54 protein-coding genes (1 of these 54 cut by a window edge) are annotated in these 55,891 nt (G+C 71.3%); 34 read left to right on the forward strand and 20 right to left on the reverse strand.

The window, feature by feature from the left end; genetic code table 11:
- The first annotated feature begins 99 nt into the window (after positions 1–99).
- Positions 100–1,482, forward strand: a complete 1,383-nt coding sequence (locus AB0I81_RS44860) for a hypothetical protein (protein ID WP_360671185.1) — start codon at positions 100–102, stop codon at positions 1,480–1,482.
- A 53-nt stretch (positions 1,483–1,535) separates the two neighbouring features.
- Here AB0I81_RS44860 and AB0I81_RS44865 read toward each other — a convergent pair whose 3' ends face one another.
- Positions 1,536–2,867: a hypothetical protein gene (locus AB0I81_RS44865; protein ID WP_360671187.1), complete on the reverse strand. Its 1,332-nt coding sequence runs from the start codon at positions 2,865–2,867 to the stop codon at positions 1,536–1,538.
- Positions 2,868–3,049: 182 nt separating this feature from the next.
- On the opposite strand from AB0I81_RS44865, the gene AB0I81_RS44870 reads away from it, so the two are divergent.
- Positions 3,050–3,421 (forward strand): hypothetical protein, encoded by a 372-nt coding sequence (locus AB0I81_RS44870; protein ID WP_360671190.1) that lies wholly within the window; start codon positions 3,050–3,052, stop codon positions 3,419–3,421.
- Positions 3,422–3,499: 78 nt separating this feature from the next.
- Here the strand turns inward: AB0I81_RS44870 and AB0I81_RS44875 are convergent, their stop codons facing one another.
- Positions 3,500–4,156, reverse strand: coding sequence for a response regulator transcription factor (locus AB0I81_RS44875; protein WP_360671193.1), 657 nt, complete (start codon positions 4,154–4,156; stop codon positions 3,500–3,502).
- Positions 4,144–5,388 carry a sensor histidine kinase gene (locus AB0I81_RS44880; protein WP_360671195.1) on the reverse strand — a complete coding sequence of 415 codons (1,245 nt, stop codon included), beginning with the start codon at positions 5,386–5,388 and terminating at the stop codon, positions 4,144–4,146. Before AB0I81_RS44880 ends, AB0I81_RS44875 begins: the two co-directional genes overlap by 13 nt.
- Before the next feature lie 149 nt (positions 5,389–5,537).
- Here AB0I81_RS44880 and AB0I81_RS44885 point away from each other — a divergent pair, with 149 nt between their 5' ends.
- Positions 5,538–5,879, forward strand: coding sequence for a chorismate mutase (locus AB0I81_RS44885; RefSeq protein WP_360671198.1), 342 nt, complete (start codon positions 5,538–5,540; stop codon positions 5,877–5,879).
- Positions 5,880–5,886: 7 nt separating this feature from the next.
- Here AB0I81_RS44885 and AB0I81_RS44890 read toward each other — a convergent pair whose 3' ends face one another.
- The 5 genes from AB0I81_RS44890 to AB0I81_RS44910 all read right to left on the reverse strand — a co-directional run bounded on the left by AB0I81_RS44890 (position 5,887) and on the right by AB0I81_RS44910 (position 9,971).
- Positions 5,887–6,657 carry a MauE/DoxX family redox-associated membrane protein gene (locus tag AB0I81_RS44890; protein WP_360671201.1) on the reverse strand — a complete coding sequence of 257 codons (771 nt, stop codon included), beginning with the start codon at positions 6,655–6,657 and terminating at the stop codon, positions 5,887–5,889.
- A gap of 12 nt (positions 6,658–6,669) precedes the next feature.
- Positions 6,670–7,266 carry a cell wall protein gene (locus AB0I81_RS44895; RefSeq protein WP_360671204.1) on the reverse strand — a complete coding sequence of 199 codons (597 nt, stop codon included), beginning with the start codon at positions 7,264–7,266 and terminating at the stop codon, positions 6,670–6,672.
- 12 nt (positions 7,267–7,278) lie between these two features.
- Positions 7,279–7,719 carry a hypothetical protein gene (locus AB0I81_RS44900; RefSeq protein ID WP_360671206.1) on the reverse strand — a complete coding sequence of 147 codons (441 nt, stop codon included), beginning with the start codon at positions 7,717–7,719 and terminating at the stop codon, positions 7,279–7,281.
- 131 nt (positions 7,720–7,850) lie between these two features.
- A complete protein-coding gene (locus AB0I81_RS44905) occupies positions 7,851–8,735 on the reverse strand; it encodes a class I SAM-dependent methyltransferase (RefSeq protein WP_360671209.1) in 885 nt (294 codons plus the stop codon).
- A gap of 150 nt (positions 8,736–8,885) precedes the next feature.
- On the reverse strand, positions 8,886–9,971 hold the full coding sequence (locus AB0I81_RS44910) for a trypsin-like peptidase domain-containing protein (protein WP_360671211.1): 1,086 nt from the start codon (positions 9,969–9,971) through the stop codon (positions 8,886–8,888).
- A 303-nt stretch (positions 9,972–10,274) separates the two neighbouring features.
- Between AB0I81_RS44910 and AB0I81_RS44915 the strand changes: the two genes are divergently transcribed.
- On the forward strand, positions 10,275–10,913 hold the full coding sequence (locus tag AB0I81_RS44915; RefSeq protein ID WP_360671214.1) for a hypothetical protein: 639 nt from the start codon (positions 10,275–10,277) through the stop codon (positions 10,911–10,913).
- 303 nt (positions 10,914–11,216) lie between these two features.
- On the opposite strand, the gene AB0I81_RS44920 is transcribed toward AB0I81_RS44915, so the two are convergent.
- Positions 11,217–12,443 carry a serine hydrolase domain-containing protein gene (locus tag AB0I81_RS44920; RefSeq protein ID WP_360671217.1) on the reverse strand — a complete coding sequence of 409 codons (1,227 nt, stop codon included), beginning with the start codon at positions 12,441–12,443 and terminating at the stop codon, positions 11,217–11,219.
- Positions 12,444–12,605: 162 nt separating this feature from the next.
- On the opposite strand from AB0I81_RS44920, the gene AB0I81_RS44925 reads away from it, so the two are divergent.
- The 11 genes from AB0I81_RS44925 (at position 12,606) to AB0I81_RS44975 (ending at position 26,004) form a co-directional block, all read left to right on the forward strand.
- A complete protein-coding gene (locus tag AB0I81_RS44925; protein WP_360671220.1) occupies positions 12,606–13,193 on the forward strand; it encodes a hypothetical protein in 588 nt (195 codons plus the stop codon).
- A 23-nt stretch (positions 13,194–13,216) separates the two neighbouring features.
- Entirely contained in the window at positions 13,217–14,377 is a 1,161-nt protein-coding gene (locus AB0I81_RS44930; protein WP_360671222.1) for a histidine kinase, read from the forward strand.
- Positions 14,374–15,045, forward strand: coding sequence for a response regulator transcription factor (locus AB0I81_RS44935; RefSeq protein WP_360671225.1), 672 nt, complete (start codon positions 14,374–14,376; stop codon positions 15,043–15,045). Before AB0I81_RS44930 ends, AB0I81_RS44935 begins: the two co-directional genes overlap by 4 nt.
- Before the next feature lie 226 nt (positions 15,046–15,271).
- Complete coding sequence (locus AB0I81_RS44940; protein ID WP_360671228.1) at positions 15,272–15,643, forward strand: hypothetical protein; 372 nt, start codon at positions 15,272–15,274, stop codon at positions 15,641–15,643.
- A gap of 143 nt (positions 15,644–15,786) precedes the next feature.
- A complete protein-coding gene (locus AB0I81_RS44945) occupies positions 15,787–17,019 on the forward strand; it encodes a trypsin-like peptidase domain-containing protein (RefSeq protein WP_360671231.1) in 1,233 nt (410 codons plus the stop codon).
- 216 nt (positions 17,020–17,235) lie between these two features.
- Entirely contained in the window at positions 17,236–19,329 is a 2,094-nt protein-coding gene (locus AB0I81_RS44950; protein ID WP_360671234.1) for a PQQ-dependent sugar dehydrogenase, read from the forward strand.
- A gap of 8 nt (positions 19,330–19,337) precedes the next feature.
- Positions 19,338–20,231, forward strand: coding sequence for a sugar phosphate isomerase/epimerase (locus AB0I81_RS44955; protein ID WP_360671237.1), 894 nt, complete (start codon positions 19,338–19,340; stop codon positions 20,229–20,231).
- Positions 20,232–20,382: 151 nt separating this feature from the next.
- Positions 20,383–21,210, forward strand: coding sequence for a glycerophosphodiester phosphodiesterase family protein (locus tag AB0I81_RS44960; protein WP_360671239.1), 828 nt, complete (start codon positions 20,383–20,385; stop codon positions 21,208–21,210).
- Between the two features lie 142 nt (positions 21,211–21,352).
- Positions 21,353–22,309, forward strand: a complete 957-nt coding sequence (locus tag AB0I81_RS44965; RefSeq protein WP_360671242.1) for a D-alanine--D-alanine ligase family protein — start codon at positions 21,353–21,355, stop codon at positions 22,307–22,309.
- Between the two features lie 119 nt (positions 22,310–22,428).
- A complete protein-coding gene (murF, locus tag AB0I81_RS44970) occupies positions 22,429–23,805 on the forward strand; it encodes a UDP-N-acetylmuramoyl-tripeptide--D-alanyl-D-alanine ligase (RefSeq protein ID WP_360671245.1) in 1,377 nt (458 codons plus the stop codon).
- Between the two features lie 225 nt (positions 23,806–24,030).
- Complete coding sequence (locus AB0I81_RS44975) at positions 24,031–26,004, forward strand: AAA family ATPase (RefSeq protein ID WP_360671247.1); 1,974 nt, start codon at positions 24,031–24,033, stop codon at positions 26,002–26,004.
- Positions 26,005–26,010: 6 nt separating this feature from the next.
- Here the strand turns inward: AB0I81_RS44975 and AB0I81_RS44980 are convergent, their stop codons facing one another.
- Positions 26,011–26,703, reverse strand: coding sequence for an aspartate/glutamate racemase family protein (locus AB0I81_RS44980; protein ID WP_360671250.1), 693 nt, complete (start codon positions 26,701–26,703; stop codon positions 26,011–26,013).
- Positions 26,704–26,878: 175 nt separating this feature from the next.
- On the opposite strand from AB0I81_RS44980, the gene AB0I81_RS44985 reads away from it, so the two are divergent.
- Genes AB0I81_RS44985 through AB0I81_RS45005 form a run of 5 tightly spaced genes read left to right on the forward strand, consistent with a single transcriptional unit; the run spans position 26,879 to position 32,017 of the window.
- Positions 26,879–28,123: a branched-chain amino acid ABC transporter substrate-binding protein gene (locus AB0I81_RS44985; RefSeq protein WP_360671253.1), complete on the forward strand. Its 1,245-nt coding sequence runs from the start codon at positions 26,879–26,881 to the stop codon at positions 28,121–28,123.
- Positions 28,124–28,126: 3 nt separating this feature from the next.
- Positions 28,127–29,038: a branched-chain amino acid ABC transporter permease gene (locus tag AB0I81_RS44990; RefSeq protein ID WP_360671255.1), complete on the forward strand. Its 912-nt coding sequence runs from the start codon at positions 28,127–28,129 to the stop codon at positions 29,036–29,038.
- The gene (locus AB0I81_RS44995) at positions 29,035–30,570 is read left to right on the forward strand and encodes a branched-chain amino acid ABC transporter permease (protein ID WP_360671258.1); all 1,536 of its coding nucleotides are present in this window, start codon (positions 29,035–29,037) and stop codon (positions 30,568–30,570) included. Before AB0I81_RS44990 ends, AB0I81_RS44995 begins: the two co-directional genes overlap by 4 nt.
- The gene (locus tag AB0I81_RS45000; RefSeq protein WP_360671261.1) at positions 30,567–31,319 is read left to right on the forward strand and encodes an ABC transporter ATP-binding protein; all 753 of its coding nucleotides are present in this window, start codon (positions 30,567–30,569) and stop codon (positions 31,317–31,319) included. Before AB0I81_RS44995 ends, AB0I81_RS45000 begins: the two co-directional genes overlap by 4 nt.
- Entirely contained in the window at positions 31,319–32,017 is a 699-nt protein-coding gene (locus tag AB0I81_RS45005) for an ABC transporter ATP-binding protein (protein ID WP_360671264.1), read from the forward strand. The genes AB0I81_RS45000 and AB0I81_RS45005 overlap by 1 nt, the downstream gene beginning before the upstream one ends.
- Here the strand turns inward: AB0I81_RS45005 and AB0I81_RS45010 are convergent.
- Both AB0I81_RS45010 and AB0I81_RS45015 read right to left on the reverse strand, forming a co-directional pair.
- Positions 32,005–33,225 (reverse strand): MFS transporter, encoded by a 1,221-nt coding sequence (locus AB0I81_RS45010; RefSeq protein ID WP_360671267.1) that lies wholly within the window; start codon positions 33,223–33,225, stop codon positions 32,005–32,007. The genes AB0I81_RS45005 and AB0I81_RS45010 overlap by 13 nt on opposite strands.
- A gap of 93 nt (positions 33,226–33,318) precedes the next feature.
- Complete coding sequence (locus tag AB0I81_RS45015; RefSeq protein ID WP_360671485.1) at positions 33,319–33,783, reverse strand: Rrf2 family transcriptional regulator; 465 nt, start codon at positions 33,781–33,783, stop codon at positions 33,319–33,321.
- A 113-nt stretch (positions 33,784–33,896) separates the two neighbouring features.
- Between AB0I81_RS45015 and AB0I81_RS45020 the strand changes: the two genes are divergently transcribed.
- The 4 genes from AB0I81_RS45020 (at position 33,897) to AB0I81_RS45035 (ending at position 38,230) form a co-directional block, all read left to right on the forward strand.
- The gene (locus AB0I81_RS45020) at positions 33,897–34,055 is read left to right on the forward strand and encodes a hypothetical protein (RefSeq protein WP_360671270.1); all 159 of its coding nucleotides are present in this window, start codon (positions 33,897–33,899) and stop codon (positions 34,053–34,055) included.
- A 294-nt stretch (positions 34,056–34,349) separates the two neighbouring features.
- Positions 34,350–36,785, forward strand: a complete 2,436-nt coding sequence (locus AB0I81_RS45025; protein ID WP_360671273.1) for a dolichyl-phosphate beta-glucosyltransferase — start codon at positions 34,350–34,352, stop codon at positions 36,783–36,785.
- A 31-nt stretch (positions 36,786–36,816) separates the two neighbouring features.
- Positions 36,817–37,341 (forward strand): SigE family RNA polymerase sigma factor, encoded by a 525-nt coding sequence (locus AB0I81_RS45030; RefSeq protein WP_360671276.1) that lies wholly within the window; start codon positions 36,817–36,819, stop codon positions 37,339–37,341.
- Complete coding sequence (locus tag AB0I81_RS45035) at positions 37,328–38,230, forward strand: hypothetical protein (protein WP_360671279.1); 903 nt, start codon at positions 37,328–37,330, stop codon at positions 38,228–38,230. Before AB0I81_RS45030 ends, AB0I81_RS45035 begins: the two co-directional genes overlap by 14 nt.
- A gap of 2 nt (positions 38,231–38,232) precedes the next feature.
- Here AB0I81_RS45035 and AB0I81_RS45040 read toward each other — a convergent pair whose 3' ends face one another.
- Positions 38,233–39,756, reverse strand: coding sequence for a serine/threonine-protein kinase (locus AB0I81_RS45040; RefSeq protein ID WP_360671283.1), 1,524 nt, complete (start codon positions 39,754–39,756; stop codon positions 38,233–38,235).
- A gap of 124 nt (positions 39,757–39,880) precedes the next feature.
- Positions 39,881–40,537 (reverse strand): TetR/AcrR family transcriptional regulator, encoded by a 657-nt coding sequence (locus AB0I81_RS45045; protein WP_360671286.1) that lies wholly within the window; start codon positions 40,535–40,537, stop codon positions 39,881–39,883.
- A gap of 106 nt (positions 40,538–40,643) precedes the next feature.
- Here AB0I81_RS45045 and AB0I81_RS45050 point away from each other — a divergent pair, with 106 nt between their 5' ends.
- From AB0I81_RS45050 to AB0I81_RS45070, 5 genes are all read left to right on the forward strand, one after another.
- Positions 40,644–41,285: a class I SAM-dependent methyltransferase gene (locus AB0I81_RS45050; protein WP_360671289.1), complete on the forward strand. Its 642-nt coding sequence runs from the start codon at positions 40,644–40,646 to the stop codon at positions 41,283–41,285.
- A gap of 131 nt (positions 41,286–41,416) precedes the next feature.
- A complete protein-coding gene (locus tag AB0I81_RS45055) occupies positions 41,417–41,941 on the forward strand; it encodes a sigma-70 family RNA polymerase sigma factor (protein ID WP_360671292.1) in 525 nt (174 codons plus the stop codon).
- Positions 41,938–42,411, forward strand: a complete 474-nt coding sequence (locus tag AB0I81_RS45060) for a hypothetical protein (RefSeq protein WP_360671294.1) — start codon at positions 41,938–41,940, stop codon at positions 42,409–42,411. Before AB0I81_RS45055 ends, AB0I81_RS45060 begins: the two co-directional genes overlap by 4 nt.
- A gap of 150 nt (positions 42,412–42,561) precedes the next feature.
- On the forward strand, positions 42,562–42,729 hold the full coding sequence (locus AB0I81_RS45065; protein ID WP_360671296.1) for a hypothetical protein: 168 nt from the start codon (positions 42,562–42,564) through the stop codon (positions 42,727–42,729).
- A gap of 33 nt (positions 42,730–42,762) precedes the next feature.
- Positions 42,763–43,392, forward strand: a complete 630-nt coding sequence (locus tag AB0I81_RS45070; RefSeq protein WP_360671299.1) for a TetR/AcrR family transcriptional regulator — start codon at positions 42,763–42,765, stop codon at positions 43,390–43,392.
- 38 nt (positions 43,393–43,430) lie between these two features.
- Here AB0I81_RS45070 and AB0I81_RS45075 read toward each other — a convergent pair whose 3' ends face one another.
- A complete protein-coding gene (locus tag AB0I81_RS45075; RefSeq protein WP_360671301.1) occupies positions 43,431–44,669 on the reverse strand; it encodes a hypothetical protein in 1,239 nt (412 codons plus the stop codon).
- 196 nt (positions 44,670–44,865) lie between these two features.
- Here AB0I81_RS45075 and AB0I81_RS45080 point away from each other — a divergent pair, with 196 nt between their 5' ends.
- On the forward strand, positions 44,866–45,705 hold the full coding sequence (locus AB0I81_RS45080; RefSeq protein ID WP_360671304.1) for a helix-turn-helix transcriptional regulator: 840 nt from the start codon (positions 44,866–44,868) through the stop codon (positions 45,703–45,705).
- Between the two features lie 81 nt (positions 45,706–45,786).
- Complete coding sequence (locus AB0I81_RS45085) at positions 45,787–46,575, forward strand: glucose 1-dehydrogenase (RefSeq protein WP_360671307.1); 789 nt, start codon at positions 45,787–45,789, stop codon at positions 46,573–46,575.
- A 169-nt stretch (positions 46,576–46,744) separates the two neighbouring features.
- Here AB0I81_RS45085 and AB0I81_RS45090 read toward each other — a convergent pair whose 3' ends face one another.
- Positions 46,745–48,346: an alpha/beta hydrolase gene (locus tag AB0I81_RS45090; RefSeq protein ID WP_360671310.1), complete on the reverse strand. Its 1,602-nt coding sequence runs from the start codon at positions 48,344–48,346 to the stop codon at positions 46,745–46,747.
- 447 nt (positions 48,347–48,793) lie between these two features.
- Between AB0I81_RS45090 and AB0I81_RS45095 the strand changes: the two genes are divergently transcribed.
- The 3 genes from AB0I81_RS45095 to AB0I81_RS45105 all read left to right on the forward strand — a co-directional run bounded on the left by AB0I81_RS45095 (position 48,794) and on the right by AB0I81_RS45105 (position 52,364).
- Positions 48,794–50,623, forward strand: coding sequence for an ABC transporter ATP-binding protein (locus tag AB0I81_RS45095; protein ID WP_360671313.1), 1,830 nt, complete (start codon positions 48,794–48,796; stop codon positions 50,621–50,623).
- A gap of 143 nt (positions 50,624–50,766) precedes the next feature.
- Complete coding sequence (locus AB0I81_RS45100; RefSeq protein ID WP_360671316.1) at positions 50,767–51,138, forward strand: hypothetical protein; 372 nt, start codon at positions 50,767–50,769, stop codon at positions 51,136–51,138.
- An 11-nt stretch (positions 51,139–51,149) separates the two neighbouring features.
- Positions 51,150–52,364, forward strand: a complete 1,215-nt coding sequence (locus AB0I81_RS45105; RefSeq protein ID WP_360671319.1) for a cytochrome P450 — start codon at positions 51,150–51,152, stop codon at positions 52,362–52,364.
- Positions 52,365–52,506: 142 nt separating this feature from the next.
- Here the strand turns inward: AB0I81_RS45105 and AB0I81_RS45110 are convergent, their stop codons facing one another.
- From AB0I81_RS45110 to AB0I81_RS45125, 4 genes are all read right to left on the reverse strand, one after another.
- Positions 52,507–53,184, reverse strand: coding sequence for a response regulator transcription factor (locus tag AB0I81_RS45110; protein WP_360671321.1), 678 nt, complete (start codon positions 53,182–53,184; stop codon positions 52,507–52,509).
- Entirely contained in the window at positions 53,181–54,266 is a 1,086-nt protein-coding gene (locus tag AB0I81_RS45115; RefSeq protein WP_360671324.1) for a sensor histidine kinase, read from the reverse strand. The genes AB0I81_RS45110 and AB0I81_RS45115 overlap by 4 nt, the downstream gene beginning before the upstream one ends.
- A 75-nt stretch (positions 54,267–54,341) precedes the next feature.
- Positions 54,342–54,749 (reverse strand): hypothetical protein, encoded by a 408-nt coding sequence (locus AB0I81_RS45120; RefSeq protein ID WP_360671327.1) that lies wholly within the window; start codon positions 54,747–54,749, stop codon positions 54,342–54,344.
- A 130-nt stretch (positions 54,750–54,879) separates the two neighbouring features.
- Positions 54,880–55,891, reverse strand: the 3' portion of a protein-coding gene (locus tag AB0I81_RS45125; RefSeq protein ID WP_360671330.1) for an acyltransferase. It continues 299 nt past the right edge of the window; only the last 1,012 of its 1,311 coding nucleotides appear in the window; its start codon lies off the right edge, out of view; its stop codon occupies positions 54,880–54,882.

Raw genomic sequence — 55,891 nt, forward strand, 5'->3', positions numbered from 1 at the left:
ATGGTCTTTACCTGGACCAACACAACTCAAGAGTAATCGAACAACTACTCTTGGTTACGATAGCGGCGTTCGTGCATCTATCAGTCCAGGGGGCTGGAAATGACTGACAAGATCAGGTCCGACGCGGAAGACGCGACGGCGGGCGAGGCGGAGCTGCTGCACTCCCAGGACGACCCGCGAGCCTCGGCCGCGGTGGATGCGGCGGTGGAGACCGAACTGCTGGAGGACCCGCGGCAGAGCGAGGTGAACGAGTTCCTGGAGGCGAAGAGCGAGAGCGAGCGCCAGATCGCCGAGCTCACCTCCAAGGACCAGGAGCGCGTCCGCCGCTACCAGCGCGAGCTGCGCACCATGGGCGCCGACGTCTGGCCGGTGGCCAGGTGGTGGGGCTACGAGATCCACCTCAACGAGTCGGCCGCGCTGCTGGCCGCCGAGATCCCGCAGCTCATCGGCGAGCTCGCGGGCGCCGTGCTGGGCACCTGGCTGGTCCCGGTCATCGAGCGCTCAGTACGGACCAAGTCCGACTGGATCGCCTCGATCGCCCGCCCGTACGGGGTCAAGCTGGCCTCGCCGTGGACCGCGCCCGGCATGCTCATCCCCGCCCGCCAGAACGGCGGCGACACCAGCCTGTACTGGGCCGTGCACGAGCCGGGCGAGGGCTGGAGCCACGACCAGCGCTTCGTCGAGCACTTCGGGGTGTCCAACCCGGCGCTGGCCGAGTTCCAGGACCGGCTGCACCTCGTGCACCGGGGCGCCGACGGCGACGACGGCCTGTGGTGGACGATCTACGACGCCGAGGAGGGCTGGAGCGAGGACCAGCGCCTGCCCCAGCACTGGAGTGCGGCCGGCCCGGCGCTGGCCGCGTACGACGGGCAGCTCTACTGCGTGCACCGTGGCGCGGGCGGCGACCCGGCGTTGTGGTGGACGCGCTGGGACGGCTCGAACTGGAGCCCCGACGAGAGGCTGCCCGGCCACGCCAGCGAGGTGGCCCCGGCCCTGGCCGCGTACGACGGGCAGCTCTACTGCGTGCACCGCGGCGCGGGCGACGACACGGCGTTGTGGTGGACGCGCTGGGACGGCTCGAACTGGAGCCCCGACCAGAGGCTGCCCGCCCACGCCACCTCCTCGAACCCGGCGCTGGCCGTCTACCGCGGCCACCTGTACTGCGTGCACCGCGGCACGGGCAACGACACGGCGCTGTGGTGGACCCGCTGGGACGGCTCGAACTGGAGCCCCGACCAGAAGCTGCCCGCCCACCACACCAGCGAGGGCCCGGCCCTGACCGTCTACAAGGACCGCCTGTACCTCGCGCACCGCGGCGCCGGCGACCAGAGCCTGTGGTGGAGCAACTTCAACGGCTCCGGCTGGACCGCCGACCAGCGGCTGCCCCGGCACTACAGCGCCGAGGGCCCCGCGATCATCGCCTACCGCGACAAGAACGCCACCCACGACCAGCTCCTGTGCGTGCACCGGGGCACCCGCTGACATGACAAGTGCCGGCTCGCACCGCGAGCCGGCACTGCTTTCCCCTCAGCCGATCACCAACCGGCGAGCTGCTCCAGGAACCACTCGATCAGCGGCCTGGACACCGTGCCGTGCTCGGAGTTGGCGGCGTCGCAGCAGAACGCGTCGAGGTAGGTCTCGTCCTTGGGCAGGTCGCTCAGGTCCACGTACAGCTCGGACTGCCACTGGAACGGATTCCTGTTCATCGCGACGGCGCTGGCCGACGGGACGAAGCAGCTGCTCCTGAAACGCTCCTCGATCGGCAGCCCGACCGCGTCGGCGAGCCTGCCCCACGAGTCCAGCGTGCCGCCGGGCGCCCCGTCGAAGGCCGCCACGTACGAGGTGGCGCTCGTCCAGGCCGGCGCGCCGACCCGCAACACGCCGATGTTCTCCAGCTCGCCCAGGTCCGGCTGGATCCGGGCGGTGAGCTGCAGCGCGTCATGCCGCAGGTCGAAGACCGGAGTGCCGGGCGGCAGGTCGGGACCGGTGCCGTTGCCGGTGCCGTTGGCCAGCCCCAGCTTGTACGGTCGCCTCGGGAACCAGCCCAGCCTGCGCAGATCCTCAACGAACTCGGCGCGCAGCGGGTTCGTGGTGACCGGACCCGAGTAGTCCGCGCTGCCCACCCAGCCCCACAGGAGCTGCTGCGCGGCGGGACTGCGGATCAGCTCGGCCTGCCCCGGGCCGTCGGAACGCGGGCTCAGCGCCTCGTGGATGTAGGCGAGCTGCTGGAGCACCAGCGGGATCCAGGCGCCCAGGTGCGGGGTGTCGTAGGAGAAGTACTTGTCGGTCTGGTGGTCGATGCTCTCGTCCTCCATGCGGGCCAGCGCGTACCTGGTGACCAGGCCGCCCATGCTGACGCCGCCGACCACCAGCGGGTCGTCGCCCTGCCGCTCCTCGATCGTGCGCAGTACGCAGGTCACCGCCACGGCGGCGTTGGCCTGGATGGCGGCCTGGCGCTGCTCGAAGCCCAGCAGCACGACGTCGATGCCCATCGTCCTGAGCTGGTCGAGGAAGCCGGGCACACCCTGCTGGTACGGCTTGTTGAAGTGCCGCCACAACCCGTCCAGGTCGCTCGGGCCGTAGTTGAAGCCGTCGGCCAGGATCAGCGGCCTGGTCAGCGCCCGGTGGCCCTCGGCCAGGTGCACGGCCGCCCGGCCCGTCGCCGTCTGGCCGTGGTGCGGCTGGTCGCCGACCAGATTCCAGACCTCGTCGGGTCTGCGGGCCTCGCCCGCTTGCTCCTGCGGGGTGGCGAACCAGACTCCCTGCTGCCCGAACGCCTCGGCGATGCGGGTGATCTGCTCGGTGGTCAGGCTGGCCTCGAAGTCCTCTGACCTGGTCTCGACGTCGATTCTGGGTTCTAGCGCCATGGTGGATCCTCTCGCTCGCTCGTGGGCCCTCAGGGCCGCTGAGCACACCATACGATTACTCTCGGTAATCGAGTGAGCGCCACGCGTGGTGGAGTTTTTGCAGGTCAGATGAGGAGTGACAGCTCCCGGACAGGGGGCAGGAGGAGCCAACGGAACACGACGAGTGAGCTCGGGGGAAGCCCATGGCCGGCACACAGGACGACCAGCCCGACGACGAGTTCTTCGCCCCCGTGCTGCGCGAGCCTCCACCCCGCGACCCGGGGCTCGGCCCGGGATCGGAGAAGGTGAGCGACACCGGCGTGCCGGACGTGTGCGGCGCGGGCCCCGGGCAGTGGGCGGAGTCCCCGCCGCCCTCGACCGGGCTCGGCCTGCGCCTGCTTGCGGCCGGCCTGGTATTGCTCGCCGGGGTGGTGCTGGCCGTCCTGGCGGTGCTGGCCGGCCACCCGGCGTGGGCGTTGCCGCCCGCCGCGATCGCGCTGGCCGCCGCCGTCTACCTGGTCGTCTTCTCGGTACGCCGCACCCGCTCGGACGGCGGCCCGCCCACCTTCGGTTAGTGGGCGCGGGCCTGATCGAGACGGCGCCGCACGGCGGTCAGTGGGCGGGGGCCTGGTCGAGACAGCGCCGCACGGTGGTTAGTGGGCGGGGGCCTGGTCGAGGTAGCGCAGGACGGCGGCCACCCGGCGGTCCGTGCCGTCGGTGGGCGCCAGGTCGAGCTTGGCGAAGATGCTGCGGATGTGCTTGTGCACCGCGCCGTCGGTGACGACGAGCCGTTCGGCGATGGCGGAGTTGCCCAGCCCCTCGGCCATCAGGGCCAGCACGTCCCGCTCGCGCGGGCTGAGCCGCTCCAGCCGGTCGTCGGGCCGGCTGCGGGTCAGGAGCTGCGCGACCACCTCAGGGTCGATGGCCGTGCCGCCGCCGGCCACCCGGTGCAGCGCCGTCAGGAACTCCTGCACCCGCCCGACCCGCTCCTTGAGCAGGTAGCCGAGGCGGGAGCTGCCGTGCGCGAGCAGGTCGGTGGCGAACGCCTGCTCCACGTAGGCCGACAACACCAGCACGGCCAGCCCCGGCAGCCGCCGCCTGGCCTCGACGGCCGCCACGATGCCCTCGTCGGTGTGGGTCGGCGGCATGCGCACGTCCACGATGGCGACCTCAGGTCTGTGCTCGTCGATGGCGTCCAGAAAACCGGCCGCGTCGGACGCGGTGGCCACCACGTCCAGCCCCTCGGCGCGCAGCAGCAGCGCCAGACCCTCGCGCAGCAGGGGGTCGTCCTCGGCGATCACAATCCGCATGGAAGGCTCACATTCATGGTGGTCGGCCCGCCGTGCGGGCTCGACAGTGCGAAGGTGCCGTCGTGTGCTTCGGTACGGCGGCGGATCCCGCCCAGCCCCGACCCGCCGTCCTCGACCGCCCCGCCCCGGCCGTCGTCGACGATCCGCAGGTGCAGGCGGTCGTCCGTCCTGCGGACCGTCACCTTGGCGCGCCGGGCCTTGCTGTGCTTGGCGATGTTGGTGAGCGCCTCGGCCACCACGAAGTAGGCGGTGGCCTCGACGGAGGCGGGGCAGCGGCCGGGCACCTCGGCGTCGATCTCGCAGGGCACCGGGCATGAGGCGGCCAGCCCGCTCAGCGCGTCGGGAAGGGTGCGCTCGTCCAGGACAGGGGGCAGGATGCTGCGCACGACCGCGCGCAGTTCGGCCAGCGCCTGCTCGGCCGCGTCCTGGGCGCGTTCGAGCACCTCGTCGGCGGTGGCCGGGGCGCGGGCCAGCGCGCGGCGGGCCGCGCCCAGCAACACGTTGACCGCGACGATCCGGTTCTGCGTCCCGTCGTGCAGTGACCGCTCGATCCTGCGCAGCTCGGTGGCGTGCGCGTCCAGCGCCGCCGCGCGGGTGGCGGTGAGCTGCGTGACCCGCAGCGCCAGGTCGGTGGACGGGTCGGCGGCCAGCAGCCGCCGGCCGTGCCACGCCTGCATCCTGGCCAGGATCGGGATGAAGATCAGGGCGAGGACGAGCCAGAACACGCTCAGCAGGCTGACCGCGAGCGCGCCGGGCCAGTTGTCGGTCCGCCACCCGAGGCCCGCGTTGACCACCTCGCTGTTCGGCAACAACCGCCAGTACAGCGGGTAGAGCAGGTCACGCACCGCGGAGAACGGCAGGGTGAGGCCGATCACCGGGTACGCAAGGCCCAGCGTGGCGTGCTGGACCATCCACAACAACTCCCGCCCGGCGGCGGGTTGCCGGATGGCCGCCCGCCAGCCGTCCGGCACCGGATCGGGGCTGAGGATGTGCGGTCCCGAGCGGGACAGCCGCGCCCGTTCCCGGTCGGCCACCGCCCGCAGGCCGCGCAGCGCGGCAGGCACCAGGAGCAGGCCCACGCCGGCCAGACAGGCCACCGCGACGGCGGCCACCCCGGTCAGCGCGATCAGCGCGAGTGCGGAGGTGCCCATGCCGCCGACGAGTTGTTCGAGCCCGTCCAGGGTCGCGCGGGCACGGGCGAGCACGGCTGCCCGTGGCGTCTCCTTCGGCATCCCACCTCCTCGACCTCAGACCATAGGGCAGGGCCGGGAATGTCGGGGGATCGGCGGCGAAAGAGTACAGCAGGCTGTACCTGCGCTTTCGCCGCAATGATGATTGGCGGGTAATATCTGCCCTCCTAGGATGCCAAAGGGGGGTATAGGTGGATAAAACCTCTGAAAGTCTGCCTGAGCATGACGCTTACGTCCGTCAGGAGCTGCAACGGCTCCGGGCCAGCATCGACAACCTCGACGCCGCCCTCGTCCACCTGCTCGCCGAGCGGTTCAAGTGCACCCAGGAGGTCGGCCGGCTCAAGGCCGAATACCAGCTTCCGCCGGCCGATCCCGCGCGGGAAGCGGCCCAGATACGCCGCCTGCGCGCGCTGGCCGAGGAGTCGAAGCTGGACCCGGTCTTCGCCGAACGGTTCCTGAACTTCATCATCGCCGAGGTCGTACGGCACCACGAGATCATCGCGAACAACCGGGCGGCGGCGCGCGACAACTGAGAACCGGTCAGGTCAGGCTGGGCGCCTCGGCCACCAGGGCGACCCGGACGGCCCCAGGGTCATCGCCGGACAGCGGGACGGCGAAGACCGCCGTGTTCCCCCTGGCCCCGTAGACCACGAAGCGCATGCCGTCCTCGTCCCACGTCTCCAGCACGTCCGAGACGAGCCTGGCGGCCACCGAGCAGTAGGCCGAGCTGCGGCGCAGCAGGTGCAGGGACGACTCCAGCGGGACGCGCTCCGGGGGCGGGGCGGCGAGCGGGCGGCGCAGGCGTACCGACAGGCGGCGCAGCGGGGTGAGCCAGTAGCGGTCCAGCTCCGCCGAGAGCGCCAGCAGCACCACCATCTCCGCCACCACCAGCAGGGGGAGCGGTGGGAGTGCGGTCGCGACCGTCGCCAGGAGTGCGGCGGCCAGCAGCAGGCCCGCGCGGGCGAAGGCCCGCACGTCCACCGGGCGCGAGTGCGCGCCCAGGCAGCCGCACGCCGACGCGGGGGCGGCGACGCGGGCATAGGCGAGATAGGCGAGGAAGCCGGCCGAGAGCAGCGCGGCGGCCACCCCGTCCAGCGGGTGGAGCGGTGGCAGCAGCAACGCCGCGGCCACCGCCAGTTCGATCAGGCCCACGAGCCGCAGCGCGGGGACCGCGCGCGCCGGGCCGGTCAGCCGGGCCAGGGCGGTGCGCCCGGTCTGGGCCCACATCCGCCGGCTGGACAACTTCGCCAGTCCCGCCCAGAGGAGGAAGAAGGCGATCACGTACGGCTGCGACGCGGCGATCCCGTGCATGGCACTGCCTCCTTAGTGCGGGGAGAAGACCGTGGCGATGTCCACCTCGTTGGTGTCCGGCCGCCACGCGCCCAGGATCTGCACGTGCTGGCTCACCTTGAGCATGGACAGGTCGGAGGTGGCCGGCCGCTCGGAGTGGATGGCGACCGACTTGCCGGCCACGACGTGGCACAACACCTCGTGGCCGTCGTGGTCGAGGTGGAGGGTCTGGCCGGTGATGTTCTTGATGTGACCCTTGAGGTTGACGATGTTGAGCCAGACCGATTCGGCGGCCAGCATCCCGTCCGGCATGCGCACGCCTCTGGCGTACAGGCCGTCACCGGGTTTGGCCTGGTCGAACGGGACCGGCCCCAGTTTCCACAGGCTGGTGCCGTCCACGACCCTGATGGTGTGGAAGACCATGTTCGAGCCCAGGACGAGCAGGGTGTTGTCCTTGATCGAGCGGATCCGGCCCTCGGCGAAGTCGGGGTCGGGCGCGCCCGGCTCGACCTTCTGGCCGGTAGTGGCGAATGCCGCTTCCGGGCCGAGTGAGCCCAGCGCGGTCGCGGCGACGACGCCGGCGCCCCCGCCGAGCACGGCGGACCTGAGCACGTCTCTTCTGCTGCGCATTGTCCGCCCCTCCTAGGCCGACGCGATCTCGACCGGCCGCAGGCCGGAGGAGAGGCTGGCGATCCGGCTGTAGGCGGCGGGGGTCAGGTCGATCAGGCGGTTGCTGGCGCAGGTCGAGCCGCAGCAGCTCCGCTCGCCGCAGAACAGGTCGGTCTGCGGGCCGCAGTCGGCGATGGCGGTGGTGACGCTGGTGCCGGTGCACAGCGCCGTGATGCGGTGGCGGTAACCACAGGTCCTGCGGGACAGGCTGACGCCGCAGCTGTCGGGGCGGGTGATCGCCCAGCAGGCGTCGGAGGTGTTGGGCCAGGCGTGTTGGAGGCTGCCGGAGTTGCAGGTGCCACAGGCTCCCTTGCCGGTGCTGCTGCAGGGGCCCCAGGCGGTGCCGCAGCAGAACCAGGAGACCTCTCCTTGGACGGGGCCGAGTAAGTCGGCGGGCGGGTCGGTGCGCGCCATGCGCGTCCTCCTTGGGTGAGCATCGGGACGATCTCAGCGAGGGGATTGAAGCTTTCCGACTTGATCTATGAGTACCATGTAAGGATTTTTCGTCAATGCCCCAATTTGCACTGCTGTCCCGGCTCGCCGCGTCAGGAGGGGAGCTGGAAGTGCCAGACGACGATCGCCGGCGCGCCCTCGATGGCCGCCCTGGCCGCCTCGGGCACCAGCTCCACCAGCACCCACGGCCACAGCTGCCACGGCCCGAGCTCGCCCGGCTCCTTCTGTGGTCCGGCGGCCGGGGGCGGCATCGTGGGCTCCTCGCAGCGCCGTACCTGGAGACCCGCCTTCAGCGCCGCCCGTACGTAGTCGCCGATCGGGTGGCAGTACGTGGCCACCCGCCCGGGACGGCCGTCCGGCAGGCGTACGGGCGGGACGACGCCCCGCGCCACCCCCGTGGGATGGATGTCGGAGATCACCACATGCCCGCCGGGCCGCAGCACCCGGGCGAACTCGGCGATCACCGGGTCCAGGTCGGGCACGTGGGTCAGCGCCAGCGAGCAGACGATCAGGTCGGCGGTGTCGTCGGGCACCGGCAGGCGGGTCAGGTCGCCGAGCCTGAAATCGCCCTCCGGCACCCGTTCGCGGGCCCGCGCGAGCATGTCGGGCGAGCTGTCCACGCCGAGGACGCGGTGACCGCGCCCGGCCAGGTTCGCCGCGACCCGTCCCGTGCCGCAGCCGGCGTCCAGGGCGACGCCCGGCGGCAGCCCGTCGAGGATCTCCGCCACGATGGGCTCGTCGAAGTCGAACGCCGAGTTGGGGCCGTCGTAGGTCTGCGACCAGATCCGGTAGCCGTCCACGGTGTCCACGCGGGCCACCTCGACGGCCGCCCGCGCCAGCGACTCGTCGTCGAGGAGCCGGCGGATCTCGGCGATGCGCGCCTCGACGAACTCGCGGCCGTGCTCGCCGGTGAACGAGCGCATCAGCGCCATGCCTTCGAGCCCGAGCGCGTAGGCCAGGGGATGCTCGTAAATCACCGGCGACACGGTAATCACGAGGGCGGGACCGATGCCATCGAATTACGGCCAGAGCCGATCGGCGGCCCTGAGCATGTCCGTAAACGGTCAGAGCTGACCGTGTCCGTAACGGTCAGAGCCGCCCGGCGGACCAGGGCGTGCGGGTGACGGTCAGAGTGCTTCGGAGTTCTGGGCCGACTGGTAGACCGACATCACCTCATCGCCGAAGAACGGGCCGAACATGAAGCCGGGGGCGAAGTTGTAGGTGAAGCTGTTGACCGAGTTCACCATGCCCAGCCCCGTCGACTCGTTGAACCCCAGGAACCACGGGCCGCCGCTCGATCCGCCGGTCATGTTGCAGCGCAGCCCCTGGTCCCTGGTCATGACGGTGTCGTTGAACGCCCGCCCACTGCAGTAGATCAGCTCCGACCCGTCGAACGGATCGGCCGCCGGGTAGCCGAAGGCGTACATCTGCTGCTGTCTTTGCTGGTTGAAGGCCACGCCCTGCCCGCCCACGACGTCGGTCAGCGTGCGGCCGTTCAGCGGGGCCACCACGACGGCGGCCATGTCGAAGTTGATGTCCTCATTGGCGTTCCACTGCTGCGTGGTGAACATCGAGGCGGCCACCCAGGTGCCGAACGGGCGCCGGCCGTCGTCGAAGGCGGGCACGAACGCCCAGTTGCGATGGGCCGCGCCGTCCAGCTTCACGCAGTGCCCGGCCGTGATCACCGTGCTCTCGTTCGCGCTGGTCACGGCCGAGCCCGAGCAGGAGGAGTTGCGGCCGTCGGCGGTGGTGAAGAAGACCCGGCCGGTGGTGCGCACGATCGCGCCGCCGTCCGTCCACTGCAGGCCACGGCTGTTCGGGATCAGAGCCTGCCGCGCGGTGTTGACAGAGGTGGTTGTGATGGTGCTGGTGAACGGCTTGGTTCCCGGCACGGACCAGGACGAGCCGCGGGTGTTCCACTGCGATCGCCGTGGGGTCGTGGCCGAGGCGCCCCGCTGGGCCCACGGGTCGCCCAGCGACGGCCGGGCGCCGCGCCGGGGCGCGGGTGTGTCCAGGGGCTGCGCGGCGAGCATGCGCCGCGTGGTCCAGTACTGCGAGACGGTCCTGCGCTGGGACGAGGAATCCGTGGCGGTCCACCCCACGGGCCTGGGGCCGAGCCCGTTCGCGACCTGGGCCTGCGCCGTGCCCGCCGGGACCAGGGCCCCGGCCACGGCGAGCGCGATGGCGGACAGCAGGCTGACTCTGCGGTGCATTTACGTACCTCCCGAAACCCGGAATCTGCCGTAGGGAGGTACGTACGAGGAGCTCCTTCTTCCTCAATGGGTGCACATCTGGATATGACGGATCCACGGGGCGGACACGGTGCGACACGCAGCGTCACCGAAGCCGCGCAATAATTCCTTTGCCAAATGGCCGCTCAATATCGACGCTTTTTCACCGGCTCTTTCCCGGTACGGGAAATTGGACTTCGGCGTGGCGTTGTCATCTGGCTCGCGGCAACTGTAAGCATCGTACCGGTCTGGCGACTATCGGTCGCATTCCGAAAGGAACGGTGAATGTTCACCCCACTGAGAAAAATGGCGATGCCCGGTATGCGTGGCTTCCTGGCGGCGGCTCTGGTCATCACCCTGGCGCCGGGGGCGGGCGCCGACACCCACAAGGACGACCACGGCGACAAGCTCGACCACGGCTTCCACAACACCCACCACGACTCGGACGGTGGCAGGAACTGCAGGCCACACACCTTCTGGCGGATCCACCAGATGTCGCCGCGGAACTTCTTCGTGCCCCGCACCCGCTACATCGACGGCCCCGGCGGCTCGATGACGGTGTCGGTCACGCGTGAGCACGAGGTGACGGCCTTCCTGGAGACGGAGAACGAGGCCGAAAAGGTCATCGAAAAGGAGGATGTCATTCACAACCTCCGCCGTCTGGGCCTGCCGCACCTCGAAGAGCGGCACATGGTCTACAGCGGGCACGAATACACCCGCGAAGTCAGCGACGGAATGTACGGCAACATGTGGTACCGCGTGTTCGGTTACCGCGTCGGCTGGTCGTCCTGGTCGGTGCTCGGCACCTGCGAGCGGGTCAAGGTCGCCGCTGGCATCGCCAACGTGCCCTCCCGCGTGGAGGGCTGGCGCTACTGGGAGACCAAGCACCCGATGTTCAAGCGTCGCAAGCTGTCCGACAAATAACCCCAGGTCAGGACGTTTTGTGGTCACTCGCTGGGTAGGGGAGCGGGTCAGTCCGGTGCCGGGCGGGCAGTCGTCCGGCACCCAGGTCCCACGGTTCGTACGAGGGAGGACCCATGGCCATTCAGCGATATCTGGGACTCAGCTCATTCCGACTACCCATACTCCGGCTACCCGGGCCTCAGCCGACACCGGGCGGGAACGAACCCGCCGGTGGAGGCCGGGCGCGGCGTCGCCGGCGGCGCCGGCGCTGAGCGTACGTCTGTCCGGGATGTGCGGGCTTGGAGCCTCACATCCCGGAAGACGTCAGGCGAAGGCGGCCAGCGCGATCCCCAGGGTCCGCTGGTTCTGGCCGGAGGCTTTGGCGTCGGTGGAGTTGACCGAGTAGACCACGGTGCGCGACAGGTCGCGGGTCGCGCCGACACCCGCCGAGTAACCGTAGCGGGCTCCCGTCTTGCCGTACGCGACGATCCCGCCGGGCAGCACCATCTTCGACATGCCCGAGGTGTAGATGGCCGGCTGGTTGCCGCAGTCGTCGAACATCGTCACATCCGGAACCGTGAAAATCGCTTCGAGCTGCGCGCGCGGCACGACCTCGCCGGAGAACAGGGCCGTGACGAACTTCTCCAGGTCGGCGGCCGTCGAGATGAGGTCGCCCGAGGCCCAGGTCGAGGTGACGCTCATCTCCGTCATGTTCACCACGTGCCCGTCACCGTAGGCGACGGCGTCGGGGAAGCCCGCGGGCACGCTCTGGTAGCCCTGGTTGTGCGGGCCCTTGATGCGGGTCGACAGGCCGGGCAGATAGCTGTGATGCATGCCGACCGGGCGCAGGATGCGCTTGGTGACCTCGCGCTCGTACGTCCTGCCCGTGACCTTCTCGATCAGCAGCCCGGCCACGAACGTGTTGGTGTTGAGGTAGTGCTGCCTGGTGCCGGGGGTGAACTCGATCGGGTTGCGCACGGCCAGGCCCACGTACTGCTCCGGCGTCCACTTCTTGAACCTGGTCCGGTAGACGTAGTCGAACGTGCCGGGCAGGTCCGGCGCCGGCAGGCCGCTGGTGTGGTTGAGCAGTTGGCCGACGCGCACCTTGGGGTAGGTGCGGGGCAGCAGTCCCGGCAGGCGGGACTGGACGGTGTCGTCGAGCGAGAGCCTGCCCTCGGCCACGAGTTGCAGCACGACGGCGGTGGTGAACATCTTCGTCACGCTGCCCGCGCGGAAGCGTACGTGCTCGGTCGCCTCGCGCTTGCCGGTCAGGTCGGTCACGCCGCTCACACCCTTCCACGACCCATCGGAGCCGCCCACCCGCACGACCGCCGCGGTGGCGTCCGCGGCGGGCAGATCGGCGATCGTCTTGCGCAATGCGGCGGCGTTGATCGGCGGGATCTCCGCGTCGGGATCGGGCTGGATCGCCGAGGGTGGCGGGCAAGTGGCCGTTGGGGTGAGGATCGGCGTCGGGGCGGCCGCCTGGGCGGGCGTCGCCGTGAGGACGGCGGCGAGGGCGAGTGCGAGGCCGGCGGCTGCTGTTTTCTGCACGGTCATCTCCTGAGGTTCCGGGGAATGCCGAACATCCTGCGCGAACGCCCCACCGCGGCGGATCGCCGGAGCGACCCATTCCTTCTCGCTCTTGCGGGGGAGCCCTCGAATCCCTCGCGTCGGCGATGCCCGCCACCCCCTCACAGAACGAACATTTCCCCCATGAACCCCCGTCTCGCCTTCCTCGCCGCGCCCCTGCTCGTGTTCGCCTACGGAGTGATCCGCATCATCGACGGCCTCGACGGCAGTCGCGGCCCCGGCCTGGCCTGGACCACCGGCCATCTCGCCTTCATCGCGGCCCTCGTCCTGTTCGTGCCGATCTTCTGGCAGTTGCGCGCCATGGCGGGACGGGACACGTTGTCCACCGTCAGCGCGGCGGCCGGCACCGTCGGCATCGCGACGCTGATCGCGCAGTTCGGGATCGACATCGCCGTCGGTTTCCTGGCCGCCGACCACGCCGGGATGGGTGTGCTGTTCGATCAGGTCAAGAGCGTTCCCGGGGTGTCGATCGCGGTCTACGACGGCGGCCCGTTCCTGTTCTACCTGGCCCAGCTCGCCCTGGTCATCCAGGTCGCGGTCCGGCGCGAGGTCAGGGCCTGGACCCCGGTGCTGGTGGCGCTGGACCTGGCGCTGCCGTTCATCGACAAGGACCTCATCCCGCTCGGCGCGCTCTGCCTGCTGGTCTCGTTCGTTCCGCTCGCGCGCCGGGCCCCCGCCACGCAGGTCAGGGCTGCTGCCGCGCTGTCATGAGCGGACGGGCAAGATGGGGTCCCATGTCGGAGCCCCAGCAAGTCTCACGCCTGCGCCACTGGGTGGCCTCGTTGCCCCCGACCCTGGTGGACGGGACGCTGGCGGCGCTGACGCTCCTCGTGCAGTTGTGGCCGTTCTTCTCCCGGGCGAACCCGTGGGGCGGGCCCTGGCACTGGTGGGGCTACGCCGTCGTGGCCGCCTCCGCCGCGCCGCTGGTCTGGCGCCGCCGTGCGCCGGTGACGGTCCTGCTGGCCGTGATCATCCCCACCGGCCTGTACGACCGGGTGGATCAGGTGGCCGCGCAGCCGATCTGGTACACGAGCCTGGTGGCCTTCTACACCGTGGCCGCCCACTCCGCCCGGTGGCCGCGCCGGGTGATGTTCGTCCTCACGCTGCTCGGCGGCCTGCTCAGCGTCGGCTCGGCCGAGACGGCGTTGCGCGGGGTCGTGCTCTTCGTGGCCGCGTACGCGATCGGGCGGGCGGCGGCGGCCTCCCGCGCCCACGCCGCCGCGCTGGAGGAGCGCGCCGTCCGGCTCGCCCGCGAGCGTGAGATCGAGGCCGAGCGGGCGGCCGAACGCGAGCGGGCCCGCATTGCCCGCGACATGCACGACATCCTGGCCCACGCGGTCAGCGTCATGGTGGTCCAGGCGGAGGCGGGGCCCGTGGCGGTCGCCGCGGACCCGGCCAAGGCGGTGGCCGCCTTCGACGCGATCGCCTCGTCCGGGCGTGACGCCATGGAACAGCTCCGCAGGCTGCTGAAGGTCCTCAAGGAGGAGGAGGGCCCGCGCGGCCCTCAGCCCACGCTCGCGGGGCTGGCCGCCCTGGCCGACAAGGTCCGGACAACCGGACTTGACGTGACATACTCCACCTCGGGCGAGTCGCGGCCCCTTTCCCCCGACACGGAGGTCGCCGCGTACCGCATCACCCAGGAAGCCCTCACCAACATCGTCAAACACGCGGACGCCACCCGCGCCGACATCGCCCTCACCTGGCAGGACCACGCACTCATGATCGACATCACCGACAACGGCCACGGCCGGAAGGCCGCGTTGCCCTCGGGCGGCAACGGCCTGATCGGCATCCGCGAGCGCGCCGCCGCCTGTGGCGGCACCGCCGCCCTCGGGCCGCGCGCCGACGGGCCCGGCTTCCGCATCCTCGTCCGGCTTCCGCTGGCGGCCGCATGAGCATCCGCGTGGTGGTGGCGGACGACCAGGAGCTGGTACGCGCCGGGTTCAGCATGATTCTGGACGCTCAGCAGGACATCGAGGTCGTCGCCGAGGCGGGCGACGGGGCCCAGGCGGTCGCCGCCGTCCGCGAACACCGCCCCGACCTGCTCCTGCTCGACATCCGCATGCCGGTCATGGACGGCATCGAGGCGGCGCGCGTCGTGTGCGCGGACGGGGACTGCCGCGTCCTCATGCTGACCACGTTCGATCTCGACGACTACGTCTACGACGCGCTGCGGGCCGGGGCCAGCGGGTTCCTGCTCAAGGACGTGCGCCGCGACGACCTCGTGCACGCCGTACGGGTGGTCGCGGCCGGCGAGTCGTTGCTCGCCCCTTCGGTCACCACGAGACTGATCGCCGACTTCACCTCCAGGGCCGCCGCTCCCCGGCCCGCAGAGCCGCCGTCGGAGCGGCTGTCCGTGCTGACCGCGCGCGAGCGGGAGACGATGCGGATGATCGCCGGAGGGTTGTCCAACGCGGAGATCGCGCGGGAGATGGTGGTCAGCGAGCACACGGTGAAGACGCACGTCAGCAATGTGCTGACCAAGCTGGGGCTGCGGGACCGGGTGCAGGCGGTGATCGCCGCGTACGAGACAGGTTTGATCGTGCCGGGCGGCTTGCGCTGACGGTACAAAGTGGGAGGTCCCGCCACCAGGGGGAGCGGTGGCGGGACCAGTCACGGTAGGAGAGGGCTGTTTCGTTAAGTGATCACTACGCACCGTAATGACTCCGTCACGTATTGTCACTGTGGGTAAGGAGATCGTCACCATATGGTGAGGTGGCTGCTGACTGGATGATCGCGTTAATGTCGGATCGTTTCGTCAAAGGCCCGAAAACCACGGGGGTTGCGCCATGAACGCCAAGTTGATCGTCCGGATCTCCCTGGGCCTTTTGGCGCCTCTCGCGGCCCTGCTCGTCGCGGGCGGGCCCGCGCGGGCCGCAACCGCGCAGGGGCCGCCCGTCTGCGCGCCGGAGACCCCGGTCTGCACCGGCCTCGACAACGGCAGCTTCGTCTTCACCATCCAGCCGCCGCCGGCCACGCTGACGTGGAGCGCCACCGTCAACGGCGTCCCCGTCGGCGGAAACCTCACCTACCGCACGGAGCCGGGCTACATCGAGGGCTCGTTCGAGCCGAGCGCGCCGCTGGTGTCCGGTGACGTCATCTGCATGACGTTCCACGGGCCGGAAGTGCCTCCGGGACCGTACTGCCGCACCTCTCCCTGAAGTTTTTTCGGACCGCGGAGATCGGGCTCTGCCAGGGGCGATAAGGCCGATATCAGGGGTATCGGGGCGTGGCAATCTTGGGCTTAGTCGGTGTTTACGCACCATGGATCACTCTTGTGTTCATCGGGACACTAGGAGATGACATGGACGCGAACGTGCCGAACGAGCCTCGTACCGGTGGTTGGAGCCAGTTCGGTGACAGGCCGCCTTCGGCCGGAGGGTTCACCCGGCCGAACCCGACGATCGCCCCGCCGCCCCCGCCTCCGCCCGCACCGCGGACCGGCTTCATGCTGACCCGCAAGGCGATCGCGGGGTTCGCGCTGGCCGCCGTGGCGGCGATGTCGGTGGCGGCGCTGGGCGGCGGGGCCGTGGGGGCGTACCTGGCGGGCTCGAACACGCCCGTGGCCGCCGCGACCACGAGCTCCCCGAGCCCGGTGTTCCGCACGGCCTCCGACGAGTTCACGGTCGCCCAGGTGGCGGAGAAGGTGCAGCCGTCGGTGGTGATGATCCAGGGCCAGACGAGCGAGGGCTCGGGCGTGGTGTTGTCGGAGGACGGCTACGTCCTGACCAACAACCACGTCGTCTCCGGTCAGAACGGCGTGACGGTCAAGTTCAGCGACGGCAAGACGGCCAAGGCCCGCGTGATCGGCACCGACCCGGCCACCGACCTGGCCGTGATCAAGGCCGAGGGCGTGTCGGGGCTGGCCAAGGTGGCGCTCGGCGACAGCGCCGGGCTCAAGGTCGGTGACGACGTCCTGGCCATCGGCAGCCCGCTGGGCCTGGACGGCACGGTGACCTCCGGCATCATCAGCGCGCTCGACCGTACCGTGACGGCCGGGAGCGGGCAGGAGGAGCAGCAGCTCCCGCCCGGCTGGGGCGGGCAGCAACAACAGCAGCAGCAGTCCGAGACGACCACGCTCGGCGGCATGATCCAGACCGACGCGGCGATCAACCCGGGCAACTCCGGCGGCGCGCTGGTCAACGCGGCCGGCGAGCTGGTCGGCATCAACAGCGCGATCGCCGCGGACGGCGTGAACCTCGGCTTCGCGATCCCCGTGAACACCGCCAAGCACGTCTCCGAGCAGCTCATCAGCAAGGGCAAGGTCAGCCACGTCTACCTCGGCGTGGGCGTGGTCGGCGCCACCGGCGACGTGACCGGCGCGGTGATCAGCCAGGTCACCAAGGGCAGCCCCGCCGACAAGGCCGGGCTCCGGCAGGGTGACGTGATCACCAAGGTCGGCCAGACGCCGGTCCAGGGCGGGGACACGGTCGTCGGCCTCGTCCGCGGCTACAAGGTGGGCCAGCAGGTCCCGGTCACCTACCAGCGGGACGGCAAGGAGAGCACCGTCACCGTCACCATGGAGGAGCAGAAGTAGCGCCGCCACACCTGCCCGCCCTCTGAACCCTCGCCCCCTGCCCGCCGCCCGCGGGCAGGGGGCGACCGCGTTCCCCGCCGCCGTTACTTAGTCCGATCGGAGGCGAAAGGCTGCTCGATCCGTCGTGATTAGGCCCTCCTCGGTCGGCGTAACTCGGGTTACATTCACGTTACTTTGCCCTCTCTTATTCCCCCGAGTAGACCGAAGGAGAGAGGCATGAGCGCGAGAACCATGATCGCGGCCCTCACCGCTGCGGTGATCCTCATGCCGCCCGCCGCCGCGCAGGCCGGCAGCGGGGCGGCGCCGCCACCCGACGACCAGTTCCAGAAGGTGACGCTCAACGACCATCCGGGCGAGCCCATGGACCTTGCGGTGTTACCGGACTCCAGGGTCCTGCACACCACCAGGCGCGGGGTGGTCTGGTTACACGACCCGAAGACCGGCCTCAACACCACGGCCGCCGAGCTCGACGTCTACCAGCACGACGAGGAAGGGCTGCAGAGCATCGCCCTCAGCCCCGGATTCGGCAAGGGCTCCAAGAAGGACGACTGGATCTACCTCTACTACTCGCCGCCGCTGAACACCCCGATCGACGACCCGGCCACGCCGGACGTCAACGAGGGCGACGCCCCGACGACCGGCACCCCCGCGGACTTCGCCCCCTTCAAGGGCCTGATCAGGCTCTCCCGCTACCGCTGGACGGGCTCGACCATCGACCTGCGCACCGAGCAGCGCATCCTCGACGTCCCGGTGGACCGGGGCATCTGCTGCCACGTCGGCGGCGACATCGTCTTCGACGCGGCGGGCAACCTCTACCTCTCGACGGGCGACGACACCAACCCGTTCCAGTCCGGCGGCTTCACCCCGATCGACGAGCGGGCCGACCGCAACCCGGCCTTCGACGCCCAGCGCAGCGCGGGCAACACCAATGACCTGCGCGGCAAGATCCTGCGCATCAACGTACGCGACAACGGCTCCTACTCCATCCCCAAGGGCAACCTCTTCCGTCCCGGCACCAGGGGCACGCGGCCGGAGATCTACGCGATGGGCCTGCGCAACCCGTTCAGGATCGAGCTGAACAAGAGGACCGGCGAGTTGTACGTCGCCGACTACTCGCCCGACGAGAACGAGGCCGACCCGGCGCGCGGTCCGGCGGGGCAGGGCAAGTGGACGGTGGTCAGGAAGGCGGGCAACTACGGCTGGCCGTACTGCGCGACCGCGCGGCTGCCGTACGTGGACTACGACTTCGCGACCGGCGCCTCGGGAGCGAGCTTCAACTGCGCCGCGCCCGTGAACGAGTCGCCGCGCAACACCGGCCTGCGCGCGCTGCCGCCGGTGACGCAGCCCGACGTGTGGTACTCCTACGGGCTCTCGCAGGAGTTCCCCGCCCTGGGGACCGGCGGCATCGGCCCGATGGCGGGACCGGCCTACGACTTCGACCGGGACGACACGCGCGGGCGTACCGCCGTGGGCTGGCCGAGGTACTACGACGGCGTGCCGCTCTTCTACGAGTGGACCCGTGACTACGTCAAGGCCTTCCACCGTGACGGGCGGATCGAGGACGTGCTGCCCTCGATGGTCTTCGACAACGCGATGGACATGGAGTTCGGCCCCGACGGCGCGCTCTACGTCCTGGAGTACGGCGACGGCTTCTTCAGCGAGAACCCGGACGCCCAGCTCGCCCGCATCGACTACATCGGCAACACCGGCAACCACACGCCGATCCCGGTCGCGGCGGCGTCGGTGACGGCCGGCCTCGCGCCGCTCACCGTCGGCTTCACCAGCACCGGGACCAGCGACCCCGACGGCGACAACATCCGCTACGCGTGGGACTTCAACGCCGACGGCAGGGTGGACTCGCGTAGTGCGGCGGGGTCGTACACGTTCACCAAGGACGGCATCTACAACGCCACGCTCAGGGTCACCGACCCGAGCGGCCGGTCGGCGTCCACGTCGGTGCGCGTCGTGGTCGGCAACGCGGTGCCGGTCGTCGAGTTGGTACGTCCCGCCAACGGCCAGCAGTTCACCTTCGGCGACCTCGTCGAGTTCGAGGTGCGCGTCACCGACGACCAGCCGGTGAACTGCGCCAACGTGACCGTGGACTACATACTCGGCCACGACGACCACGGCCACCCGCAGACCACGGCCCGCGGCTGCACCGGCTCGATCCAGACCACCGAGCCCAGCGGCCACGACCCGGAGACCGACAACCTGACCGGCGTCTTCGTCGCCACCTACACCGACCCCGGCACCGGCGGCCTGCCCCCGCTGACCAGCAGCACCCAGGTCGTGTTGCAGCCCACGGACTAGGAGATCCCATGTGTTACGGCTATCCCAGCAGGCGCGCCCTGCTCGCGGCGGGCCTCGGGCTGGGGGCGGGCGCGTTCGTCGCCGCGTCCCCTGCCGCCGCCGCCACCCCACCGCACCACCGTCACAAGGAACGTGTCCCGCCGGGCCAGATCAGCATCCAGCTCTGGACGGTACGCGACGACCTGGCCCAGAACTACGACACCACGCTCGCCTACCTGGCCGAGACCGGCTATCCGAAGGTGGAGCTCGCGCTCGGCTACTTCGGCCGTACCGCGCAGCAGTTACGCGAGTTCCTCGACGGGCTCGGCCTGGAGGCCAGCTCCAGCCACGACGGCATCAGCGCCGATGACGCCGCGCTGGACACCAAGATCCAGAACGCGCTGACCCTCGGCCAGACCTACATGGTCGTGCCCTACCTGGCCTCCGACAGCCTGGACGAGTGGAAGGGCTGGGCGGAGCGGATGAACGTCGAGGCGCGGGCCGCCCGCTCGGCCGGGCTGCGCTACGGCTACCACAACCACGCCCACGAGTTCACCACCGACCTCGGCGGCGGCGTGACGCCGTGGCACGTGCTCACCAAGGAGCTCGACCCGCGCCTGGTCCACCTGGAGATCGACATCTACTGGGCGGTCACCGGCGGTGTCGGGCGCGGCGTGCGGGATCCGGTGAAGTTCGCGATCGACGTCATCCGCAGGGCGCCGCAGCGGGTGCTGCAGTACCACGTCAAGGACCGGCACCTCGACGGCGACATGGCCGACCTCGGCACCGGGACGATCGACTTCCGGCGGGTGTTCGATGCCCACCGGGTCAGGGAGTACATCGTGGAGAACGACACGCCGGACGTGACGCCCCGGCGTACGTCGGAGGTCGGCTACCGCTACCTGCGCAAGCTGCGGTTCTGACCGGGAAGTCCGGCCCGTCCTCCGGGGGGCGGGCCGGGCGGTCACGCCGGGTCAAAACCTTCGTACTGACACGGCCGACATGGCGGTAGAAAACGGTCCTTCCCCTGCCTAGTGGGCACTTTTCTCACATAGTGCTCACGAGGGGAGGCACATGTACCGCTCACTCGGCATCGCCGCCGCGACCCTGACCCTGGCCCTCATGACGAGCCCGGTACACGCGGCCCCGCCGCCCGAGGTGGAGAACATCGCGCACCGCGGCGGATCCGTCCACGCGCCCGAGAACACCATCGCGGCCTGCGCCCTGGCCAGGAGCCAGCGGGCCGACGTGTGCGAGTTCGACGTCCAGCAGACCAAGGACCACCGGCTCATCCTGATGCACGACGAGACGCTGGCCCGCACCACCGATGCCGAGAAGGTCTTCCCCAGGCGGTCCCCGTGGAAGGTCTCCGACCTCACGCTGGCGGAGATCCAGCGGCTGGACGCCGGATCCTGGTTCTCCCCGCGCTACCGCGGCGAGGGCGTGCCCACGCTCAAGCAGGCCCTGGAGGCGCTGCACGGCACCGGCACCGGGCTGCTGCTGGAGGTCAAGCACGCCAGGCACAGCCCGGACATCGACCGGCGGGTGGCGGCGGAGCTGCAGGAGGAGCGCGGCTTGTGGAGCGCCGAGCACCTGACCGTGCAGGCGTTCGGCTGGCAGTCGATGCGGCTGCTGCGCGCCATGGTGCCCGACCTGCCCATCGCGCTGCTCGGCAAGCCGCCGCCCGGCCGGCTCGCCGAGCTGGCCAGGTACGCCGGCGGCATCACCCTTCCGCACACCGGCCTCACCGCCCGCTACGTCAAACGGGCGCACGAGCGCGGCATGCGGGTCTACACCTGGTCGGCGGACGGGTCCGCGCTCATGCGGCGGCTGATCTCGTACAACGTGGACGGCATCATGACCAACAGGCCAGACCGGCTCCAGGCCGTCAGAGCCCGCTGACGTCCCAGGTCCGGGCGGGTGGTCAGAAATTGGACAACTAATGGTCTGGGAAGCGGTCAGGCCGGGCCGCCACACTCTTCGGGTCGGATGGCGGTGACGCATGCGCCGCCGTCGATCCCGTGGGCAGAAAGGCTGATCGATCATGACAGAACGGCTGCGCGTGGCCGTGCTGGCCGGCGGGCCGTCTCCCGAGCACGAGGTGTCGCTGCAGTCGGCGCAGGCCGTGCTCGACGCCCTGCCCAAGGACCGGTACCTGCCCGTTCCCGTCATCGTCGACCGGCAGGGCAGATGGCCGATCGAGCTGTCCGCCGACGTGGCCGACGTGGTCTTTCCCGTGATGCACGGCCCTTACGGCGAGGACGGCGTCATCCAGGGCCACCTGGAGACGCTGGGCCTGCCGTACGTGGGGTGCGGGGTGCTGGCCTCGGCCGTGGCCATGGACAAGGTCGCGATGCGGCGCTCGTTCCTGGCCGAGGACATCCCCGTCACCCCGCACGTCTGGTTCTCCGAGCACGACTGGCGCGGCACGACCGACCAGGAGGGCCTGGTCAAGTCGCTGGACTGGCCGATGTACGTCAAACCGGCCAACATGGGCTCCTCCATCGGCATCTCCCGCGTCAGTTCCGCCGAGGAACTGCGCGCGGGCGTCGAACTGGCCCTCACCTACGACCGGGTCGTCATCGTCGAGCAGGGTGTGCGGGCGCGGGAGCTGATCTGCGGCGTGCTCGGCGACCACGACACCCCGGTCGCCTCGATGCCGGGCGAACTGCTGGTGAGCGGCGACTGGCTGGACTACGAGGCCAAGTACCTCAGCAGGGCCGAGATCGCCACGATCCCGGTGACGCTGCCCGAGCGGATCGCCGACGAGGTGCGCGAGTTGTCGCTGCGCGCCTACCGGGCGATCGGCGGTTACGGCCTGTCCCGCGTGGACTTCCTCTACGAGGAGGAGACCGGCCGCCTGTACGTGCTGGAGATCAACACCATGCCGGGCTTCACCCCCCGCTCCGTCTACGCCAGGGCCTGGGAGTCCAGCGGGGTCCCTTATCCGGATTTGTTGTGCCGCCTCATCGACCTGGCGCTCGCCCGGAGCGGCGCATGACCCGCCGCGACGATCTGGCGCCCGCCCGGAGCGCCGCGTGAACCACCCCCTCGACCTGGCGCTCGCCCGGAGCGCCGCATGAACCACTCCTTCGACCTGGCGCTCATCAGGAGCAACGCATGATCCCCATGACGCTGGCCGAGATCGCCCGGATCCTCGACGCCGGCCTGCACGACGTGACCGACCCGGAGGCGCTGGTGACGGCGCCCGCGGCGGTGGACTCCCGCGAGGTGGTGCGGGGCGGCCTGTTCGTCGCCACCGCCGGCGCCCGCGTGGACGGCCACGACTACGCCGCCAAGGCCGTGGCCGACGGCGCCACGGCCGTGCTGGCCTCCCGCCCCGTGGGCGTGCCCGCGCTGGTGGTCGAGGACGTGCAGCAGGCACTGGGCGTGCTGGCAGGACACGTGCTCGCGCGTCTCGATCCCACCGTGATCGCCCTGACCGGCTCCGTCGGTAAGACCACCACCAAGGACCTGCTGGCCCAGATCCTGGAACCGCACGCCCCGACGATCGCCACCGACCGCTCGTTCAACAACGAGCTGGGACTGCCGATCACCGTGCTGCGCGCCGGCCCGGAGACCCGGTACCTGGTGCTGGAGATGGGGGCGGGCACGAAGGGCGACCTGACCTACCTGACGGGGATCGCGCCGCCGGACCTGAGCCTGGTGCTCAACGTCGGGGCCGCGCACGTCTCCCGGATGGGCGGCGGCCTGGCCGACGTGGCCGAGGCCAAGGGCGAACTGGTCGAGGCGCTGCGACCCGAAGGGCACGCGCTGCTCAACGCGGACGACCCGTACGTCATGGGCATGGCGGGCCGCACCCGGGGCAAGATCGTGTTGTACGGCAGGACGGCGGAGGCCCCCCTACGCGCCGAGGAGGTGCGGATGGGCGACGCGGCCAGGCCCTCCTTCGACCTGGTGACGCCCACGGGCCGGGCCAGGGTCGAGCTCGGCCTCATCGGCGAGCACCAGGTGGCCAACGCGCTGGCCGCCGCCGCGGCCGCGTACACGCTCGGGCTGTCCGTCGAGCAGATCGCCGGCGGGCTGTCGGCGGCGGGGCCGCGCTCGGCCGGCCGCTTTGAACTGCTCGACGGCACCGACGGCGTCACCGTCATCAACGACGCCTACAACGCCAACCCGGAGTCCATGCGGGCCGGGCTGCGCGCGTTCAAGGCGCTGGCCGGCGACCGCCGTACGATCGCCGTGCTCGGCGGCATGGGGCAGCAGGCCGACGCCTCGCGGTCCCGGCACGCGCAAGTGGGCCGGCTGGTGGCCGAGCTGGGCATCGACGTGCTGATCGCGGTCGGCGAAGAGGACGAGCGCGCCATCGCGGAGGAGGCGCGGCAGGCCGGCGGTGTCGTCGTGCACACGGCAGGGGACGTGCGGGAGGCCGTCGGGCTGGCCACCGGGCTGCTCCGGCCGGGAGACCTGGTGTTCGTCAAGGCGTCCAGCGAATACGGCCTGAGCGCCTGCGCGCTGGAGCTTGCCGCTTTGTGAATGCGTTGACGAACGATATATGCCGCCAAATTAGCGCTTGCTAATATTTTCGGTAATATGTTGGCTTAAGCACAATTTGGCTAACTTGGCCGCTCGCGGCGCTAGAGTTACCGGTATGTCACCAACCATTGATAACGGGTCGGGACTATCGCCTCTGGACTCGCATCTATGAATCTCGAGAAACTCTGCACTAACCCGGACGTAAGGGAGGAGTGCTCTGGGCGCTTGGGCGGACGCCTTCAAGCGGCCAGGCAGCGCGCCTTCGTCGGACGTGAGGAGGAACTCGCCGCCTTCGAGGAGGCGTTGCACAGCGGCGGCAGGGTGCTGTTCGTGCACGGCCCCGGCGGCGTCGGCAAGTCGGCGCTGCTGAAACGCTTCGCCCAGCGTGCCGTGGAGGCCGATCGCAACGTGCTGATGCTGGACGGGCGGATGCTCGACCCGTCGCCCGCTGCCTTCGCCGCCGAGATCGGCACGCTGCTCGCCGACGAGCGGGCGGTGTTGCTGATCGACACCTTCGATCGCATCCACGGTTTGGAGGGCTGGCTGCGCGACAGGTTCCTGCCGACGCTGCCGGTCGGCGCGCTGGTCGTGCTGGCCGGACGGGTGCCGCCGGACATGATGTGGCAGGCCGACCCGGGCTGGGCCGACATGTTGCAGGTCATGGCGCTGGGCGACCTGCGCCCCGCGGACGCCGCCGCGCTGCTGGACTCCCGTGGCGTGGTGGGCGACCTGCGCGATCCGCTGCTCGCCTTCGCCGGCGGGCATCCGCTCGCCCTGTCGCTCGGCGCCGCGGTGGCGATCAAGGACAGCGCCGCCAGCTCCCGCTGGGCGCCCACCCACGACGTGGTCGCCACCCTGCTCGACCAGCTCGTCGGCGAGGTGCCGAGCCCGGCGCATCGGCATGCCCTTGAGGTTTGCGCTCACACGTACATGACCACGGAGGACGTGCTGCGCGCGGTGCTGCCCGAGCAGGACGCGGCGGCGCTGTTCTCCTGGTTGCGGCGGTTGCCGTTCGTCGAGTCGAGCCTGCTCGGACTGTATCCGCACGACGTCGTACGCGAGATACTCGAAGCCGACCTGCGCTGGCGCGACCCGCAGGGCTACGCCGACATGCACCGGCGCATCAAGGCCCACCTCACGCAGCAGATTCGCGCCGCCGACGACGCGGACGTGCTCGGGGCCGTCGGCTCGCTGTTCTACCTGCACCGCGACGAGGACCGGGCGCTGGAGCCGCAGGTCTGGCGCGGTGAGGGCGAGGTGTGCGAGGAGGTCTTCCGCCCGGAGGACACCGAGGACCTGCTGCGCCTGGCCGCCGTGTGGGACGCGGGCACGGTGGCCGCCGTCGCCCACTGGACGGCCCGGCAGCCGCAGGCGTTCCGGCTCTACCGGCGTACCGCGACCGGCGAGCTGGCGGGCGCCTGCGCCTGGCTCCGCCTGGACGCGGAGTCGGAGGCGCGGGCGGACCCGGTCACCGCCACGGCCTGGGCCAACGCCCGCGCCACCGCCCCGCTGCGGCCCGGCGAGCACCTGGCCGTCCACCGGAGCTGGGTGCGCAGGCGCGAGCGTGGCACGTCGCCGGTGGCGAGCATGATGCGGTGGCGGGCCGTGGGCTGGTTCCTGCGTTCGGAGCGCATGGCCTGGTCGTTCCTGGCCGTGCGCGGCGACGACCCCCTGAGCGAGCGCTTGAACATGCACGACCTCGGGGAGCACGCGTGGGAGGGGGACGTGGAGTACAGCCTGCTCGCCCACGACTGGCGGGCCGTGCCCGCGCAGGTCTGGCTCGACCGGCTGCTGCCGACCGGCGCGCAGGAGACCCCGGCCCGGAGTGAGCCGGAGCTGGCGGTGTTGTCCGAGGCGGAGTTCACCGACGCGATCCGCAAGGCCCTGCGTCACCTGTCGAAACACGGGGAGCTGGCCGCCAACCCGCTCATCCGCAGCAGGCTGCTCGCCGGTCGCGCCGACCCGGTCAGGGCCCTGCGCGAACTGCTCGAAGAGGGCATCAGGGACCTGGGCCGGGATCCGCGGGCGGGCAAGCTGCACCGCGCCCTCGACGTCACCTACCTGCGCGGCGCCCCCACCCAGGAGGCCGCCGCCGAGCGTCTCGGCCTGTCCTTCACCACCTACCGCCGGCATCTGATCGCCGGCATCGAACGCATCTGCGAGGACCTCTGGCGCCGCGAACTCTACGGGCCCAACTAAGTGCGCTCAGCCGTTCAAGGCGATGCCAGCTGCGGCCTCGGCGTGCAGCCGGGCGCTGGGCAGCAGCGGGATGGCGGTGTCCTTGTCGCTGATCAGCAGCTCGATCTCGGTGCAGCCGAGTATGACGGCCTCTGCGCCCTGGTCGGCCAGGCCCGCGATGGCCCGTACGTAGGCGTCCCTGGAGGAGGGCCGCAGCATCCCGCGCACCAGCTCATCGAAGATCACCCGATGCACCATCTCGCGCTCGTCCCGCTCCGGGACGAGCACCTCGAAGCCGTGACCGGCCAGCCGATCCACGTAGAAGGACTCCTCCATGGTGAAGCGGGTGCCCAGCAGGCCGACCTTGCGCATCCCCTTGGCGCTCACCTCCGCGCCCACGGCGTCGGCGATGTGCAGCACGGGCACGTTCGCCGCCCGTTCCACCTCGTCGTTGACCCGGCTGAAGGTGTTGCTGCAGATCAGCAGCAGTTCGGCGCCCATGGTCTCCAGCTTGACGCCGGCGTCGGCGAGCATCGCGCCCACCTCGTCCCAGCGGCCGGCGAAGATCAGGTCCTCGACGGTGGTGTAGTCCACCGACCAGATCAGGCTGTTGGCGGAGTGGCTGCCGCCGAGGCGCTCACGTACCCGCTGATTGATGATCTGGTAGTAAATGACCGTTGATTCCCAGCTCAACCCGCCGATCAGCCCGATAGTACGCATGGTCGGCAGGCTAGATGGAGACCCTGTTCATTTCGCAGACCAAAAACTGTCCATTCGGCCGTGGGCGGCTGAGCACTTTTTGGCCAGGAAACGATCTGTCAAGTGGACAGTCAAGGGCTCTACGGTGCTTCCGGTCCAACGAAGGTCACTATCCGGGGGCAAAGGGAGTTTTCCGTTGAAGAGCAAGAGCAGCGGCGTGCTGAGCGCGCTGCTGGCCGTCGGCGCGGTGCTGGGAACCGGCGCGTGCGGAGCGTCCAAGACCGAGTCCACGGGCGCCGCCGACGGCGGATGTGACACGAGCAAGGGCACTCTGGTCGTCGGCGTGATCGCGCCCATGTCGGGCAAACTTTCCACGATCGGGCTGGGGATCCGCAACTCCGTGCAACTCGCGGTCGAGCAGGCCAACGGCAAGTGCGCGGTCAAGGGCTACCGGCTCGCGATGGACGCGCAGGACGACGAGGCCAACCCCGACAAGGGCGCGGCGGCCGCGCAGCGCTTCGCCGACGACCCCAACGTCGTGGGGATCGTGGGGCCGTACAACTCGGGCGTCGCCCGCGCCATCCAGCCGAAGATCGCCGCCGCCAAGCTGCTGCAGATCTCGCCCGGCAACACCGACCCGGTGTTGTCCAGGGGAACCGGCTTCGCCACCGCGCCGAAGCGCCAGTACGACAACTACTTCCGCGTGGTCGGCACCGACGACCTGCAGGGCCCGTTCAACGCCCGCTACCTGGTGGAGCAGGAGGGCAAGAAGAAGCTGGCCATCATCACCGACGGCAAGGCCGTGGGGGAGAGCAGCGCGACGGAGTTCGCCAAGGAGGCCAAGAAGCTCGGCGCCCAGGTCATCATCCGGGAGAAGGTCAACGAGAACGACAGCGACTTCTCCAGCGTGCTGACCAAGGTCAAGGCGGCTCAGCCGGACGCCATCTACGTCGGCACCGAGTACCACGTCGCCGGGCCGCTCAGCAAGCAGGCCAAGGACATCGGGCTGAACGTGCCCGTCTCCGGCACCGACGGCCTGTTCGACCCGCAGTTCATCGCACTCGGCGGCAAGGACGGCGACGTCGCCACGTCGGTCGGCGCGCCGATCGAGAAGCTGGACACCGGCAAGGCGTTCGTGGCGGCGTACAAGGCGAAGAACTTCGCCGACGGCTACGGCGGCTTCGGGGCCTTCGCCTTCGACGCGGCCAACGTGGTCGTCACCTCCGTCGGCAAGGTGACCGCCGCCGGCGACTGGACCGGCGCGCCGGAGCAGCGCACCGAGCTGATCAAGCAGGTCCAGGAGTACAGGAACGACGCCGGCGCCAACGGCACGATCGGATTCGACCAGTACGGCGACAGCGTCAACAAGATGTTCACCGTCTACAAGGTCACGTCCGGTGCGTGGAAGGACGTGCTGAGCGACCGGTTCCAGGCGAAGTGAGCCGTGTCCACCCTGGCCCAGCAGATCGTCAACGGCCTGGTGCTGGGCGCGCTGATCGGTCTCATCGCGCTCGGCTACACCATGGTCTACGGCATCATCCAGCTGATCAACTTCGCACACGGTGAAGTGTTCATGGTGGGCGCGTTCGGCGCCCACTTCACCTGGCGCTACCTGCTCCCCGAGGGCACGCCGTGGTACGTCGGCCTGCCGCTCATGTGCCTCGCGGCCGTGGCGGTGGCCGTCGCGGCCGGGATCGCGATGGAGCGGCTGGCGTACCGGCCGCTGCGCGGCGCGCACAAACTGGCCCCGCTGATCACCGCGCTCGGCGTGTCGATCCTGCTGCAGGAGGTCGTGCGGGTCTTCTACCCGGGCGCGACCGCGCCGCTGGCCTTCCCGCGCGCGTTCGTCGAGGGCCACCTCACGCTCGGCCCGGTGATGATCCTGTGGACGGGGGTGCTGGCCCTGGCCGTCGCGCCGCTGCTGGCCGCCGCGCTGCACCTGTACGTCGAGCGCTCGCGCCTCGGCCGGGCCATGCGCGCCACGGCCCAGGACCCCGACACCGCCCGCCTGATGGGCATCAACCCGGACCGGGTGATCCTGGCGACGTTCGTGATCGGCGCGGCCCTGGCCGGTGCCGGCGCCGTCCTGTACGGCGTGCACTACACCCAGATCGACACCGCCATCGGCTTCCAGAACGGCATCTTCGCCTTCACCGCCGCCGTGCTCGGCGGCATCGGCAACATCCGCGGCGCCATGCTCGGCGCGATGTGCATCGGCCTGGTGAAGTCGCTGGCCGGCCAGTACGCCTGGGGCGGTGCCGCGTACGACTACGTGTGGGTGTTCGTGCTGCTGATCCTGGTGCTGATGTTCCGTCCCCAGGGTTTCCTCGGCCGGCCGGAGAGGGTGCGGGCATGACGACCCTGGACACCCGCCCGGCCACCGATCCCCGGGCCCCGGCGCGCAGGTCGTGGCGTACTGCGCCGGGCGCCGTGCTCGTGCTGGTGGGAGCCCTGCTGCCGTGGGCCACCGTCGTGCTGCCCGGCGGCGCCTACCCCGACCTGGCCACGCTGCAGTTCTTCGACGCCCCGCACCAGGTCACCGGGTTCCGGCTGCACCTGGTCCTGCTGGGGCTGGCCGCGTTCCTGCCCGGGGCGGGCCGGGCCGCCGGTGTCGGCGTGGTCATCGTCGCGCTGGTGCACACCGCGTTCCTGGCCGTGCTGGGCGCGCTGTCGTTCGGCGGCCCGGTGACGCTGGCGGCCGGCGCGCTGCTGATCTGGCTCGGCAGACCCGCACCGGCCCCGGCGCTCAAACTGCCGGGCCGCGCGGTGGCCTGGCCGGTGCTGGTGGCGGCGTTCGCGGCGCTGCTCTGGCTGGTGTCGGCGACGCTGACGGCCGGTGGGCAGAGCCGGGCGACCAACCCGCACGGCGGGGCCGAGTTCCTGGCCTTCCTCGGGTTCGCCGTCGGCCTGATCGGCATCCTGTCCGCGTACGGCGTGCTGACCTGGATCTCCACCCTGGCCGAGCGGCACCGGGCGTTCGGTGTCACGGTCCTGCTGGCCTGCGCGATGTTGTTGCCGCTCACCGAGGCGGGCACGGGTTACTGGATGACGGTGGCCGCCACGATCGGCATCTACGCGGCCACCGCGATCGGGCTCAACATCGTCGTGGGCCTGGCCGGGCTGCTCGACCTGGGCTACGTGGCCTTTCTCGGCATCGGCGCGTTCACCGCGGCGAACCTGGCCCACACGCTGCCCTTCCCGGTCGCCGCGCTGGCGGGCGCGGCGGTGGCCGGCGTGTTCGGCGTGGTGGTGGGCGCGCCCACGCTGCGCGTGCGCGGCGACTACCTGGCGATCGTGACGCTCGCGTTCGGGGAGATCTTCTTCCGCGCGGCGCAGAACGACATCGGCGGGCTGACCGGCGGCGCCAACTCCATTCCCGGGATCCCGCCGATCACCATCTTCGGCCAGGCGTTCAACCAGCCGGTCGGCGGGCTGCCCGCGGGCTTCCTCTACTACGCCGTGACCGTGCTGATGGTGGCCGGCGCGATGGCGGTGCTGGCCAACCTCAAGCACAGCCGCACCGGCCGCGCGTGGCTGGCGATCAGCGAGGACGAGGACGTCGCCAGGGCCATGGGCGTGCGCACCGGACGGGCCAAGATCCTGGCCTTCCTGGTCGGGGCCACGCTGGCGGGCCTGGCCGGCGCGGTCTTCGCGCACAAGCTGGGCACGGTCGGGTACGAGAGCTTCGACTTCAGCGAGTCCGTCACCCTGCTGGCCGCGGTGATCCTCGGCGGCATGGGCACGGTGCCGGGCGCGGTCGTCGGCGCCTCGCTGCTGTTCGTGCTGCCGGAGAAGCTACGCGAGTTCAGCGACTACCGGCTGATGCTCTTCGGCCTCGCCCTCATCCTGATCATGCGTTTCCGTCCCCGGGGGCTGGTGTCCAAGTGACCCTGATCGCAGAGCGCGTCTCCATGTCGTTCGGCGGGCTCGTCGCGCTGAACGAGGTGACGCTCACCGTGCCAGAGCGCCGCATCATCGGCCTCATCGGGCCGAACGGGGCCGGCAAGACCACCCTGTTCAACTGCCTGACCGGCCTGTACGCGCCCACCTCCGGGCGGATCCTGCTGAACGGGCGGCCACTGGCGGCCGATCCCGCCGAGGCCGCCCGTGGCGGGATCGCGCGTACCTTCCAGAACATCCGGCTGTTCGCCGAGATGTCCGCGCTCGGCAACGTGCTCGTCGGCCGGCACACCCGGATCAGGCAGAGCCTGCTGGGCGCGCTCTTCCACGGCCCGCGTTTCCGCAGGAGCGAGGCGGAGGCGGTCGAACGGGCCCGCGCCGAGCTGGGCTTCGTCGGGCTCGACCCCGACGGCGGCGCGCCCGCGCGCAGCCTGGCCTACGGCGACCAGCGGCGTCTGGAGATCGCCAGGGCGCTGGCGGGCGACCCGGCGGTGCTCATGCTCGACGAGCCCACCGCCGGCATGAACGCCATCGAGACGGCCGCCATCCGCGAGCTGATCATCGCCATCAGGAACCGCGGGATCGCCGTGGTGGTGATCGAGCACGACACCAAGTTCATCTTCTCCCTCTGTGATCACGTGCACGTGCTGGTGCGCGGCCGGCTGCTGGTCGAAGGGCCGCCGGCGGACGTACGCGCCGACCCGCGGGTCATCGAGGCCTACCTGGGAGCGGCCTGATGCTCGAAGTGCGCGGACTCGCGGTCGCCTACGGCGCGATCGAGGCGGTCAAGGACGTCAGCTTCACCGTGCGGGAAGGGCAGATCGCCTGCCTGGTCGGGACGAACGGCGCGGGCAAGAGCACCACCCTGCGTACCGTCTCCGGACTGCTGCGCCCGAGCCGCGGCGAGATCCTCTTCCGGGGCAGGCCGATCCACGACCTGCCCGCGCACGCCGTGCTCGCCGCCGGCATCGCCCACTGTCCCGAGGGGCGCAGGTTGTTCGCCGGGATGACCGTCGAGGAGAACCTGCTGCTGGGCGCCCACCTGCGCAGGGACAGTGGCGTCGGGAAGGACATGGAGCGGGTGTACGAGCTGTTCCCCGTGCTGGGGGAGCGGCGGGGGCAGCGGGCCGGGCTGTTCTCCGGCGGTGAGCAGCAGATGCTGGCGATCGGCCGCGCGATGATGGCCAGGCCCAGGCTGCTCATGTTCGACGAGCCGACCATGGGGCTGTCGCCGATCATGATCCAGGCGATCCTGGACACCATCGCGATGCTGCGCGACCGGGGGACGACGGTCCTCATGGTCGAGCAGAACGCCCTGGCCGCGCTCACCCTGGCCGATCAGGGGTACGTGATCGACCTCGGGCGCACGGTGTTGTCCGGGCCGGGAAAGGAACTGCTCGCCGACCCCCGGGTACGCGCGGCCTACCTCGGCTGAGCGGACCCGGGGTGAGTTGCGTGCGGGTGAGCGGTGGCGGGTGTCTCAGGCAGGCGTTCGCCGGCGCGGCGGGTGGCGGCCAGGTAGAGCAGGCACAACACGGCCAGCGCCGCGCTCGCCCCGAGCGCGGCCGGTGCCCTCACGGGCAGGAGCAGCCCGCCGAGCGCCGTGCCCAGCGCGATGCCGAGGTAGAGCGCGGAGCTGTTCAGCCCCACCACCACGGCGGTCTCCTGGGGCGCGGCCGAGATCAGCCGCAGTTGCTGGGCCGGGGTCTGGAACCAGGTGCTCGCGCCCCAGGCCAGCATGAGCAGCCCGGTCAGCGGCAGCCAGTGCAGCCCCGCGCCGGTGGCCCAGGTGAAGGCGGCCAGCGTGAGCGAGAGGGCCGCGAACCCGGCCGACAGCACCTTGACCGGCCCGTGCCGGTCGGCGGCACCACCCGCGATCAGGTTGCCCGCGACGGCGCCGAGACCGTACAGGAACAGCAGCCACATCTCCGACTCCGGCGTGGCGCCCAGGGCGCGCAGCAGCGGGACGGCGTAGGCGTACAGGCCGTAGGCGGCCATCATGCCGATCAGGGTCAGCGGCAGCACCGTCAGGACGCCGGGGTGGTGCAGGGCGGCGAGCCGGGTGCGCAGCGGGACGCTCGGGTTGCCCGGCATGGCCGGCATGACGGCCCGCACGCCGACGGCGCAGATCGCGCAGAGCACGGCGACCAGGCCGAGCGCGGTACGCCAGTCCAGGGTGCGGCCGGCCAGGTTGCCCAGCGGCACACCCAGCGCGGTGGCCACGGTCAGCCCGCCGACCACCACCGCCAGCGCGCGGGCCCGCTGCTCCGGCGGGGCCAGGGCGGCGGCCACGGCCCCCGCGCCGGGGGTGAAGGCGGCGGCTCCCGCGGCGGCCAGCACCCGGGTGAGCATCAGCACCGCGTAGTTGGGCGCGAGCGCCGAGCCGAGGTTGGCCAGCGCGAGCACGACGAGCGCGCCGGTCAGCAGCGCGCGCCGGGGCAGCCGGGCGGTGAACGTGGCCAGCACGGGCGCCAGCAGCGCGTAGGCCACGGCGAACACGGTGGCCGACTGCCCGGCCACGCTCTCGGAGACCCGCAACGAGCCGGCCATGGCCGGCAGGAACCCGGCCACCACGTACGCGTCGGTGCCCACGGCGAACGTGCCGAGACCGAGGACCAGGGTTCTAATCGGGATACGAGACATCCTCATTCCAGTTCTGCGGGGGTAACGGGGAGGGGTGAGTTCGGCGGCGAGTTCCACGCTGCCGCCGGTTCGCGGGGACGGGCTCCGAGTGCGTCAGTCGCGCATGCGCGCGTAGTTGCGGCGTGTGCGCTCACCCGAGCCCGGCGCGCCGTCCATGAGATCGGCGATCGTCTGCCCGGCCAGCTCCCGCCGCCAGGCCAGCTCGGCCCGCCGCATCGCCGTGGAGATCCCGCAGGCACGGCGGAACCGCCCGCCCTCGGCCCCCACGCCGCGCTGGCGGATCTCCTCGCAGCGGAACACCTCGGCGGGCCCCTCCACCGCGGTCACCACGTCGATGATGGTGATCTGCTCGGGCGGGCGCGCCAGGTAGAAGCCGCCTCTGACGCCGGGGGCCGAGGCGAGGATGCCGGCCTTGGTCAGCGCCTGGAGCCGCTTCTTCAGGTACTCCTGCGGCAGGTCGAACCAGGCGGCCAGCTTGCGGATCGACACCGGTCCCTCGTCTTTGAGCCAGCCCAGGGTCACACAGCAGTGCAACCCCCACTCGACTCCTTCGCCCATCTGCACAAAAGGGATATTACACATCCCGGATAGGTCTCGGTGCGCCTTCCGGGTGAATCGGCCACTGGGAAGTTATGTTTCGTAACTGTAAGTAGTCGAATAGGGGGTTCAAGATGACTCAGAACGACATCCAGAACGTGGTGCGCAACATCACGGACTTTCTCCAGCAGACCGCCGAGCGTCAGGACGTGCCGCAGGACGTGCGCGACCGCGCCGGCCAGCTGAGCTCGGGCATGTCCCAGCTCTCCGGCGGATCGGCGTTCTCGATCTAGCGGTAAGCACCAAAGCAACGGCGGCGGCCTTCGCGGGTCACGCGGAGGCCGCCGTGCCGCGCCGTCAGCCGGTCCGCAGCGCGCTGACCGGGGCGGCGACAGGGGTGATCACGCCATCCGCGCCGATCTCGAAGGTCTGGCCGTCATCGGGGTGCCGACGAAGTGCAACTGCATGGCGAGACCTCTGGTGGCCGAGTTATGCGATCACTCTCAGGATGCAATAACTCTGTGTAACCAAAAGACACTCTTGGCTGGCGATGCAACCTCCGGTGAGGCCGGGGCTGTCTTCGCCATGTGAATCCCGACGTTGATCTGTCCGTCGTCATCCCCGCCTACAACGAGGAACGCCGGCTGGCGCACACGCTCGCCCGCGTCGCCGGCCATCTCCGTACCACCCCGCTGAGCTGGGAAGTCGTCGTGGTCGACGACGGATCGGCCGACGGGACCGCCGCCGTGGCCGCCGGGGAGCCCGGCGTGCGCGTGTTGCGCCTGCCCGCCAACCACGGGAAGGGCCGGGCCGTACGCGAGGGCGTCCTGGCCACCACGGGGCGGCAGGTGCTGGTCTGCGACGCGGACCTGGCCACCCCCATCGAGGACCTGGACGGCCTGCGCGCGGCCCTGGCCGACGGAGCCGACGCCGCCGTCGGGTCCAGGGCCGTCCCCGGCGCGCGCATCGAGGCCAGGCAGCCGTGGCCGAGGGAACTGGCGGGCGTGCTGGCCAACGTCCTGATCAGGCTGCTGGTGGTGCCCGGGGTGGCCGACACGCAGTGCGGGTTCAAGCTGTTCGACGGGGACAGGGCCAGGGCCGTCTTCCGTACGGGCCGGGTGGCGGGCTGGGGCGCCGACGCCGAGATCCTGCACGCCTTCCTGGCGCGCGGCTGGCGGGTGCGCGAGGTGCCCGTCCGCTGGTCGCACCGGCGGGACTCCAAGGTGCGCGCGCACCAGTACCTGGTGACGCTGGGCGAGGTGCTGCTGATCCCGCTGCGTGGCGCTGTCGCCGTCAGGGACGCGGGCGTGGCGGCCGGGTTCCTGCTGCTCTCCTTCCTCCTGTACGCCCACCTGTGGGCCGACCCCTGGAACCGCTACCTGACGGACGGCGGCCAGGACCAGAACCAGTGGGAGTGGTTCTTCGCCGTCACCGCGCACAACCTCACGAACCTGGACGGCCTGCTGTTCACCACGCTGCAGAACCATCCGGACGGCGTGAACCTCATGGCCAACACGGCCATGCTGGGCCTGTCGGTGCCGCTGGCCCCGCTGACGCTCACGCTCGGGCCGTCGATCACCTGGGCGGTCGTGCTGACGTTCGGGCTGGCCGCCACGGGCGCCGCCTGGTACGCGCTGTTCCTGCGGCACCTCACCCGCTCGTGGCAGGCCGCGGCCGTCGGGGCGCTCGTGTGCGCGTTCGCCCCGCCCGTCGTCTCGCACGCCAACGCCCACCCGAACCTCGTCGTGCTCTTCGTCATCCCGCTGATCATCGGCAGGCTGTTGCTGCTGGCCGGGCGGGCGCACGTCACCCGCGACGGCCTGGTGCTCGGGCTGCTCATCTCCTACCAGGTCTACCTGGGTGAGGAGGCGCTGCTGCTGGCCGCCACCGGCTTGGCCGTCTTCGCGGCGGCGTACACGATGGTGTGCCCGGACACGGCCCGCGCGGCGCTGCGCCCCCTGGCGGCGGGGCTGGCGCTGGCCGCCACGACCGGACTCGCGCTCACCGGGCCCGCGCTGGTCTTCCAGTTCGCCGGGCCGCAGAGTTACGCGAGCCTGATCCACGGGCCCGCGGGCAACGACGTGCGCGCGCTGGTGGAGCACGCGGGCCGGTCGCTGGCCGGGGACGCGGGCGTGGCGGCGTCCCTGTCCATGAACCTCACCGAGCAGAACGCCTTCTTCGGCTGGCCGCTGCTCATCCTGACCTGCGGGATTGTCATCTGGTTACGCCGCAGGGCGGTCGTGCTGGCGCTGGCGGCGGTGATCGCCGGGTCGGCGCTGCTGTCGCTCGGCCCGGAGATCGTCTTCTACGGCTGGCGCACCGGCATTCCCGGGCCGTGGCTGGTCATGTCGCGCCTGCCGCTGTTCGAGTCGGTGGTGGAGTCGCGCTTCACGATGGTGTGCGTGCCGGCCATCGGCGCGCTGCTGGCCATCGCCGCCGACCACGCGCTGGCCGCCGCGAGAGCCCTGCCGCGCACGCCCGTACGGGTGCTGCTCTGCCTGGCGCTGACCCAGGCGCTGCTGCCCCTGGCGCCCACGCCGATCGCCGCCGCCGACCGCGCCCCCGCGCCGGCCTTCTTCGCCGGCGGAGTCTGGCGCGAGCACGTGCGTCCCGGCCGCTCCCTGGTGACCGCGCCGCCGCCCGACGCGGCCGACGCCACACCGCTGCGCTGGCAGGTGGCGGCGGGGCTGGGCTTCCCGCTGGTGGAGGGGTACTTCGCCGGCCCGTACGGGCCGGAGCGGCAGGGCGTCTACGGCGCACCGCCGCGCGCCACATCCGGCCTGCTGCGCGAGGTGCGCGACACCGGGCGGGTGCCGCGCGTGACGGCGGAGCACCGCGCAAGCGCCCGCGCGGACCTGGCCTTCTGGCGGGCCGACGCCGTCGTGCTCGGCCCGCACGACCGGCAGGCCGCGCTGCACGCCACGCTCACCGCCCTGCTGGGCCCGGGCCGTCAGGTGGCGGGCGTGTGGGTGTGGAATGTTCGCGCCATCGTGCAACCTTCCACGGCTCCGGGGCTGTCGTAGCAGATGACCACGAGCGAGGAGACGGCCAGCGGTGCGACCGGACGAGGAGCGAGACTACGTCGCGTACGTCGAGGCGCGGCTGCCTGCCCTGCGCCGCCTCGCCTGCTACCTGTGCAAGGACGAGCACCGCGCCGACGATCTCGTACAGAACACGATCACCCGCCTGTACGTGCGCTGGAACCGCGCCCGCGAGGCCCGCGACCTGCACCGCTACGTCGACAAGATGTTGTTGCGCACCTTTCTCAACGAGCAGCGGCTGGGCTGGTGGACGCGGGTGTGGCTGACCGACGGGCCGCGCGACCTGCCAGGACCGGGCGACGACCCGGAGACACGGGTGGTGGTGCGCGCCGCGCTCGCCCGGGTGCCGCCGCGCCAGCGCGCGGTGCTCGTGCTGCGGTTCCTGTGCGATCTGCCGGTGACGGAGGTGGCCGAACTGCTGGGCTGCTCGGCGGGGAACGTGAAGAGCCAGTCCGCGCGCGGCCTGGCGCGGCTGCGCGAACTGCTCGACGTGGGGGAGTTCACGAAGGAAGAGGTGGGTGGGCATGAATCCCGATGACCGGTGCGGCTCGCCCTCGGAGTTGCTCCAACCGCTGCGTGACGCCGGGCCGGGGGCTGGCGGCGGCGTGGACGTCGGGCGGGCCGTGCGTGCCGGGCGCCGCCGGGTGCGCACCAGGCGGGCCGCCGCGGTGGCCGCATCCGTGGCGGCCACGCTCGCCATCGTCGTGCCCTCGGCCCTGTGGCCGCGCACGGAACCGCCCGTGACGCCGGCGGCCCCGGTCACGGCGGACCCGCGGGCGTTCGAGGTCTCGACCCCCGCCTTCGTGGTGGGCTCGGCCGGCGGGTTCACCCCGGACACGTACGAGACCGGCCGTTATCAGCAGGTCATCACGCTGCGTTCCGCCGACCCCGCGCGCCGGGACACGGCGGTCATCACCATGTACGCCCCCGGCCGCCTCCAGCCGGGCGGCGACCCCCTCCCGCCCGTCAACGGCCGCCGGGCCCGCTCGACGTCCGGCGGCGTGGCCTGGGAGTGGGCGCCCGGCGCCTGGGGCACCGTGACCCTGCGCGAACCGGACCGGGACAAGGCGCACCGGGTGGCGCAGAGCGTGCTCGCCCGCCCCGGCCGGCCCGTGACCGTGCCCTTCACCGTCGATCAGCGGGCGATCGGCCCCGGTCGCGGCCTGGTCGGCGTCGTGACCTCGTACGCGGACACGGGGGTGGCGGTCAAGTACGCCGCCGGCGACCTGACCGGCGACCGGGTCGAGGTCGGCCTGCGCCCGTCACGGCCGTCCACCCCGCCCAACGCGGAGCTGGACGGGACACCCGCGGTGATCACGCCTTCGGAAGTGGTGCTGCTGCCCGAGGGCGAGCGGTACGCGGTCTACGCGCGCGGCGGGGACGAGGCGACCAGGCGTGCCCTCGTCACCGCCGTCACCCCGAGGTGACCTCAGGACAGCCGGCACGTCGCCGACTGCGACCACTGGGTGGCCGGAGGCTCCCCCACGACCTGGTTGTAGTCCGGGTACTTCCACTGGCACACCGCCGTCACCGTGACCTCCGTGTCGGTCCCGGCGCACTTCATGTTCCCCCACAGGCCGGCGAACGAGGTCGAGTGGCCCTGCGCGTTGCAGTAGCTGTTGACGTCCAGGTACGTGACCGTGCCCGTGGAGGGCTCGGGCGCCGGCCTGCTGGGCTCGCTCGTCTTGCGGGTGTGTGTCTTGCTGGGCGACGGCTTGGCGGAGGGGGACGGGGACTTCTTCGGGCGGCGCGTCGGCCTGGGCGTCTGCTTGGGGGTCTTGGGGGCGATGGCCCGGCTCGGCGTCGGGTCCTTGGGCGGGGCCGTGGACCTGCGGGGCTTCCTCGTGGGGGAGGCCAGGTCGCTGGCCTTGTCGGGAGATGGCGTGATGGACGGCTCGGGCCCGGTGGGTGTGGGGGTGGGCGTCGGGGTGGGCGAGGCGGCCGGGGGCGGGACGGAGGTGATCGGCGCCGAGCCCGCCGTCTGCCGCTGGGCCATGGCGGGCCCGAGGGCGTACAGGCCGATGCCGGCGGCGACGACCAGGGCCGCCGCCGAGGAGAGCGCGATGAGCGTACGGCGGCGGGCGGGTGTGCTCCGCTGCCCGCCGAGAGTGGCGCCCGGCGCGGCGTCCTGCCAGGTGGGGACGGGCAGGGCGCGCAGCCGTTCGGTCACCTGGGACGCCGTGGGCCGCAGCGCCGGATCCTTGGCCAGGCACTCCCGCAGCAGTTGACGGAACCGCCCCTCGAACCGGCTCAGGTCCGGCTCGCTCTGCAGGACCGAGTGCAGCGTGGCGGGGATGCCCTCCCCGCCGAAGGCCCGCTCGCCCGTGGCCGCGTAGTACATGGTCGCGGCCCAGGCGAACAGGTCGGCGGGCGGCCCCACCTCGCCGTCAGCGATCTGCTCCGGCGCCATGTACGCGGGGCTGCCGATCGGCTGGCTGCTGACCAGCGACTGGCTCAGGTCCAGCGCCTTGGCGATGCCGAAGTCGATCACCACGGGCCCGTCGGGGCCGAGCAGCACGTTGCCCGGCTTGAAGTCCCTGTGCACCACCCCGGCCGCGTGGATCGCGGTCAGCGCCGTCGCGGTGTTGATCGCCAGCCGCTGCAGCGCCGCCGCGCCGCGCGGCCCGCTCTCCTTTACCGAGTCCTGCAGGGAGGGCCCGTCCACGAACTCGCTGACGATGTACGGCCTGGCGCCCACGAAGCCCGAGTCGAGCATCTGCGCGGTGCAGAACGGCGCCACCCGCTTGGCCGTGCGGACCTCCCGCAGGAAGCGTTCGCGGGCGTTGTCGTCGGTGACCAGGTGCGGGTGCAGCAGCTTGACCGCGACGAGCACGCCGTCGGGGGCCCGGCCGGCGTACACCGTGCCCTGCCCGCCCGTGCCGAGCCGCCCTTCCAGCCGGTACGGGCCCACGCTCTGCGGGTCTTCCGGGAGCAGGGTCAGCAGTTCCGGCACTGGGCCCCGCCTTGCCGATGCGTGTGTTGAGCGCGGTCCTCGACTGGGGGATGCGTGTTCGGAGCGCGGTCCTCGACTGGGGGATGCGTGTTCGGAGCGCGGTCCTCGACTCGGGGATGCGTGTTCAGAGTGCGGCCCTCGACTCGGGGATCGGCCCGCCGGGCGGGAGCTTGGCGACCAGCCCTTCCGCGGTCGCAGTGAGTACGAACACGAAGTAGTCCTCCGGGGTGTGCTGGGGGATGCCGGCCGTGGCCTGCCGCAGGAGCTCCGAGCCGGCCATCGCGGCCAGCGCCTCGTCCACGGCGGGCGACCCGAGCAGGGCCGCCCGATCCTGCTCGGCGACGGTCGCGCCGATGGCCGTGGTGGCGATCGCGGAGCTGAGCACGGTGGCGGCCGCCGGGTCGTAGCCGCGCCTGCCCAGGGCGGTGATCTGGTGTTCGAGCAGCCGGATGCCCGACTGCCCGCGCGGGAACAGCCGCTGCATGTACCGGGCGCATCCCGGACGTTCGAGCGTGAAGCGCCGCAGTTGCCCGGCGAAGCCGACGAGGTGCGGGACGAGCGGTTCCGCCGGGTCGTCGACCAGGTGCAGCTCCGCCAGGATCGCCTCGCCGACCAGGCTCTCCAGCGCCGAACGGCTGCGTACGTGCCGGTAGATCGCCGCCGTCGTGACGCCGAGCGCGTCGGCCACGCTCTGCATGCTCAGCTCGACCAGGCCGATCCTGACCCCGGCCGCGATCACGTCGTCGAGGGTGAAGGTGGCAGTGCGCCCGCCGGTCCTCATGGGTGCGCCTTCCTTAGTTACGCCCCCTAACTTAGAAGAAATGATCAGGCCGCCGCAAGGTCGCCGGGGCGGTTCGTACCACATGCTGGAAGTTGAGGTGATGAACATGACTGATGACCTGTCGTCCTATCAGCATCCCGAATTTGCCCGCGCCTACGTCGGCGCCTCCGCCATCGGCGACCGGCGTGGGGCCCGCGAGCACCGCGTACGGCTCCTGTCCGGTCTGGCGGGCCGGGTGATCGAGGTCGGCGCCGGCAACGGCCGCAATTTCCCGCACTATCCCGAGGCCGTCACCGAGGTCGTCGCCGTCGAACCCGAGAACACCCTGCGGCGCTTCGGCGGCACCGCGGCCGCCTCCGCCCCCGTGCCGGTCTCCATGGTGGCCGGGCACGCGGACGTGCTGCCCGGCGAGGCCGGGACGTACGACGCCGCCGTGGTGTCGCTCGTGTTGTGCACCGTGCCCTCGCCGGCGGCGGCGCTGGCCGAGATCGCGCGGGTGCTCAAGCCCGGCGGTGAGTTGCGCTTCTACGAGCACGTGCGATCGTCGCGTGCGGTGTTCGGCCTGCTGGAGGACGCGATCGCGCCGTTGTGGTCGCGGCTGGCCGGCGGATGCAGGCCCAACCGCGACGCGCTCGCCGAGATCCGGCGGGCCGGGTTCGCCGTGGATGAGGTGGAACGGTTCGCCTTCGCGCCGCAGGCGCTCATGCCGAAGGTCGCGCACCTGCTCGGCCGCGCCCACCTGACCTGACCGGCCTCAGCACGCCCAGACCGATCGCGGCGAGAGTCAGGGCCGCGCCAATGACGCTGTGGGGCGTGGTCGTGCCGCGCGTGAACCTGAGAGGGGGCCGCTCCGACTGTTCTGGGTGACGGGAGGACGTGATGAGCGATGAACTGCTGGTGGTGCGGGCCCAACTGGGTGAGCGGGCGGCGCTGGCCGAGCTGGTGGAGCGGTGGCGGGTGCCGGTGTGGCGGTACGTACGCCGCATGCTCGACGCGGAGCGGGCCGACGACGTGGCCCAGGAGGTCTGGCTGGCCGTGATCCGGGGGCTGCCCCGGCTGCGCGAGCCGGCCCGGTTCGCGCCCTGGTTGTTCACCATCGCCCGCCGCTCGGTGACCGATCGCCTGCGCGGTGAGTACGCGGGGGAGCACGAGACGGTCGAGGCCGGCGAGGTGGTCACCGACGATCCGGTGGAGGCCATCGTGGACCGCGCCGAACTGGTGAGCCTGCTCGCCGGCCTGCCGGTGCTGGAGCGGGAGATCCTCGTCCTGTTCTACCTGGAGGACCTGTCGGTGGAGGACTGCGCGCAGATCTGCCGGGTCCCGGCCGGCACGGTCAAGTCCCGGCTCAACCGGGCGCGTCGGCTGTTGCGTACACGTATGGAGGAGAAGGGATCACGGCCATGACCGAAGAGGAGCCGCGTCTGTCCGCCGAGGAGATGCTCAGGCGGCTGGATCCGTCACTGTCCCCCATGAAGCGCGTCCGTGCGGTGGCGGCGCTGGTCGCCGGGCTGGCGGGGGCGGTGTTCGTGGCCGCGTTGTGGGGCGGCGAGCCCGGGCCGCTGCCGGGGAGCACTCAGCTGGCGTTCGGCCTGCTCGCCGGGTTCTGCCTGGCCTGGGCGGGTTACGGGGGGTGGTTGCTGACCCGCCGGGTTCCGCTGTTCGCCACCGACCGGGTGATCGCCGCCTGGATCGGCCTGGCCGCCTCCACCGCCACGACCGCCGTACTGACCGTGGTGGCCGTTCAGCGCGGCAGCGGGCTGGGGCCGGCGCTGGGCGGGGTGTTCGTGCTGGTGGCGCTGGTGCTGACCGTGCGCGCCCACACTCGCAGGGCCGAGCTGCTGCGCCGGGCGCGCGAGCTGGGGCACGGGGAGTGAGACGCGGGCTCTGGGTACGTGAGCTGGGCTTGCCGGGCTTTGGTCGTGTGAGCTGGGCCTGCGCGGGGGTGAGGTGCGGGCCGATGGGTTCCGGGGGCGACTCGGCGGGAGGTCCGGGGTTGAGGGCGGGCCGGTTGTTACGGTCGGGGTATGACGCGGCGGGCGGGTCACGACGCGGGGCCGCCGTCCGGTCCCGGCCGGTGGCGCAGGGTGCTGCTCGCGCTCGCGCTGATCGCGGTGGTCGCGGTGGCCGTGGCGCTCGGGGCGGTGTCCTTCCTGCTGATCAACGCCTCTCCTTCCGCCCAGGTGCTGCCGTAGTCCACTTCTGGAGTTGGACTAGCCTTACTGCTCGTGAGCGACGCCAAGAAGCCCAACAAGAAGGCGCAGAAGTCGGCCGAGACCCGGCAGCGGATCGTGCGGGCCGCCGGAGAGCTGTTCGTGGCGCAGGGTTATGGGGCGACCATGTTGCAGCAGATCGCCGACAGGGCGGGCGTGGCGGTGCAGACGGTCTACTTCGTGTTCGGCAACAAGCGGCGGCTGCTCAAGGAGCTGGTGGACGTCACGATCGCGGGCGACGACCTGCCCGTGGCGACCATGGACCGGCCCTGGTTCCGTGAGGCGCTGGAGGCCGCCACCGCTCAGGAGCACCTGGAGCGGCACGTGTCGGGGACGGCGATCGTACTGGAGCGGGTGTCCTCGACGGTCAAGGTGCTGGCGGAGGCGGCGGCCACCGATCCCGAGGTCGCGGAGATGTGGCCGAAGGAGGACCCGCGTTACATCGTGGCGACGGCCGCCGCGCTGAGCCTTGTGACCAAGCCGGGGATTCGACCCGGGGTGTCCGCCGAGCACGCCGCCGACCTGCTGTACGGCGTGCTCAGCCCCGATCTCTACCTGCTGTTCGTACGGGAGCGCGGCTGGCGTCCCGAGAAGTTCGAGCGCTGGGCCCACGACACCCTGCGCACCCAGCTCTGCGCCGACTGACCGGCCGGAACGGACACCCGGCCGGGTGCCCGTTCCGCTCACAAGAGGTGTTCGTTGCGGGAGGCCGCCTCGTACCGGATCGCGCGCAGGAACGCCTCGTGCGGTCCTTCCCGCTGCGGGTCGTCCGTGCGGTGGTTTCCGTGCCGCTCGAAGAACCGGTGGCAGCTGCGGATGCCGTGGAGCAGGTTCTCCAGGAGGTCGGGGGCGGGACGGGCGGGGTCGAGGCTGGTCAGGGGCAGGTGGACGGTGTCGGGGCCGAGGTCGAGACCGGGATGGTCGGCCTGGGCCTGGTCGATGAGCTGTTCGGCGGCGGTGATGCGGTGACGGGCGTCGGTGATGCCGTACAGGTGGCCCTCGGCGATGTGCAGGGCGTTGCGGATCAGGGTCATGACCACGTGCCGGGGCCGGCCGCCCGCGCCGATGACCGCGATGACGTCGGTCAGGCTCTCGGTGGCGAGGGGCTTGGTGCGCTGGTCGGCGGCCACGACGACCTGTACGGGGTGCGTACCCGTGTGCCTGGCGGTTACGGCGACGGCGGCGTAGAGCCAGTGTGCGGCGGCGATGGCGGCGGCGGTGGGGTCGATCTGGGTGATGAGCGCCTCCGCGGCGAGGGGGTCGTGGCGCAGGAGGATGTCGGCCTGGGCGATCTGGAGCGGTGAGGCGTCCTCGCGGGTGAGGGTGACGGCTTGCTGGGCGCGTTCGGTGAGGTCGCCGCGTTCGGCCTGTTCGATCGCGGCCAGTTCGGCGGTGACGTCGGTGGTGACGTACTCGGTCAGCCGGGTCGAGCCGAGGGCACGCAACGCGCTGCCGACGGCGTGAGCCGCGTTGCCGACCTTGGTGGCCGGCCCGTCGGCAGGTGGCCCGTCGGCAGGCGGGCCGTCGGCAGGCGGCGCGGAAGCAGGCGGCCTGGGTGTGGGCGACTCGGAGGCGGGTGGGCCGTTGCCGGGCGGCTCGGAACAGGGTTGTTCGGAGGTGGGGTCTGTTGCGCGCCGGTCTGGGGCGGCCAGGGTGGTGAGGACGGCGGCGAAGGCGTCGCGTTCCCGCAGCCGGTGCCAGCCGATGCTGCCGGGCCCGTGCGCGTCGGCGGCGCCCGCCGGATGCGTGTAGCAGCGCCAGCAGGTCTGGGAGAGCCTGGTGAGGAGGTCGGCCAGCCGTAGCACGTCGTGGTACGGGAACCGGCCGGGCAGTTCGGCCACGGTGGTGGCGAGGTCGCCGATGCCGGTGCCCCATTGAGCGGTGAGCGTGTTGCGGGCTCGGTCGATGGCATACCGAGTCACGAAGACTCCTTCTAACGGGGGCGGGGGGCGTGGTGATGCGGCGGTTCCCCAGGATGCTGGATCTTGCGCGGGCGTGGAGCGGGTTTGCCGTTGTCACGAGTCTCTGATCAGCGCTTTGTCGCCCAATGTGGCATAACTTCCCGCAGCTTCCGGCGCGCCTGAGGATGAGAATCGCGAGAACAGGTGTTGGCCCCGTATGACCAGCGAATCCCCTGAGGCGAGGCGGCGGCGCCGCGAGCAGCTGCGCGACTTCCTGCGTACGTGCCGGGCCCGGCTCACCCCCGGTGACGTCGGCATGGCGACGGCGGGCCGGCGGCGGACCCCGGGGCTGCGGCGCGAGGAGGTCGCCGTGCTGGCCGGGGTCGGCGTGTCCTGGTACACCTGGCTCGAACAGGGCCGCGACATCAACGTCTCCGCAGAGGTGCTCGACGCGATCGGCCGGGCGCTGCGGCTGACCGAACCCGAGCGCGCACACCTGTACCTGTTGTCCGGCCTCAACCCGCCACGGCCCGGCGGGCAACCCGGCGTTCCGGTCGGCCCGGAACTGCGCCGCCTGCTGGAGGCGTGGGCGCCACGACCGGCGATCCTGCGCGACCGGTACTGGAACCTGCTGGCCATCAACGACGCGACCAGGGACGTCTTCGGCTACGACGACACCGACCACAACTGCCTGATCTCGTTCTTCACCAACGCCCGGTACCGGGGCATGCACGTCGAATGGGCCTCGGTCGCGCCGGCCGTGGTCGCCGCCTTCCGCGCCAACGCGGCACATCATCCCGACGACCCCGAGTACAGCCGGCTGGTGGACGACCTCAGCGCCGTGAGCCCCGAGTTCGCCGAGCTGTGGGCGCTGCACCAGGTGGGCGTACCCGGCCAGACCGTCAAAGCGGTGCGCCACCCGGAGGCCGGCGAGCTGTTCTTCGACGTGACGACCCTGGAGGTGACCGATCACCCGGACTGGTACCTGGAGCTGTACAACCCACGGCCAGGCGTCGAGGGTCGGCCGGTGCGGTCGGAGGTCGCCTCTCCGGCGTGAATCTCAGTCAGGGTGGGTGGTGCCAGACCCAGGTTGGACACGCACTGTATGCCTCGCGAGCCGGTCGGCAAGCTGAGTCCCATGACGAAGACGAACGCCTCTTTCAACGACTTTTCCCGCTTCAACGACAAGGTCGCCCTCATCACCGGCGGCACCAGCGGCATGGGCCTGGCCACCGCGCGCAGGCTGCTCGCCGAGGGCGCGCACGTGGTCATCACCGGCCGCGACGACGTACGACTGAAGGCCGCGCTTGAGGAGCTGGACGGCGAGGACCGGGTCCTGGCGGTACGCGGCGACGTGGCCAGCCTGACCGACATCGACACGCTGACCGCCGCCATCCGGGAGCGGTACGGCCGCCTGGACGTGGTGTTCGCCAACGCGGGCGTCGCCTCGTTCGATGACGCGGCGAATGTCACCGAGGCCGAGTTCGACCGCCTCGTGGACACCAACTTCAAGGGGGTCTTCTTCACGATCCAGAAGACTCTGCCCCTGCTTTCGGAGGGCGCAGCCATCGTGATCAACGCCTCGTGGACGCTGCACCGTGGCCTGCCGGGCGGCTCGCTGTACGCGGCGACCAAGGCGGCGGTGCACAACCTGGCCCACACCCTCGCGGCCGATCTCGGCCCCAGGGGCATCCGGGTCAACTCGGTCAGCCCCGGCTACATCGCCACCCCGATGTACCACGACAACGTCTCCGACGCGGCCGAGGCCGGGGTCCTCGCGGCGGTACCGTCCGGCCGCCTCGGCACCGCCGACGACGTCGCCGACGCGGTCGCCTTCCTGGCCTCGGGCGAGGCGTCCTACATCAACGGCCAGGACCTGATCATCGACGGCGGCCTGGTCGCCACCGCCTCCGGCCTGACGGGCTGACCGGATCGCTCACGCCGAAGCGACCCCGCGCCGGGGTGACCGGGTCGTTCGTGACGAAACGACCCGCGCTGGGCTGACCGGATCATTCATGACGAAGCAACCCCGCGCCGGGGTGAAGGCGCGGGGTCGCTCGTCGTGCGGGCCTCAGCTCCATGGCCCGAGGGCCGGTTCAGAGCTCGCAGCGGGCCCCTTCGGCCGGGGTCTTGAGGTCGATGAGGTAGGTGGCCACGGCCTGGTTGACGCAGGTGTTGGTGGTCAGGAGGGCGCCGTGCTGCTCGCCCTCGACGGTGAGCAGGCTGCCGCCCAGCGCCTTGGCCAGGTTGATGCCGCCCGCGTGCGGGGTGATGGGGTCGCGCGTGACGGAGACGGTCAGCGTGTCGGCCAGGCCCTTGATGTTCGTGGCGTACGGGTAGCCGAGGGTCGGCTTGACGGGCCACTGCTCGCAGCCGTCACGCACCTCCTTGAACGGCCGGCCGGGGTCGGTGAACGGCGCCGCCTTGAACCACGCCCGGTTCATCGCGGCCCCCTGATTCGGCGTGTGGCGCTCCTCGTCCAGGCAGTTGATCGTCAACGAGGCCTCAAGCGAGTTGGGGTAGCGCCCGTCGGCGGTCCGCGCGTGGTAGCCGTCGCGCAGCTTCAGCAGGGTGTCGCCCTTGCCGGCCTTCAGCTCGGTGAGTCCCGCGATCGCGGTGGGCCAGCTCGTCTCGGCGTACATGGCGGCCGTCACTCCCTCGACCGCCTGCCCGAACGTCAGCTTGCGCCCCCCGGACGCCGGTACGGGCTTGTCGATCAGCGGCCGGACGAGCTTCTGGAACTCCTGGGTGGCGCGCTCGGGGTCGGTGCCGAGCGGGCAGTCCTTCTTGGTGGCGCAGGAGGCGGCCAGGCGCTCGAAGGAGCGCTGCATGCCGGTGGCCTGCTGGACTCGTCGCTCGTGGGTGCCCGCGTACGGGTCAAAAGCCGCGTCGAGCACCAGCGCGCGGACCTTCTTCGGGAACATCTCGGCGTACACGGCGCCGAGCCGGCTGCCGTAGCTGGTGCCCGCGTAGGTGAGCTTGTCATCGCCCAGGGCCTGGCGCAGCACGTCCATGTCCCGGGCGACGTCGCGGGTGCCGACGTGCGCGAGCACCTGCTTGCCACCGGACCGCTCGGCGCACTGCTGGAGGAGCTGGCGGGTCTCCTGCCTGGTCCAGTCGTCCAGGCCGGCCGGGATCGAGGAGAGCTTGGCGTCGCGCTCGCGCTCGGCGTCGGTGTAGCAGTCGAGCGCCGGGGTCGAGGCGCCGACGCCACGCGGGTCGAACCCGACCACGTCGAAACGCTCGGTGACCGGCGACTTCGCCCACACGGCGGCGGACAGGGCGGCTTGATCGGCGCCGGAGAAGCCGGGACCGCCGGGGTTCAGCACGAGCGACCCGATCCGGTCCTTGCCGCGCGCGGGCACCCGCAGTACCGCGATCTCCGCCTGCCTGCCCTGCGGCTTGCGGTAGTCGAGCGGCACCTTCAGCCGCGCGCACTCGGCCTTGACGGCCGGCGCGCCGGGCGGCAGGTGCGCGTCGCACGGCTTGAAGGCCAGCTTCTGCCCGTAGAAGCGCTCCAATCCGGTACCGGAGGAAACGGCCTGCTGACCGGCCTGAGCGGCCTGAGCGGCCTGAGCGGTCTGACCGGCCTGAGCGGTTTGACCGGCTTGGGTGCCGGCCGCGACGGCCTGACCGCCGGCCAGCAGCGTCAACGCCGCGGCACCCATGATGACGGCAGTTCTCTTGCGATATGGCATGCGCCTTCTCTTCTTCTTCGTCGTCGTCGTCGGAGGGGCCGGAAATCCGAGCAGGCTCACGCCAGGTGCGTGGCACTGCGGAAGGCGGGGATGTGCGTGCGTTACAGCACGTCGAGCTGAACCTCGTGGACGGATCCGGTAGTGAGTCCAGCAAAAACCATGACGCCACGTCCAAGTCAACCCGCACACTGATCGCCGGGCACCCTGGCCGCCATCGGGCTGGCCGCCGCCGTCGCCGGATCCCTGCTGACCTCGCGCACGGCGTACGGCATGAGTCTCCCGAAGCGGTGACAGTCAGCTCTCTCCGGCGACAGGCGGTAGCCGCCGAGCCGGGGAACGGGGCTCGTCGGAGCGGTGGCGTCCGGGGATGCCGCGCGGAAAATCATTGGCCGTCCCCGCGTGTCCTCGTGCAGCATTGCACGGCGACGTCGGCACTCGGGAGGACGGATGGCCCTGCTCGGATCACCTGAAAACTCCGGAGAGGGCCCATCGGTCCGCAAATCGGCGGTGTTGCTGGCGCTGCGCTACTACTGGGGCGAGATGAGGCGCCAGTGGCGGGTCGCGGTGCCCGCGTTGACCGCGCCGGCGCTGGGCAACGTCTGCCTGTTCTACCTGGCGCCGCTGGCGGTGGCCGGGGTCGTGGGGCATCTGGCCGAGGGCGGTGACGGCTCGGTGCCGGCGCTGCTGCCGTACATACTCGGCTTCGCCGCGCTGCTGCTGGCCGGCGAGGTGTTGTGGCGGATCGGGCTGCACTTCCTCAACCGCACCGACGCCCGGGGCATCGAACGGCTCGGCGTGCTGGGCATGGACGAGCTGCTGACCAAGGACGCCGCGTTCTTCCACGACAACTTCGCGGGTTCGCTCACCAAGCGGGTGCTGGGCTTCTCCTCCAGGTTCGAGGACTTCGCCGACACGCTGACCTTCTCGATCATGGCCAAGGTGGTGCCGCTGGTCTTCGCCTCGGTGGTCCTGTGGCAGTACCACCCGCTGCTGGTCCTCGTCCTGCTCGGGCTGATCGTCGTCACCGGCTTCCTCGTCGCGCCGCTCATCCGCCGCCGCCAGGCGCTGGTGGACGAGCGCGAGGCCGCCAAGGTACGCGTGTCGGGCCACGTCGCCGACGTGCTGACCAACATGGACACGGTACGCGCGTTCGCCGCCGAGGACCGCGAGGCCGTTGAGCACCGGGCCAGGGTCGCCGAGCAGTCGCGGTTGTCGCTGCGCTCCTGGGACTACGGCAACCTGCGGGTCGACACCGTCGTCGCCCCCATCTCGGTCCTCACCAGCGCCGCGGGCCTGCTCCTCGCCGTGTGGCTGCGCGGCGGCCTGGGCGTGGAGGCCATCGTGGTGACCTTCACCTACTACACGAACACGGTCGCCATCATGTTCGAGTTCAACCAGATCTACCGCCGCATCGAGACCGTGCTCACCGAGGCCGCCCAGTTCACCGAGCTGCTCCTGGTGCCGCCGACCGTACTGGACCCCCCGGACCCGCTGCCGCTGCGCCAGAAGGACGCGAGCGTGCGCTTCGAGCGGGTGCGGTTCGGTTACGGCGGTGGCCCGCCCCTCTTCGACGGCCTTGACCTGGACATCCCCAGCGGCACCAAGATCGGGCTGGTCGGCCAGTCCGGCGGCGGCAAGAGCACCCTGACCCGCCTGCTCCTGCGCCTCATGGACATCGACGGCGGCCGGATCGTGATCGGCGGCCAGGACATCACCCGCCTGCGCCAGGCCGACCTGCGCAGCCTCATCGCGTACGTGCCCCAGGAGCCGGCCATGTTCCACCGGTCGATCCGGGAGAACATCGCCTTCGCCCGGCCCGGCGCCACCGAGGCCGAGATCATGCGGGCGGCGCGGGCGGCGCACGTCACGGAGTTCGCCGAGTCCCTGCCCGACGGTTTTGAAACGCTGGTGGGCGAGCGCGGCATCAAGCTCTCCGGCGGCCAGCGGCAGCGCCTCGCCCTGGCCCGCGCGATCCTGCGCGACGCCCCGATCCTGCTGCTGGACGAGGCGACCAGCGCCCTGGACTCCGAGAGCGAGGTCCTGGTGCAGGAGGCGTTGTGGCGGCTCATGCAGGGGCGCACCGCGCTCGTGGTCGCGCACCGCCTGAGCACCGTGGTCCGCATGGACCGGCTGGTCGTGCTCAACCGGGGGAACGTCGTGGAGCAGGGCTCCCACGGCGAACTGCTGGAGGCCGACGGCTCCTACGCCAGGCTCTGGCACCACCAGTCGGGCGGCTTCCTGGTCGACGACGACGCCCCGGACGCCGTAGCCCGATGATCTAAACTTCCCGCGTGCTCCCGTTACCGAAACTCTTACCACCCCTGCTGGCCCTCGCGGCTCTGTCGGCTCCCGCTCTGCGCACCGTTCGCTTGCACGTCTCGGGAGAAATCGTCGTCACGTACCGCGGGGGCTACTGTCCCTTGAGCGCGACCCCGTACGAGCCCCTGGACGTCGAGTGGTTGTGGGAGATCACCCGGCTGACCATCACCGCCGAGGCGGCCGGCCTGCCCACCGCGGTGATGGCGCTCGGCCTGGTCGCGGTCCTCGCCTTCAGGGGAGCGTGGAGCGCGCGGGTCACGGCGGCGCTGTTCGTGGCGATCGCCGTGGTGTTCACGATCCCGTACGCGATCACGACCGTTCCCGACGACTGCGGGAGCAGCCTGCGATTCGGCGGGTGGCACATCGTCGAGCCCGGACCCGCCGTGCACTATCTGGCGGCTGCGGCGCTGGTCGGGTCGCTGGGGCGGATCCGGTCGCGTCGTGGCACTGGCGCGGAGCGGATGATCGGGTGAGCATGCTCATCATGAGCACCCGCGATGAACCCATCCTCGTCGGGACCCCCGACTTCAAGGCCGACGCCCACGCCCGATACGCCGAGCTGCGCGCATCGGGCCCGATTCACCGTGTGCGCTCCGCCGACGGATCGACCGTCTGGCTGGTCGTGGACTACGAGCTGGGCCGGGAGGCGCTGGCCCATCCGAAGCTGAGCAAGGATCCCGAGCCGTTCGCCGACCGGCTGCGCGCCGCCGGCCAGCACATCATGCTGGCCGGCACCGGTTTCGGCGGGAACATGCTGACGGCCGATCCGCCCGAGCACACCAGGCTGCGCCGCCTGGTCTCCAAGGCGTTCACCGCGCGGGCCGCCGAACGGCTCGCCCCGTGGATCGAGCGGCTCTCCCACCGGCTCGTCGACTCCATCGAGGGCGACGGCGAGGCCGACCTGGTCGCCTCCTTCACCAGGCCGCTGCCCATGGCGGTCATCTGCGAGCTGCTGGGCGTGCCGCAGGAGCGCCGGGCCGACCTGCACCGCTGGACCCGCGAGGGCATGGGCAACCCGTCGGAGGACCAGCGGGCCGCGCTGCTCGCGCTCAACGGCTATCTCCGCGGCCTGCTCGACGACAAGCGCCGCGAGCCCGCCGACGACCTGCTGTCCGAGCTGGCCAGGGTGCATGATGACGATCACGGCCGCCTGTCCGACACCGAACTGCTCGGCACCGCCGTCCTGCTGGTCGTCGCCGGGCACGAGACCACCGTGAACCTGCTGGGCAACGCCCTGGCCGCGCTGCTCGACCATCCGGAGCAGGCCGCGTACCTGCGGGAGCGGCCGGAAGGCATTCCGGCGGCGGTGGAGGAGTTCCTGCGCTACAACGCGCCCGTCGAGATCACGCCCGCCCGGTTCGCCACCGAGGACCTGCTTCTCGGCGGGCAGCACGTCAGGGCCGGTCAGGCCGTCTCGATCGCCCTCACCTCGGCCAGCCGCGCCGCCGCCCCCGCGGACGACGCCGACCGCCTGGACGTGGCCCGCGCCGACCCCCGGCACCTGGCCTTCGGCCACGGCATCCACTACTGCCTGGGCGCCCCGCTGGCCCGCATCGAGGGCGCCGTCGGGCTGCGCGTGTTGCTGACCCGGCTGCCCGGCCTGCGCTGGGCCGACCCGTCGGCCGGGATCCGCTGGTTACCCTTCGGCATCACCCGCGGCCCGGTGGCGCTGCCCGTGCGCTTCGCCGGGCCCGCCTGAGCCCTCGGGAGGCGCCCGCCTGAGCCCTCGGGAGGCGCCCGCCTGAGCCCTCGGGAGGCGCCCGCCTGAGCCCTCGGGAGGCGCCCGCCTGAGCCCTCGGGAGGCGCCCGCCTGAGCCCTCGGGAGGCGGCCGCCTGAGCCGTCAGGAGGCGTCGCCCGGCCGCACCAGGCCGCTCTCGTAGGCGAGGATGACGAGCTGGACGCGGTCGCGCACGTCCAGCTTGGCGATGGCCCTGGTGATGTGGGTCTTGGCGGTGAACGGGCTGATCGTCAGGCGGGCGGCGATCTCGTCGTTGGACAGGCCCAGCGCGACCAGCCGTACCACCTCCTGCTCCCTGGAGGTGAGCGCGGTCAGCCGTTCGCGCGCGACGGGAGCCGGCCCCTGCCGGTGGGCGAACTGCTCCACCACCCGCCGGGTGACGCCGGGCGACAGCAGCGCGTCCCCGGCCGCGACCGCGGCCACCGCGCGGCGCAGCTCGCCCGGCTCGACCTCCTTGGTCAGGAAGCCGCTGGCGCCGGCCCGCAGCGCGGCGAAGACGTGTTCGTCGGTGTCGAACGTGGTCAGGATGATCACGCGGCAGCCCGGGATCGCCCGGTCGGCGACGATGTGCCGGGTGGCGGTGATGCCGTCCATCCCCGGCATGCGGATGTCCATCAGCACCACGTCCGGGTGAGTGGTCGTGGCCAGCCGCACGGCCTCCTCTCCCGTGGCGGCCTCGCCGACGACGACGAGGTCATGGGAACGGGAGCGGGCCAGCAGGCTGCGGAAGCCGGCCCGTACCAGAGCCTGGTCGTCGGCGAGGAGGACTCTGATCGTCATGTCAGGGAGCCTGCCACAGGGATCTCGGCCCGCACGGTGAAGCCGCCGGGCGTCGATTCCACCGAGAGGGTGCCGTTGAGCGCGCCGACCCGTCCGCGCATGCCCGTCAGGCCGTGCCCCTCGGCGATCCGCGCGCAGCCCCGGCCGTCGTCCTCGACCTCGACGGTCACCGAGCGTGGCCCGTACCCGACGCGAACTTCGGCGGCGGTCGCGTTCGCGTGCTTCAGCGTGTTGGTGAGCGCCTCCTGCACGATGCGATAGACGGCCACGGCGGGTGCGGCGGGCACGTTCGAGGGGTCGCCGCGCTCGTCGAGGGTCACGCGCAGCCCGGCGGCGCGGGCGTTCTCGATCAGGTCGCCGAGCGTGGCCAGGTCGGGTTGCGGGGCCGGGCCGCCGGGGTCGTCGCGCAGGACGCCGATGAGCGACCTGAGGTCGGCCATCGCGCGGTTCCTGACGTCCTTGGCCACGCGCAGCGCATCGGCGGCCTCGGCGGGGTCCTCCTCATCGAGGGCGTCGGCGGCGACGTTGAGCTGCACGCCGACGACCGCGAGGGTGTGGGCGACGATGTCGTGCACCTCCCGCGAGAGCCGGAGCCGTTCCTCGGCGGCGCGGGTACGGCCCTCGCTCTCGCGCAGCCGCTCCCGCCAGCGCGCGGCGGCGGCGTACACCAGCCCGGCGGCGACGAGGGCGGCCAGCAGCAGCCCCTCACCGAGGACGTGGGTGAGGAAACGGGGCACGTTCTCGGCGAGGATCTCCCGCAGGTACACCGCCTCGTACCCGAGCTGGGCCACCCCGATGGCCGCCACCCATCGCACCCATGGCGTGCAGGCGGCGCTGAAGTAGGCAGCGGAGGCCGGCCAGATCCAGCCGCCCTGGAAAAGGCTGGTGAAGTGGAAGACGAAGGTCGCGGCGATCGAGAGGAGCAGCACGACCATGGGCCACCGGCGCCGCAGCAGCAGGACCACGCCGAGGAACAGCGCGAACTGGAACGTCCCGCTCCAGGGCGACTGGCGCAGCTCGGCCGCCATGATGCCGGTGACGACGCCGATGACCGTGATGACGGCCAGCGCCAGATCGAGCAACCAGGCGGAATGACGGACCGGAGCGGGAACGCGCCGCGGCGACGGTATGACCACGAGAACCTTCTACGGTGGTGCTCAGACGTGCGTGACCAGCAGGGTGACGCCCATCTCGCCGTCGCAGTCGACGAAGATCGGGCCGACCCCGTTGCCGATCGTGGACTTCAGGCGGGCCTTGGCCACGAAGCCCTTCGGATTGTCGTCGATGATACGGATGTCCTCCATGATGGATTTGCCTGGCAGGCCGGCGATGATGGCCTTGAGCCTCGGCCCGCCGCCGCAGTGACCGGTGATCGTCACTTCCTGGCCGCGCTCGGTCGTGGGGTTGGGGCTGACCTGGACCACGGCCCTGGCGCCCTTCGGCGGCTTGGGCGCGGCGGCGCCCTTGTCGTTCCGGTCGCCGGCGGACGCGCTGGGCACGCCCATCCCGAGCGCCCCGACGGTCAGGCCCGCCGCGACGATGGCGATGATCGAGCTCTTCTTCACAGTGACTTTCCCTTCGAGCGGGTCCTGGTCACTGCGACGCTAGGCCAGGCCGTACCGGGCCCACATCGTCCAGGACGCGTCACCCGGATCTGCACCGAACGGGCTACGCACTACATCAGAAGCAGTACGGTCAGGTCTCCGTCACCGGTGTTCGCGCACGTTCCTTGCGGGCGGCCGAGCGGGCCAGCCGCCGGCCGACCTCCTGGGCCGGCCGTTCGATGTACCGGTAGCTCAGGACGGCGCACGTGATGATCACCACCAGCAGCGCCACGGACCAGGTGAGCCGTTCCGGCAGGGACACCTGGGCGGGATCGGGGAGCATCCGCCGCAGGCCCTGCAGCGCGAGCGGGTGCAGCAGATAGACCGAGTAGCTGATCAGCCCGAGGCCCAGCAGGAAGCGGGGCACGGCCCACGACCGCAGCAGGCGGCCGGCCACGAAGGTCAGCCAGGCCGCGGCCACGGCGGTGGACCAGCTCCACTTGAAGGCCAGCGCCTGCTGTTCCGACATGCCCCAGCCGGGGCCGAACCAGATCGCGGCGGAGATGGAGACGACGGGCACCAGCCCGATCAGCCATCCCACCCCCCGGCGGAGCTGCCCCTGGTCCATCCGGTAGAGCGCCGTCCCGGCGAACATGGTGGCGATGATGGCCAGGCTCTGCCACGCGCCGATCCGGCTGTTGGCGCCGAGCAGGACGAGGGCCAGGGCGGCCAGGACGGCCGCGCCGCACAGCCGTACACCGTTGCGGCCGAGCAGGACCGCGGTGAGCCCGGCCACGAGCGCCACGGTCGCGATGACCACGACGGTCTCGTCCCCGAGCCCGCGCGACAGCGCGCCGGCCGGCAGCACGCCGCCCACGAGCACGCCCGCCATCGTGCAGGCGAGCGTGCCGGTGGTGTTCACGCGGCGCTGCCCGATGACGAAGATCGCGGTCACCAGCAGGTAGAAGACCATCTCGTACGACAACGTCCAGAACACGTTGACCACGCTGACGACCTGGAGAAAGTCCTGGAGCATGGTCAGGTGGGCGATGCCGGACTCGATCGGATGGTCGCGCAACTGGACGGGCAGGGCCGAGTACACCTCCAGGAGGCCGAACCAGGTGCCCATGATCGCCACGACGATCCACAGGGGGTAGAGGCGG

Source organism: Nonomuraea sp. NPDC050404, from assembly GCF_040655495.1.
In the GTDB taxonomy this organism is placed as follows: Bacteria; Actinomycetota; Actinomycetes; order Streptosporangiales; family Streptosporangiaceae; genus Nonomuraea.

Bases quoted from the DNA above. Each gene is read 5' to 3' on its own strand.
- AB0I81_RS45055 (WP_360671292.1), top strand. From the start codon at position 41,417: ATGAGCGATGAACTGCTGGTGGTGCGGGCCCAACTGGGTGAGCGGGCG.
- AB0I81_RS45105 (WP_360671319.1), top strand. From the start codon at position 51,150: ATGAGCACCCGCGATGAACCCATCCTCGTCGGGACCCCCGACTTCAAG.
- AB0I81_RS44870 (WP_360671190.1), top strand. From the start codon at position 3,050: ATGGCCGGCACACAGGACGACCAGCCCGACGACGAGTTCTTCGCCCCC.
- AB0I81_RS44910 (WP_360671211.1), bottom strand. From the start codon at position 9,971: ATGCACCGCAGAGTCAGCCTGCTGTCCGCCATCGCGCTCGCCGTGGCC.
- AB0I81_RS44935 (WP_360671225.1), top strand. From the start codon at position 14,374: ATGAGCATCCGCGTGGTGGTGGCGGACGACCAGGAGCTGGTACGCGCC.
- AB0I81_RS45085 (WP_360671307.1), top strand. From the start codon at position 45,787: ATGACGAAGACGAACGCCTCTTTCAACGACTTTTCCCGCTTCAACGAC.
- AB0I81_RS44930 (WP_360671222.1), top strand. From the start codon at position 13,217: ATGTCGGAGCCCCAGCAAGTCTCACGCCTGCGCCACTGGGTGGCCTCG.
- AB0I81_RS45095 (WP_360671313.1), top strand. From the start codon at position 48,794: ATGGCCCTGCTCGGATCACCTGAAAACTCCGGAGAGGGCCCATCGGTC.
- AB0I81_RS45010 (WP_360671267.1), bottom strand. From the start codon at position 33,225: ATGTCTCGTATCCCGATTAGAACCCTGGTCCTCGGTCTCGGCACGTTC.
- AB0I81_RS45045 (WP_360671286.1), bottom strand. From the start codon at position 40,537: ATGAGGACCGGCGGGCGCACTGCCACCTTCACCCTCGACGACGTGATC.
- AB0I81_RS44945 (WP_360671231.1), top strand. From the start codon at position 15,787: ATGGACGCGAACGTGCCGAACGAGCCTCGTACCGGTGGTTGGAGCCAG.
- AB0I81_RS45080 (WP_360671304.1), top strand. From the start codon at position 44,866: ATGACCAGCGAATCCCCTGAGGCGAGGCGGCGGCGCCGCGAGCAGCTG.
- AB0I81_RS44965 (WP_360671242.1), top strand. From the start codon at position 21,353: ATGACAGAACGGCTGCGCGTGGCCGTGCTGGCCGGCGGGCCGTCTCCC.
- AB0I81_RS44865 (WP_360671187.1), bottom strand. From the start codon at position 2,867: ATGGCGCTAGAACCCAGAATCGACGTCGAGACCAGGTCAGAGGACTTC.
- AB0I81_RS44890 (WP_360671201.1), bottom strand. From the start codon at position 6,657: ATGCACGGGATCGCCGCGTCGCAGCCGTACGTGATCGCCTTCTTCCTC.
- AB0I81_RS44940 (WP_360671228.1), top strand. From the start codon at position 15,272: ATGAACGCCAAGTTGATCGTCCGGATCTCCCTGGGCCTTTTGGCGCCT.
- AB0I81_RS44895 (WP_360671204.1), bottom strand. From the start codon at position 7,266: ATGCGCAGCAGAAGAGACGTGCTCAGGTCCGCCGTGCTCGGCGGGGGC.
- AB0I81_RS45110 (WP_360671321.1), bottom strand. From the start codon at position 53,184: ATGACGATCAGAGTCCTCCTCGCCGACGACCAGGCTCTGGTACGGGCC.
- murF (WP_360671245.1), top strand. From the start codon at position 22,429: ATGATCCCCATGACGCTGGCCGAGATCGCCCGGATCCTCGACGCCGGC.
- AB0I81_RS44925 (WP_360671220.1), top strand. From the start codon at position 12,606: ATGAACCCCCGTCTCGCCTTCCTCGCCGCGCCCCTGCTCGTGTTCGCC.
- AB0I81_RS45015 (WP_360671485.1), bottom strand. From the start codon at position 33,783: ATGGGCGAAGGAGTCGAGTGGGGGTTGCACTGCTGTGTGACCCTGGGC.
- AB0I81_RS45090 (WP_360671310.1), bottom strand. From the start codon at position 48,346: ATGCCATATCGCAAGAGAACTGCCGTCATCATGGGTGCCGCGGCGTTG.
- AB0I81_RS45050 (WP_360671289.1), top strand. From the start codon at position 40,644: ATGACTGATGACCTGTCGTCCTATCAGCATCCCGAATTTGCCCGCGCC.
- AB0I81_RS44950 (WP_360671234.1), top strand. From the start codon at position 17,236: ATGAGCGCGAGAACCATGATCGCGGCCCTCACCGCTGCGGTGATCCTC.
- AB0I81_RS44960 (WP_360671239.1), top strand. From the start codon at position 20,383: ATGTACCGCTCACTCGGCATCGCCGCCGCGACCCTGACCCTGGCCCTC.
- AB0I81_RS44875 (WP_360671193.1), bottom strand. From the start codon at position 4,156: ATGCGGATTGTGATCGCCGAGGACGACCCCCTGCTGCGCGAGGGTCTG.
- AB0I81_RS45065 (WP_360671296.1), top strand. From the start codon at position 42,562: ATGACGCGGCGGGCGGGTCACGACGCGGGGCCGCCGTCCGGTCCCGGC.
- AB0I81_RS45020 (WP_360671270.1), top strand. From the start codon at position 33,897: ATGACTCAGAACGACATCCAGAACGTGGTGCGCAACATCACGGACTTT.
- AB0I81_RS44955 (WP_360671237.1), top strand. From the start codon at position 19,338: ATGTGTTACGGCTATCCCAGCAGGCGCGCCCTGCTCGCGGCGGGCCTC.
- AB0I81_RS45060 (WP_360671294.1), top strand. From the start codon at position 41,938: ATGACCGAAGAGGAGCCGCGTCTGTCCGCCGAGGAGATGCTCAGGCGG.
- AB0I81_RS44860 (WP_360671185.1), top strand. From the start codon at position 100: ATGACTGACAAGATCAGGTCCGACGCGGAAGACGCGACGGCGGGCGAG.
- AB0I81_RS44900 (WP_360671206.1), bottom strand. From the start codon at position 7,719: ATGGCGCGCACCGACCCGCCCGCCGACTTACTCGGCCCCGTCCAAGGA.
- AB0I81_RS44915 (WP_360671214.1), top strand. From the start codon at position 10,275: ATGTTCACCCCACTGAGAAAAATGGCGATGCCCGGTATGCGTGGCTTC.
- AB0I81_RS45035 (WP_360671279.1), top strand. From the start codon at position 37,328: ATGAATCCCGATGACCGGTGCGGCTCGCCCTCGGAGTTGCTCCAACCG.
- AB0I81_RS45005 (WP_360671264.1), top strand. From the start codon at position 31,319: ATGCTCGAAGTGCGCGGACTCGCGGTCGCCTACGGCGCGATCGAGGCG.
- AB0I81_RS44980 (WP_360671250.1), bottom strand. From the start codon at position 26,703: ATGCGTACTATCGGGCTGATCGGCGGGTTGAGCTGGGAATCAACGGTC.
- AB0I81_RS44995 (WP_360671258.1), top strand. From the start codon at position 29,035: ATGACGACCCTGGACACCCGCCCGGCCACCGATCCCCGGGCCCCGGCG.
- AB0I81_RS44880 (WP_360671195.1), bottom strand. From the start codon at position 5,388: ATGCCGAAGGAGACGCCACGGGCAGCCGTGCTCGCCCGTGCCCGCGCG.